Source organism: Sporosarcina sp. P3, assembly GCF_002743415.1.
GTDB classification, from domain to species: domain Bacteria; phylum Bacillota; class Bacilli; order Bacillales_A; family Planococcaceae; genus Sporosarcina; species Sporosarcina ureae_A.
The window spans coordinates 1-57,671 of record NZ_PDZE01000011.1 but is presented as its reverse complement, the minus strand read 5'-3'; the positions used below and the strand labels follow the sequence as shown (position 1 = coordinate 57,671).

Here is a 57,671-nt window from a genome sequence, read left to right as displayed (position 1 = left end):
AAAGAATATCAATTTAGTTATAAACAATTAGGTTATATTGTATTTGCGCTAAATATCGTCGCGTCTTTACTTCAACCGGTTGTAGGCTTTCTAAGTGATCGCAAACCCAAGCCGTTTGCGTTACCGATTGGTATGACATTTTCATTAATTGGAATGGCGGGCTTAGCCTTAGCACCAAGCTATTGGCTGATCATTGTATCCGTTATGTTGCTCGGATTCGGTTCAGCAATCTTTCATCCTGAAGGTTCGCGTGTGTCATTTTTGGCAGCCGGGGACAAGCGTGGACTTTCACAGTCAATCTATCAAGTAGGCGGTAATTCCGGACAAGCACTTGCGCCGTTAATTAGTGCGTTCGTCCTCGTTCCTCTTGGTCAAATAGGAGCAGCTGTTTTTGTATTAGTAGCTGCTGCTGGCATTGCTTTACTGACTCGTATTTCGATCTGGTATAAGAAACAGCTGGATGAAGAGCGTTTAGGCAAGCGAAAGAAAGTATTGTTAACGACGATGGAAAATTTGTCAAAAAGACAAGTTACCATTGCACTGATTTTATTAATGATTATTATATTTGCACGTTCATTCTACGTGACGAATATTACGAGCTTTTACATTTTCTATTTGATCGAATACTATGGCATGACGATTCAGCATGGGCAGTTGTATATTTTCTTATTCTTGGCATTGGGCGCGGTCGGAACATTTTTTGGAGGACCGATGGCAGACAGAATAGGACGAAAAAAGGTGATCGTCTTATCACTTATCGTGCCATTACCGCTTAGTTTATTGCTGCCGTTTGCTCCGGTATGGGGAATCATCTTACTATTACTCGCGATTGGATTCTTTATTATGCTAAGCTTTTCCGTGACAGTAATTTATGCGCAAGAACTCGTACCTTCCAAAATTGGTACGATGGCGGGATTAACAGTAGGATTGGCGTTCGGAATGGGAGCCATCGGTGCAGTCGCCATCGGAACGCTCATCGACTCGATCGGTATCTATCAAACGATGATTATCACGTCATTCTTGCCGTTCATTGGTCTAGTCGGATTAGCTTTACCTCGCGATCAAAAGATTACATCAGCATCGTAATTGGAGTAGCAGTTTTATCAACATGAAAAGTAGGTGTGTGGAATGAAAGTAGTCAATAATATGGCGGAATTGATCGGTGATACTCCGCTAGTAAAAGTACGAACACTCGGTGAAGATACTGGTGCCGAGGTTTATGTGAAGTTGGAATACTTTAACCCAAGCCGCAGTGTGAAAGATCGCGCGGCGTATCAAATGCTTGTAGAAGCCGAGGAAACTGGCGCACTGAAACCGGGCGCCACGATTATTGAGCCGACGTCAGGTAACACGGGAATTGGATTGGCGATGAATGCTGCGGCAAAGGGATACCCAGCCATTTTCGTCATGCCAGATAACTCTACGATTGAACGGATTAACTTGATGAAAGCGTATGGAGCAAAGGTTGTATTGACACCTAGCTCGGAACGTATGCCAGGTGCGATCGCCAAAGCGAATGGAATCTCAGAGTCCATCGACAATAGTTTTATTCCGATGCAGTTTGAAAATGAAGCGAACCCTAATAGCCATCGCCATACAACAGCTGTTGAAATTATAGAAGCCATTCAGTCACTCGATCGTACATTAACTGCTTTTGTTTGTACTTCAGGTACGGGTGGTACGGTAACAGGGACAGGCGAATCATTAAAAGAGCATGATCCGGCCATTACAGTTCACGTGGTGGAGCCTGCTGGGTCACCGGTATTATCGGGTGGCAAACCAGGAAAACATAAGTTGGTTGGTACAAGTCCTGGCTTTATCCCTCCTGTATTAAATACAGATGTCTACGACGAAATTTTCCGTATTGAAGATGACGATGCATACAACACGGTCAGACAGTTCGCGAGACAAGAAGGTGTGTTGCTTGGGCCATCAGGCGGTGCATCTTTATATGCGGCATTACAAGTCGCTAAACGTTTAACACCTGAAGATACAGTCGTTTGTATTGCGCCGGATTCCGGTGAAAGATATTTATCAAGTGATTTATTTCAATAAAGTCTACTAGCAAAAACCTCTTCCTGCATTGGGAAGAGGTTTTTTTGACATGTACCATGAGAATAAAAAGTGATGGAAAGCCACTACCTATAACATTCATTTCAGTATTTTAAATTGATTGAAAAAATAATCAGAAATTCTATTGACAAAACCTACGTAAATGGTAGATTATATATACATAAAACATATAAAGTTAGTAGGAATTAAAAAACGCAGCGACACGAAAATTATTTGCAAGGGGGAATTAACATGTATTTGGAAATTGAAGGCATTGAAAAGAGCTTTCCCCACAAGGAAAAGGGAATGGTCAAAGTACTAGATCATATCAACCTTGAAATAGAAAAAGGACAGTTTGTTTCCATTGTAGGTCCGTCTGGTTGCGGTAAGTCCACTATGTTGTATTTGATAGCCGGGCTGGAAAAAGCAGAACAAGGGAAAATCCGTATTAATGGAAAAGAAGTAAAAGGTTCCGGGTCTGACCGAGTAGTCGTTTTCCAAGAAGCGGGGTTGTTTCCTTGGCTGACAGTGCTCGATAACGTTACATACGGTTTACTTCTAAAGAAGATGTCGAAGGCAGAAGCGGAACAAAAAGCTATGGAGATGCTAAAAATGGTCCACTTAGGGAATTACATCAATTCCTATCCACATGAATTATCTGGAGGAATGAAGCAACGCGTATCGATCGCACGTGCGCTTGTGATGGAGCCAGATATCCTGTTAATGGATGAACCATTCGCTGCGTTGGATGAGCAAACGCGCATGGTGCTTCATAAAGAGTTATTGGATATTTGGAGAAAAACGAAAGTGACGGTTCTTTTCATAACACATAATATTCGGGAAGCTGTATTACTTTCGCAAAAGATTGTCGTATTTGCGACACGACCGGGGAAAATTAAAGCGACATTCAAATCAAATGATACGAAGGATGGTGTCATGCCGAGTGATGTGACGTTGCAGCTTGAAAAGCAGATTTTAGCTGAGCTCCAAGAAGAAATAGAGAAAGTGTTGAAGGAGGAGATGGGTGATGACTACAGCTTTAAGACGAATAGTGTTTCTCGGGATACTAGTGGCGATATGGGAAGTCACATCTAGACTATCCGATTTACCTGATTTTATGTTTCCGAGTTTCACACAAGTCATGTCGACCTTGATTTCTGGCCTCATCTCCGGTCAAATCCTCATTGCCATCGGTGCCAGTCTTAGCAGATTATTAATCGGATTCACGATTGCTTCTATACTTGGACTAGTGCTTGGTTATTTAATTTGGCGTTATAAAATAGTGGAAGACACACTTGGTTTTCTTGTAGTAGCTTTACAGTCCATTCCAAGTATCGTCTGGTTTCCACTGGCGATCATCTGGTTCGGTCTCAATGATTTTGCTATTTTATTTATCGTTACATTAGGGGCTACATGGACGATGATTGTCAATGCAACTAGCGGATTTAAAAACGTACCGGTATTATACCAACGTGTCGCCAAATCATTAGGATCTAGCGGATTTCACTTTTTGCGGACGGTGATTTTGCCAGCATCTGTGCCACAATTAATCTCTGGTTTACGTATCGCTTGGGCTTTTTCCTGGCGTGCCCTCATGGCAGGGGAATTACTAGGTGCAAGCGTCGGTCTCGGTCAACTACTAGAATCAGGACGCGCACTGGGGCAAATGGATTTAGTAATTTCGGTCATGATCATCATCGGTGTAATCGGTACGATTATGGATAATGTATTATTCTTACGTTTGGAACGCAGTGTAGAAAGAAAATGGGGAATTCGGGCGTGACATGCTCAAAGAAAAGGGGAGTATTTTATGAATAAAAAACGATTGGGTGTATGGCTTTCTGTATTGGCGATTGTAGGAGTTCTAGCAGGATGTGGGAAAACGGATGCAGGTAGTGCAGATAAAAAGGAAGTACGGATTGGGTATTTCCCGAACTTAACACATATCGCAACAATTGTTGGATTAGAGAATAATTATTTTGCGGAAGAGTTCGGCGAAGACATCAAAGTCACGACGAAGACGGTAAGTAACGGTGGGCTGTTTATGGAAGCTATGGCTTCTAATTCCATAGATATCGGAACAGTCGGGCCTGGACCTGTCATTAACTATTATGTAAAAGATCCAACGTATCATATTGTTTCTGGAGCGGTAAACGGTGGTGCGGTAGTAGTAGCGAACGGTAAAAGCGGGATTAATGAATTAGCTGATCTAGACGGCAAGAAGATTGCGATTCCCGTAATCGGTAGTACACAAGATGTGATGTTACGTAAAGCGTTGAAAGATGTGGATCTAAAAGCCAAAGCTAACGGTGGAACAGTTGAGTTTTTCGCAGCTGCACCAGCGGATACAGCGACATTATTCATTCAAGATTCAGTTGACGGCGCAGCAACACAAGAACCTTGGGGATATATTTTACAAAATCAGGCGGATGGTAAGCTAATTCTCGATTGGGAAGATTTTGCTTGGGGTAAGGAATCGACGAACACCGTTGTCGCGACAAGCGATGCATTTTTGAAAAATGAAAAATTATCGACTGCTTATTTGACAGCACACGCTAAGGCAGTCCAGTTCATTCAGGATGAGCCGGAAAAAGCACAGGAACTAGTAGTGAAGCATATCAAAGATCTGACAGGTAAAGAAATAGCTAGCGATGAATTAGAAGCGGCATTCACTCGTATCGAAGTGACAACAGAGGTAAATGAAGATGTATTGCAAGAGATGGCTGATATTAGTCAAGAAGCAGAGTATATTAAGACGAATGAAATTGATGGATTGATTGATCTAGAAGCAATTAAAAAAATAACAGCGAACTAATATGAAACGAGTATCCAGTGTGGATGCTCGTTTTTTATCTCCGTATCGTTTGATAAGTAGCTATAAAACAGGATATGCTAGTATATAGATAGAACATAATTTCGCTAGTTGAAAGGATGAGGACAGTGCTGGCAGATTTATTGAACGAATCGAAACGTACGATCGTCTATACAGGAGCAGGTATGTCGACAGAAAGCGGACTACCTGATTTTCGTTCTGCTAAAACAGGCATGTGGGAAACAGAAGATCCTGCGAAAGTGGCGAGCGTAACAGCTCTTAATCAACAGGTGGAACAGTTTTTTCAGTTTTATAAACAACGTGTTATAGCGGCAAAAGAAACCGGACCGCATAAGGGACATGATATTTTAGCTAAGTGGGAAAAAGACGGACTGATTCAGGGAATTATTACACAAAACGTCGATGGTTTCCATACGATGGCAGGCTCGAAAAATGTCATGGAACTTCATGGGACACTTCGTAATGTCCATTGTGAAACATGTGGCAAAGTATACGGTAACGAACGCTACGAACTGGATGAGTTTTACTGCGATTGTGGCGGTACATTACGTCCATCCGTAGTCTTATTCGGCGAAATGTTGCCAGAAGAAGCATTTATTCAAGCGATATTTGAAAGTGAGAAAGCTGATCTTTTCATTGTACTAGGTTCATCATTAACCGTGACACCTGCAAATCAATTCCCACTAATCGCAAAAGAGCAAGGCGCGAAGTTAGTCATTATCAATATGGAACCGACAGAAATGGATCACGTTGCCGATCTCGTGATCAATGACCGTAAAATTGGAGAAATACTGAATGAGGCAGATCAAAAGATAATGAGTACGTAATAGGTGATAGAAGAATGGGCGTAATAGAGGAGGTTTTTTATACTACTTCTCTAATACGCTATTCTTCTTGTCTCCATTTTTAGAGAGGGAAAGAGGGGGAAATGATTTGAAAATATTTCACACAGCCGATTGGCATCTCGGCAAGCTTGTGCAAGGCATCTATATGACGGAAGATCAACGTCATATTTTGCAAGCGTTTATAGAAGAAATTAAGAGAGAACAACCGGATGCGGTTATTATTGCGGGAGATCTGTATGACCGCGCAATACCGCCAACTGAAGCGGTAGGTTTGTTGAATGAGGTTCTACAGGAGATTGTGATGGATTTGAAAATACCTGTCATTGCTATTGCAGGAAACCATGATAGCCCTAGCCGCCTTCATTTTGGAAGTACGTTTATGAGAGATCAAGGGTTATACATAACAGGAGAATTATCCCCGCACTTGTCGCCAGTAAAACTTCAAGACGAATATGGCGATGTCTATTTTCATTTAATACCTTACGCGGATCCTTCGGTTGTGAGTCACGTGCTTGAAGACGAGTCGATATCCAGTCATCAGCAAGCTATGAAGAAGATCATCGAGCGTATAGAACAGTCAATGGACAAAGAAGCACGACATGTTTTCGTTGGTCATGCGTTTATTACGAAGCATGGTGAGCAAGAGGAGAATACGAGTGACGCAGAACGACCTTTATCAATTGGTGGAGCGGAATACGTGTCTTCTGATTTATTTGAGCCGTTTCATTATACAGCGCTCGGTCATTTACATCAGGCGCATTTTGTAGGAAATGAAACGATTCGCTATTCGGGTTCGCCATTAAAGTACTCTATATCCGAAGAGCATCATCAAAAAGGCTACCTCATTGTAGAATTGGGGGAAAATGGCGAAGTGGAAATTGAGAAAAAATTACTGACTCCTCTTCATGATGTGCGAACGGTTGAAGGGACAATGGAAGATCTATTGAAGATGCATCATAATGAAGATTATGTGTTCGTCAAACTGCTGGACACGGTACCGGTCATACAACCGATGGAGAAAATTCGTTCTGTCTTTCCAAATGCGATGCATGTAGAACGTAAACTATTTGCATCTTCTACAGACAGTTTTGGCGGTACAGTGCATGTGGAGAAGAAAGAAGACGATCAAGCGATGTTTGCTTCCTTCTTTAAAGAACTTCAAGGCGAAGAAGTAGACGAAGAAACGAGAGAGCTATTCGCTGAAGTCTTGTGGGATGTTATGAAGGAGGAAGACCGTGCATGAAACCTATTACATTAACGATGACAGCATTTGGACCGTATAAAGACAAGGAAACTGTGGATTTTCGAGATTTACACGATCATCGTTTATTTGTCATTTCCGGAAAAACAGGTGCAGGAAAAACGACGATTTTTGATGGCATTTGCTTCGCGTTATACGGCCAGGCAAGTGGAGAGGATCGGACTGATACGAAAGCGTTGCGCAGTCAGTTTGCGGATGATGATATTCAAACGACTGTAGAATTAACGTTTGATATCCATAAGCGTAGATTCCGTGTCGTGCGTCAAATTCCTTACAGAAAAAAAGGCAATAAATCCGAAACATTAGGTCGTTGCGAATTATTTGAAGAAAAAGATGAGCAATTTATCCCGGCAGTAGATCGCCAAATTATCACCGAAGTAAATGATAAGATTGAGCAGTTGCTAGGTTTTACGCACGCACAATTTAGTCAGATCATGATGTTGCCTCAAGGTGAATTTCGTAAATTCTTGACTTCCGATACAGCGAACAAGGAAGCGATCATGCGCAAAATCTTTAAAACTGAACCGTATCAGAAAATCGTCGAGCGATTAAAAGTGAAGAAAGAAGAAGCGAATGCGGAATATTTGCGTGAAAAACAACTGAGTGATGCTATACTTCATCAAATACTAGCAAAGTTACCTGCGCGCGACTCTCTGTTATTTACAGAATTACAGTCGGAGTACCCGAACTACCATCAGCTTGTTTTAGGTCTTCAACAAGAACATGCGCATCATGTGGCGCAATCTAATGAAACGCATAAAGAATATACTAGACTTTATACCGTTCATAACAAAAAACAACAAGCACTACATGACGCCCGTTCAATTAATGAACAATTTACAAAGCTACTGCAGCGTCAAAAAGAACTTGATGGCATGCAAGCGAAACAATCAGAAATGAAAAGTCTTGAACAGCAATTGCAGCAAGCTGAACGAGCCGCGAGATTAGAAGATTTAGAACAACAAGTGAAGTCTAATGTAACTGAATGGCAGAAAAAAGAAAGAAGCTACTCTGAAGCGGTCACGTTTCTTGCTGGTGCAGAGAAAAAGTTAGTATCGGCAAAGGCTTCCTATGAACAGGAACTAGCTAAAGAACCTGAGCGAAACGAAATAAAAGAACAGCTGCTTACGCTACATAATCTGCTTCCAACCGTTTCGGGACTCGCCACGCAACGACAAGCAGTAGAGTCACTTCAGCAAACTGTAGCTCAAGTGGAGAACTCATTGCTAGTCAATAAACAAGCATCTACGCAACAAAAAGAAGCCATTCGCGTTCAGAAAAATGAAATGGAGAAATTGGAAACTTCATTAGAGACATATGAACAGGTGCTGGATCAACTAGCACAAAGCAAAGCTATCGCAAAGCAAGTGGCTTCATACAAACAACAGCTATCACAACGGCAAGAAGTTGAGGCCCATTACGAAACGGCTAGGCAACAAGTAGAGCAGTATGCAGCAGTCTATCAAGCCCTTGAAAATCGTTGGATTAGTAATCAAGCAGTCGTCCTTGCGGCATCACTTCATGAGGGCGAGTCTTGCCCGGTTTGCGGTAGTATCGACCATCCAGCTATAGCTGAAGACTCAGAAACTGAGCACGTATCCAAGCAACAGGTAGACACGGCGAAACAAGAATTAACGAATAAAGAGCAGACTTTCCATGCTAAGCAAGCGGAATTGCAACAAGTAAAGCAACGTATTGAACAAAGTGAAGCTGAATTGCATGATCAACAAGTGGATCTGAAGCGAGATTATTCTAAAGAACAAGCTGAGTTGACAGACAAAGTAGCTGCCCTTAGAAGTAAGCGAGAGTTATTAAAACAGAAGAAAGACGAGCAAATCCAGGCGGAAAAGGCTATGGAGGATCTGGCCGAAGAAATCATTAAATTAGAAAAGCAGCGTAATGAATCAAAAAGTGAGCTTGAAACGAAACAAGCCCTCTATCACTATGCGCTAACAACCGTTCCAGAAAATCTACGAGAATTATCCGCATTGCAACAACAAATTACATCAAAAGAAACAACAAGTCAAAAACTTGAACATGCGTGGAAGTCTATTCAACAGACAGTGCAAGATGCTACAACGGAGAAAACTAAATGGGAGTCTAGGGAGATGTTAGAAAAGCAATCTCTAGCAGATATGAAAGAAAAATTAGATCAAAGTGAAGCTACCTTTACAAAACGGATGATAGAAGAAGGCTTTACTTCGAAAGAAAATTATATGCAAGTCAAACTGCCAACGTCAAAACGTCAGGCGATTGAGCAAGAACTTCAAGTGTTTGCCCAAACGCTCCATACATTAAAATCATCCGTAGCAGAACTCGAAAAATCTGTTGAAGGCAAACAGCCAACTGATATGGAGATTATGGTGCGCCAAGTAGAAGCGTTGAAAACACAATATGAAGAAGCGTTTGCTCTGTACAATCAATCAAAAGCATGGGAACAAGCGGCACAGGATCTGCACAATGAGTTAGAAACAAGTAAATCTAAGGAAGCAGAGCTAGAAAAGACCTATGGCAAAATTACGAATCTCTATGATATAGTCCGTGGTCAAAACCATTTAAAAATTTCCTTTGAGCGATATATCCAAATCGAATATTTGGAGCGTATCATCCACGCTGCAAATATCCGTCTGCGCGACATATCAAATGGACAATACGAACTCGTCCGCAGTGATCGTCAGGAAACGAGAGGGAAACAAAGTGGTTTAGGTATAGACGTGCATGACGCATATACAGGGCAGACACGAGACGTTAAAACGTTATCGGGCGGCGAAAAGTTTAACGCCTCCCTATGTTTGGCACTGGGTATGGCAGATGTCATTCAAAGCTTCCAAGGTGCTGTTCGTATGGAGACCATGTTTATCGATGAAGGATTCGGTGCATTGGATGAAGAAGCGATTCAAAAAGCGATCGACACACTGATCGCTCTTCAGCAATCAGGGAGAATGATCGGCATCATTTCACATATCGATGAAATGAAAGAAGCGATACCTGCTACATTGCAAGTAACGAAGTTGAAGGAAGGCTATAGCAAGACGAAATTTGTACTGAGTTGATGTAATAAGTGTAGGGTTACAGACCAGTTCTACGTAAGTAGTATGCTACGGCAATAGAAACCCCAAATTACTTTCTAGTTAACTTAGTGTATCACTTTTATTTTTATGTAAGTTTAAACTGATCTCTAATGAGGTCAGTTTTTTCTATTTTAAGTACTTTGTTGTAGAAGAAAGAAAGTAGTTAGTAAGTTTGCAATATAGACAAAAGTTAAATGATTTGACTGACTGTTGATTTTCTAAATAGGGAAGAGTAATATAAGGTAATGCAATATATCGCGATATATTGCATACGAATTTTAACTGTCGACTTTGGGAGGATTTTTATACATATGGATCAGAAATTATCATTTTCATCTAGTCTCGTTATTGGGGTTATGCTATTCGCATTATTTTTTGGCGCAGGTAATTTAATCTTCCCTGCAGAGCTAGGACAGCTCGCTGGCGATCAAACTTGGAAAGCTATGGCCGGCTTTTTATTTACTGGAGTAGGTTTACCTTTTTTAGGTATATTGGCTATCGGTTTTTCTGGCAAGAAAGATTTGCAAGACTTAGCAAGCCGCATTCATCCAGTATACGCTGTTCTATTTACAGCTATATTATACTTAACGATCGGACCATTTTTTGCCGCGCCACGTACTGGAGCTGTAGCATTTGATATTGGTGTTGCTCCATTTTTAAATGGATTTTCTATTGATATTGCACGTTTTTTATTTACATTGGCATTCTTCGGTATTAGCATGTGGCTTTCACTGAACCCTGCCAAAATTGTCGATCGGGTCGGTAAGTATTTGTCACCGCTTATCATTATCATATTGATTGGCTTAATTGGTATGACTCTTCTAAGTCCAATGGGAAGTGCGCAAGTATCGCAAGCGCCTTATAATGAAACTCCGTTTTTCACTGGGTTTTTAGAAGGCTATAATACGATGGATGCACTTGCTTCATTAGTTTTCGGAATCATCGTCATCAACGCGTTACGTGCAATGGGGATTACGAGTAAAAAGAAAATATTGACTTCCACAGCAAAGACAGGATTTGTGGCAGCCGGTTTTTTAGCTATTATATATATCGGTATTGCCTATTTAGGTGCCACATCTGTTGATTTATTTGGCTATCTGGACGGGGGAGGTGCCGTGTTAAGCGAAACATCCTCGCATTTATTCGGCACGACGGGATTAATGTTACTCGGTATAGTCATCATGCTTGCCTGTTTGACAACGGCTATTGGGTTACTGACTGCATGTGGTGAGTATTTCCATGCAATCATTCCAAAAGTAAGTTATAAACTATTTGTCGTGTTCTTTTCAGTATTCTGTTTAGTCGTAGCGAATTTTGGTTTAGCGAATATTATTAATTACTCGCTTCCTGTTCTCGTTTTACTTTATCCGCTGGCAATGGTCTTAATCCTCTTGACGTTCACTGGCCCTTTATTCCATCAATCCAGTATGGTGTATAGAACAGCGACTATAACGGCATTCTTTGTCAGCTTCATTGAAGCGCTCGTAAAATTCTACTCACTAATGGAAAAGGACATGCCGAACTGGCTTGCGACTACACAGGACGTGTATACAGCATACATTCCATACTACACAGAAGGCATCGGCTGGTTAGTTCCTGTATTGATTGTGACAGTTATAACAGCTATTGTGGCGGTAGTAACTCATAATAAAACGCAAGCTATTCAAGTGATCTCTACTAATGAGAAACCATAAAAAACAGGATCCGATGATTTTACGGATCCTGTTTTCCTATCTATTTACGAATCTACATTTTCGATCGAATGAAACTCGTCGATTGCGCGTAACCAATTTTCTCTCATAACTTTAGTAACTTGCTCACCATTACGCTGACTCATTAAATCGATGATCTGGTCATGTTCTGCAATCGACTTTTCTGTCAATATAATGGAATTGTGAAAGAAAAGCCTACGCACATGGGCTTGTAATGACACAAGCATCGAAGAAATATATGAATTATTAGCTGTGTCGACAATAATTTGATGGAATTTCTCATCGATTTTCAACGCTTGGAAATAATCTTCCTTCTCCACCGCTAGCGCGAATTTCTTATTCGTGTCACGCAGTTTTTTAATAATGTTTTCGGTTAGATTGGGTATAGAAAGTTCAGCTGATAAAGCTTGTAATGCAGCGAGTGGGGGGAGAAGATCTGAAATAGATTCACGATCTACATCTGTCACTTGTGTTGCTTTACCAGGAAACATTTGAACAAAACCTTGAACTTCTAACAATTGTAGCGATTCACGTATAGGCGTGCGACTCACACCGAGTGCTTCTGCTAATTCAATGTCATTTAGCTTTTCTCCAGGTTGTAGAGTTCCATCAATAATCCATTTTTGTAATTGGCTGAACGCACTTTCCTTGGCAGTCTTTCGTATGGGTTGTGCATGGTTAGTTGGTATAGGCAATTTCTCACACCATCTTTCTTCAAAAGTAGTCTTCACTTAAAGCTAATTGATTTAATAGCCAATATACAATATACTACATCTTTTTTCTGTTGTTTAACAGTCTTAAGTAAAATATACAGAAATTACTGTAGATTACCGCAAGTCCAAAAAAGGATTTTATTTAATTAATGTTGAGATAAATGCAAATAGTTCTTGTAGTTTCCGCTTGTATTTGATAGATTAATGTCTAGATAGATTTGTTCACCTTGAGTAGATTAAATTTTACAAATCTTCAAAATAAGGTGTTGCAAATCTAGTACACATTTGATATTATTCAGATGTGTACTATAACAAATGAGCGACTAACCCGCTGTAACATATTATCTATGTAGCTTGATGATGAAAGCGGTTTCAGTGAAATGGGGGGAATACGAACTAATTTACTACGCTATATAAAATAGAAAGGGGATCAACCAATGACTAATCAAGTGGCACGTGGAAAATCCACAATGGACTATGAGAAGCTCGTTCAAACAGAAGACTTTAAGGGTCTTGTAAAAAGGAAAAAGAAATTTGCTACGCCTTTTGTTATTTTCTTCTTCGCAGCGTACTTTATTCTTCCACTATTAACAGGTTATACAAAGATTCTAGAAACACCTGCCATTGGCGCAATGACTTGGACATGGGTCTATGCATTCTCCATGTTTGTTATGGTCTGGGTATTTACGTCCATTTACATGAACAAAGCAAAACACTTTGATGTTGAAGTAGACAAGATTATAGAGAAAAACGTTTTAAAATAAGGGGGTTGTGTTCATGAGTTGGATTTCCTATGTTATATTCTTCGCGGTAATCGCGTTAACGCTCTACATTACATACTGGGCGGCAAAGCAAACTACTACGGCAAGTGATTTCTATACAGCCGGTGGTTCATTAACAGGTTGGCAAAATGGTATGGCAATCGCTGGTGACTACTTATCAGCAGCATCTTTCCTAGGGATCGCTGGTGCGATTTCACTAAACGGATTTGATGGTTTCTACTACAGTATTGGTTGGTTAACGGCTTATCTCGTTGTTTTATTCCTAATAGCTGAACCACTACGTAACTTGGGTAAGTTTACGATGGCAGATATGATTGGTGCTCGTTTCGGTGCTAAGAAAGTACGTGGAGCGGCAGCATTGAATACGATTACAATCGTAATGTTCTATATGCTTGCACAATTAGTTGGTGCGGGTGCTCTTATTAAATTATTATTCGGTATCGAGTATTGGATTGCGGTTCTAATCGTTGGAACGATGATGTTAATCTATGTTCTATTTGGTGGAATGACTGCAACAAGCTGGGTACAAATCGTTAAAGCCATTCTATTGATGTTGGGTACAATCGTGATCTCCTTCTTGGTACTTATGAAGTTTAACTTTAATTTCATCGGTATGTTCGAGACAATGAAAACGGCTACTCCACATGGTGAAGCATTCCTTCACTCAGGTGTTGTTTATACAGACACAATCGGCCTTATTTCAGTATTAATCGCATTAGTATTAGGTACTGCTGGTCTTCCACACATCTTAATGCGTTTCTTTACAGTTAAAGATGCGAAAACAGCACGTTCTTCCGTTATTTATTCTGTATGGATTATTGGAATCTTCTATGTATTGACGATCTTCCTTGGATTTGGCGCAGCTAAATTCGTTGGATCAGACGCAATCATTGCAGAAAACGCTGCAGGGAACATGGCAGCACCAATGCTTGCTGGAGTTCTTGGAGGAGACGCACTTGAATCCTTCGTAGCGGCTGTTGCTTTCGCGACAATCCTAGCAGTTGTTGCTGGTCTTGTACTTTCTGGTGCATCTGCTATCGCTCACGATATTTATGGACAAATCTTCAAAAATGGTAACGTAACAGAGAAACAACAGGTAAATGCTGCTCGTTGGGCTTCCATCGCTATCGGTGTATTCTCTATTCTTCTTGCACTAGGATCTGAAAAGTTGAACGTTGCGTTCTTGGTGTCACTTGCATTCTGTGTTGCTGCATCCGCAAACGTACCAACTATTCTACTAACAATCTATTGGAAGAAGTTTAACACGACAGGCGCTGTTGCTTCTATGTTGACAGGCCTAATCGTTGCACTAGTTCTTGTGGCGATTAGCCCATCCGTAATGAACCCAGTTGAGGGAGCTACTCTTATCACGGGTGACCCAATCTTCCCATATGCTAACCCAGCTATCTTCTCCGTACCAGCAGGTTTCCTTGCTGCGTGGATTGGTACACTTGTTAGCTCTAAGCGTCACGAGAAAGATGAAATTTCTTATGCAGAAGTTCGTTTCAAAGCAGAAACTGGCTACAAAGAGCTTGATCTTTAATAATTATTCAACTAATGGTTCTCTCTTCTACAAGCACGATAGAAGAGGGAGCCATTTTTTATTAAAGTGACAAACTGAAAAATAGCTAAGACTAGGTTTTACATTGGAAGTGCCGGCCGAAGTTATACTGAACATAAATATCTATGTATGGATTATATGTATATTTGAATACGATGAAGTGGAGTCTCATGACGGTCCATACGATTAGGAGGTTTTGAATTGCTGAAGATGGTCAAGGGTCAGGAATGGTATGATAAAATCCATAAGAATCCATTGTTTATTAGTGCGTCTGAAAAGGAATTTGATCAGTTATTGCTTGAATGCAAGCTGAAAATGTATAAAGAAGCGGAGAAATCCAACTATTTCAAAACGCCTCAAGAAGGGTTGCTCATCGTATTAAAAGGATCCGCAGAAGTTCAAATAGAAGGACAAGATGGCAGCTCAGTAACACTGGAATTCATTCAAGAAAACGAAATCATTGGCTTTTCCAATTTTGCCTACTACTTAGGGGAAATGGCCCGACCGCTCGATAAACATCATATGGATATGGTCGTGGCAGAAGGTTCAGTTTGTCTCCAAGTACCCTATGAAGTGATTAAGCATCGGATGGACGATCAACATGTGCGGGATTACGTCTTGCGCAAAATGTCAATTCGTTTGGCGAATGTCTATACCTCATTAGGAGAGCAGGTTCGCTTGGCTGACGAGTACGGCGAGAGTGAACCGTATGTCCGACGTGTACAGGATTTCATGAGCAGTCCATTGGTGACAATTCATGCGGAAGCAGAAACAAGAGAGATCGCCAAATTGATGATTCAACACTCTATCAGTTCAATTATTGTGACCGATCCGTCAGGTAAATTACTTGGAATTGTAACGGAAAAAGATTTAGTCGAACGAGTGATCGCGGGTGGCGATTCTCCAATCGAATTAAAGGCGAAAGATGTTATGACGAAAAATCCACATACGATTAAGGCAACCGATTATTATTATGAGGCCTTGTCTAAATTTTATAAACATGGAATTAAGCATTTGCCGGTAGTCAAAGCGGGGAAGCCTGTAGGTATCGTGACATTTGCTACGTTAATGACGAAACGTGATCGTAATTCCATGAATATCTTAAAAACGATAGAAGAAGCTTCTTTTGAAAGATTGCCTATCGTCAAAGCGGCAATTTACGATGTATTGTCTAATTTAATTCAAGATGAAATCTCTACAATCCATACGTTGGAAATCATTACGAAGTTCTATGATCGTCTGGCTAAGCATTGCGTGATGCTGGCTGTGCAGTCACTTGAGGATCAAGGGAAAGGAACGCCACCAGTTGCGTTTGCTTGGTACCAAATGGGCAGCGGTGCACGTGGAGAGCAGTTTATGCTGACTGATCAAGATCATTTCCTAGTTTATGAAGACGTATCGAGAGAACAGTCTGAGCAAGTAGAGGACTATTTCGAGCTGCTTGGCAATGAAATTGTCGTTTATCTCGAACAGGCAGGTTACACTAGGTGTATCGGATTCATGATGGCTAGTGAATCGCAGTGGCGCGGCACGATGGCGATTTGGCATGAACGCATTCGGCAATGGGCGCTGCAATCTACACCTGAACAGATTTTGCTCGGCTACAACTTCCTATCATTCCGATTCCTTTACGGTGAAACTACCGTCAATGATCGATTTATCGAAATGGTCCACGATTTATTAAAAAAGTCAGCTACGTTTATTTACTACATGGCGCAACAAGAAAAAGATAAACCAATACCACAATTACAACAAAACTTTTTGAACATTTTCAGGGGACGTAGTAAAGCGGATGTAATAGATATTAAGAAACATGCTTTATTCCCGCTTCATCATTGCTTGCAAATTTTAGGAGTCAGTAATGGAATTATTAACGCCACACCTCTTGAAATTATTTCAGCCTTGCAGAAGAAGAAGAAAATCACCAAAGATTTTGCGGAAGAAATTCGCCATGCGTATGAAATATCTTTAAGTATTCGAATTTCCATGTCGTGGGAGAAACATTTACGCGGTGAGAAAATTTCTACTGAAATTGACTTGCGTAAGCTGAGAAGGTGGGAATTGAATGAATTACGTACAACGCTAGATACAGTCAGAGCACTTCAATCACACTTATTGTCGAAACTTTAAGACAATATGGATAAAGGTCCCTGTACAAAGTTCGCGCATAATGTACTATAGAAGTAGGGGGCGATTTCATGTTTTGGAAAAAGAAAAAATTATCGTATGAACTACAGCAATCGCTTCAGCTAAATACGCCACTGCAAGATATGAATTTCACAGTATTCGATACAGAAACGACGGGTTTTGCTATTGGGGCGGACGATCGAATGATTGAGATTGGTGCTGTACAAGTGGAAGGATTTGAGGTTACGGATCATGTATTTCAAACATTTGTGAATCCATCCAGGGATATTCCGCCTGTTATTAGCAAGCTGACGACTATACAGCAATCACAAGTTGACCAGGCACCTATGCCTCTTCCAGCTATTGAAGAATATTTTGCGTTTATTGAAAAACATAAAAGTGCAGGATGGGTTGGGCACCATGTCAGTTTTGATGAAATGGTGATTAAGAAAGAATTAAGCCGTCAGAAATGTACATTTCAAACCCCTACATCATTTGATACGATGCATTTGATTAATTATTTGGATCCCACAAGTGAGCAGCAAGATTTGGAAGACTATGCACGTCTATTCGGTACAGAGATTTTCGAACGACATCGGGCATTAGGCGATGCGTTGACAACGGCACATGTCTTCACGGCGTTACTAAGAAAACTCGACCGTCATGGTGTGAAGACACTGGCAGATTTACTTCGTATTAAAAATGGTGGAGCACAAAAATTTGTTTCCTACACGTAAAAGTAATGATCGGGTTCGTCATTCAATGAAATTGGAGTGGCGATCTCGTTTGCTATGATATAGTGGAATGAAAAGAGTTGAACAATAGATGAGGGACGTGAGGGAATGAATAAACGTCAAGCGATTTTATTGACTGTCATTATAGTGGCGATTGCGGTGTATTGCTGGATATTATTTTTCGAATTACCGAATAAGACGGCAGAAGGTGCAACAACATACATAGGATCACGAATGAATTGATTCGTATAGAAAAGGAGCAAAGACATATGGATATTATCATCATTACAGGCGCTTCAAAAGGAATAGGTCAACAATTACTGAGTCAATTCCAAGAAAAGGGTGCAACGGTGTACGGTATGGCACGAACGAATCCAGATCAACTACATACGATGTATGAAGTAGATCTCACAGACTATGAGAAAGCGACTGCCATTCTTGAAGGAATCGTCAGTCAACATATGGATGAAGCGAGTTCTTTCACATTAATCAATAACGCGGGTATGGTTGAACCGATTAGTTTAGTAGGCGCATTGGAAGCGCAAAAAGTAGAGCAAGCAATTCAAGTGAATTTAACGGCACCAATTCACTTAATGAATACATTTATCGATGTTTTGAAAGATTTCAAGGGCTCGAAAAAGATTATGAATATCTCTTCCGGAGCAGGACGCAGTGCGTATGAAGGATGGGGGATTTATTGTACGACCAAGGCTGGACTTGATCAGTTTTCACGTGTTGTTGCACAGGAGCAGAAAGCGGCGGAGTATCCAACCGGCATTGTATCGATCGCGCCAGGCATTATCGATACAGGGATGCAAGAGACGATTCGTTCATCAACTGAACAGCAATTTCCACACTTGAGAAGATTCGAGGCGTATAAAAGAGAAGGTCAGTTAAGTTCTGCTTTTGAAACCGCAGAAAAACTCGTGCGATTTGTCAACGAAGTGGACTTCCTGGAAATCGCCCCGATCGCAGATATACGTAAATTTGATTGAATAAAACCCGTTGCCACAATCTACTGTGGCAACGGGTTTTATGACTCTCCAGCTTCTACTGTACGCACTTTTGTGAAATCTTTCATTTTCTCCAGTGCAAGTAAGAATGGAGGGTTTCTTCTTTGGTTTAGCAACTCATAGCGGATCGCATGCACATCACCTTGGTGTAATTTCGAAACATAATCAAGCAGTGCATCGCGTTCTTCCGCTCCACCTTCATGTCCGTCGTATACAGTAATGGTGATAATACCAGATTTTTTTAGCAAACCTAGTAACGAATCGAGTGCGGCAATCGTGGATGAAGGCGTTGTGATGATACTGGGATCATCACTGTAGGGTAAATAGCCCAAGTTGAACATAGCGCCGCTGATCTCGCCCTCTACGTATTGGCTGACATTCGCATGGCTGTCATGAATGAGCGTAGCGCGACTAGCTAGCTCACCAAGATGTTGCTTGGTTGTATTCAGTGCTTGTTGCTGAATATCAAATGCGAAAACGCGTCCTTCGTCACCGACTAAATCAGCTAAGAAGAGGGTGTCATTGCCGTTACCAGCGGTCGCATCGACGACTGTGTCTCCAGGCTGTACACGTTCAGTAATGAGCCGTTTCGCTATCGGCAGTACGCGATGTAGCAATATGTTTGCCACCTTATTTCACCTCTTGCAGATGTTTTTTTCCTTGCCAGCTATTACGTCTTTCCAGTTCCTGATCAATTCCATTCAGGACTTCCCATTTCGTCACGCTCCACATCGGTCCAATTAATAAATCGATGGGGCCGTCACCTGTGATGCGGTGGACAATCATTTCGGGAGGCATAATTTCCAGTTGATCGACGACCAGATTGATGTACGCTTCCTTCGTTAAAAATTCGAGTTTGCCTTTTTCGTATTGTTTTACCATAGGTGTTCCTTTTAATAAATGCAGTAAATGAATTTTGATACCTTGGACATCGAGCTGGGCAACTGCCTGAGCGGTTTCCATCATCATTTCCTCGGTCTCACCTGGTAAGCCGTTGATGATATGGCTGCAAATATTAATATTATGTTTACGTAACTTGTCGACGCCTTCTTTATAGCATTCGAAGTCATGTGCACGGTTGACGAGTTTTGCGGTAGATTCATGGACGGTCTGCAAGCCAAGTTCAACCCATAGATAGGTGCGTTCATTGAGTTCGGCTAAATACTCTACTACGTCGTCCGGTAGGCAGTCGGGACGTGTCGCAATGGATAAGGCTACCACGCCTTCTTGCGCTAACGCTGCTTCAAACTTCTCTTTTAGAACAGGAAGAGGGGCGTGGGTATTCGTATAGGCTTGGAAATAAGCCATATATTTCGCGTCTTTCCATTTCCGCTGGGAACGTTCTTTGATTTCAGCAAATTGCACTTCAATGGCATCTACGCGATCTCCTGCAAAATCACCTGAGCCTGCTACGCTACAAAACGTACAGCCACCATGTGCAACAGTTCCGTCACGATTCGGGCAGTCAAACCCCGCGTCAAGCGCTACTTTCGCAATTTTGCAACCGAATGTATCTTTCAAATGTCTTGACCATGTATGGTACCGTTTCCCTTCACTTGGAAACGGAAGATTGATTTCATTCATTATGTACAGCTCCTTTACATCAGACATTGTACCACGGAATATGAAGAGATATCACACAACAAATCGCAGAAAATATGTACTATACGACAAAAAGCAACAGAGGAGACTTGTATTCAGCTTGTGTTTCGGGTAAACTGAAGAAAATAATGAAGGCCATGATAAGGAATAGTACTTCTTACACTACTTTTTAGAGAGCAGACGGCTAGTGCAAGTCTGTAGGAGTGGAGAACGAACTCGCCTTTGAGCCTGTATTGGTGAATACTTGTAACTAATACCGTACTCCGCGTTAAGGAATCAAGTTGGATGGTGTAATCCGTCAATTTGGGTGGTACCGCGGGAAACTATATAGACTCTCGTCCCTTTATAGAGGGACGGGAGTCTTTTTTTATCTGTACGCGCCAATGCAAGAAACAGAAATTAGACTACATTGGAGGAATTTTTGACATGAGTTATAAACACACGCAAATTGAAGAGAAATGGCAAAAGTATTGGAAAGATCATGATACATACAAAATGACAGACGATCCTTCCAAGCCTAAATTTTATGCGTTGGATATGTTCCCATATCCGTCAGGCGCAGGTTTGCACGTTGGACACCCACTTGGCTATATCGCAACAGATATTTTAAGTGCATTCAAACGTAAGCAAGGATATAACGTACTGCATCCAATGGGATGGGATGCGTTCGGATTGCCTGCTGAGCAGTATGCGATTGATACAGGGAATGATCCAGCAGAATTTACAGCGAAGAACATTGCGACATTTAAGCGCCAAATGCAAGATCTCGGGTTTTCGTATGATTGGTCTCGTGAAATCAATACAACAGATCCAAGCTATTACAAATGGACACAGTGGATTTTCATTCAACTGTATAAGCGTGGTCTTGCGTATATCGATGAAGTCGCTGTCAACTGGTGCCCGGCATTAGGAACAGTACTGGCGAACGAAGAAGTCATCGACGGTTTGTCAGAGCGTGGAAATCACCCAGTTGAACGTCGCCCGATGCGCCAATGGGTTTTGCGTATTACAGAATATGCAGATCGTCTGTTAGAAGACTTGGATGATTTGGATTGGCCGGAAAGTCTAAAAGACATGCAACGTAACTGGATCGGACGTTCTGAAGGTGCCCAATTGAAATTTGAAATTGCAGACACAGAGCATTCATTCGAAGCATTCACTACACGCCCGGATACGATTTTCGGTGCAACGTATGCCGTGTTGGCTCCTGAACATAAATTGGTCAGCGCGATTACTACTGATGCACAGCGTGAAGCGGTAGAGAAATATATAGAGTCAGTAAAATCTAAGAGCGATCTTGAGCGTACAGACTTAGCGAAGGACAAATCTGGCGTATTTACTGGAGCGTATGCCATCAACCCGGCAAGCGGCGAGAAAATGCCAATCTGGATTGCAGACTACGTATTGGCTACGTATGGTACAGGTGCGATCATGGCAGTTCCTGCACATGATGAGCGCGACTATGAGTTTGCGAAGAAATTCGATTTACCGATTGTGGAAGTGGTTGCAGGCGGAAACATTGAAGAAGAAGCATACGCCGGAGAAGGCGAGCACATCAATTCGGATTTCTTGAATGGTTTAGGCAAAGAAGAAGCTATTACGAAATCTATTGAGTGGTTTGAAGAGAATGGCACGGGCGAACGCAAAATCACGTATCGTCTGCGCGACTGGTTATTCTCCCGTCAACGTTATTGGGGCGAGCCGATTCCTGTCATTCATTGGGAAGATGGCACGATGACTACTGTTGACGAATCGGAATTGCCATTGATGTTGCCGGTAACAGATAATATCAAGCCGAGTGGAACAGGTGAATCACCACTTGCCAATATTACGGAGTGGGTCAATGTAGTCGATCCGGAAACGGGGATGAAAGGTCGTCGTGAAACGAACACGATGCCACAATGGGCAGGAAGCTGCTGGTATTACTTACGTTATATCGATCCGAATAATGAGGATATGATCATTGATCCGAAATTGGCTGAGCGTTGGTTGCCAGTTGATATCTACGTAGGTGGAGCGGAGCACGCGGTTCTGCATTTATTGTACGCTCGCTTCTGGCATAAAGTCTTGTACGATATTGGTGTAGTACAAACGAAAGAGCCATTCCAAAAGCTCTTTAACCAAGGAATGATTTTAGGCGAAGGCCATGTGAAAATGTCTAAGTCGCTAGGTAACGTCATCAATCCGGATGATATCGTTCATTCACACGGTGCAGACACATTGCGCATCTATGAAATGTTCATGGGACCACTTGATGCATCGAAAGAATGGTCAACGAACGGTCTAGACGGATCTCGTCGTTTCCTTGACCGCATTTGGCGTCTACTCGTCAATGAAGACGATACATTGACAGATAAATTGACGGATGAAACAGGTGGGCCTCTTGAGAAAGTCTATAATCAGACGGTCAAGAAAGTAACGGAAGATTTCGAAGCTATGCGTAATAACACAGCGATTTCTCAATTGATGGTGTTCATCAATGAAAGCTATAAAGTAGAGAAGTTGCCGAAAGCATACATTGAAGGATTCCTTCTATTAATTTCACCTATCACGCCTCACTTGGCAGAAGAACTGTGGTCGAAACTAGGTCACACAGACACGATTGCCTATGCACAGTGGCCGACGTTCGATGAAACTAAATTATCGGATGACACAGTCGAAGTGGCGGTACAGATCAACGGTAAGATTCGCGCGAAAATTACGGTTGATAAAGATTGTTCGAAAGAAGAGTTGGAGCAAGTAGCTTTGGCGAACGAAGACGTGAAACAATGGATGGAAGGCAAGGAATTGAAGAAGATCATTGCGATTCCAGGACGCCTTGTCAATATTGTAGCGGGTTAATGAAATGTAGAAAGCCGGTTGGAGAATTATTTTCTCCGACCGGCTTTTTTGGTGGTGATCGTATGATTGGGGTTTGCGTTCTGTTGGATGGGGCGGGTGCTTTCTGTGTAACGTTGGCCGCTCTGTTGGATGGGGTTAGTGCTCAATGTGTTAGGCTAGTCGATCAATTGGACGGGCTGAGTGCTCAATGTGTTAGGCTGTCCGCTCTATTGGACGGGCTAAGCGCTCAATGTGTCACGCAATCCGCTCAATCGGACGGGCCAAGCGCTCAATGCGTCACGCGATCCGCTCAATCGGACGGGCTAAGCGCTCAATGCGTCACGCGATCCGCTCAATCGGACGGGCCAAGCGCTCAATGTGTGACGCCATCCGCTCAATCGGACGGGCTAAGCGCTCAAAGTGTCGCGCCATCCGCTCAATCGGACGGGCCAAGCGCTCTATCCGACACGCCATCCGCTCTATCCAACCATCCAACCGCTCATAAGACAACTCAAAGTCATCCCATTAATCCAGCATTCAGTCCGGCCAGACGACCTGTGACAAGAGCGGCGGTAATATTATAGCCGCCTGTGTATCCGTGGATGTCCAAAATTTCTCCGCAGAAAAACAATCCAACTTTCTTGCGTGAAGCCATTGTCTTTGGCTCCACTTCTTTTACTGAAACACCGCCGCCTGTAACGAATGCTTTCTCGATCGGTTGCGTGCCTGTAATGTGTACAGGGAATGCCTTCAGGAGTTTTGCGAGTGTCCGGATTGCCTCGCGCTTAATATCTATGCCGATTTCAGTTTCATTGATTTCTGCTTTCTTCAATAAAAATAATAACCACCGTTCAGGCACGAGACCTTTCAATGAAGTTTTCACTTGTTTTTTCGGTTCATCTTTTAAAATTTTTGCGATGGTCTGCGTCAATTGTTCTTCGTGTTGATCAGGTACCGAATCAATTTGCAGTAAAACGGGTTGCTTGCCGTTCTTCATTTGCTCTTTGACGACAAATTGACTACAGCGTAAAATCGCAGGACCGCTTAATCCGAAGTGGGTGAAGAGCATGTCCATTTGATGTGTCACGAGCGTTTTTCCTTTTTTATTTAATACAGATACTTTGACGTCACGTAATGCAAGGCCTTGTAAATCTTTAGACACAATAAATGGCTCGCGCGACAGCAATGGAACTTCTGTCGGGTATAGTGTCGTTACGGTATGACCTGCTCGTTCAGCCCAGGGGTATCCATCTCCTGTGCTACCTGTCTGTGGGACGGCTTTGCCTCCAACGGCAACGACTACTGCTTGAGCGCGTATTTCTTCGCCGTCTTCTAGCCGAACACCGAGAATCTTTTCGTCATCCATTACTAATTTCTGTACACGGCTTTCCAGACGTATTTCCACGCCTAGTCCATCCATTTGATTCAATAGGGCGTTGACGACATCTTTTGATTTATTGGAAACGGGAAACATTCGTCCGTGGTCTTCTTCTTTTAAAGGAACGCCAAGGCCTTCGAAGTAGTCGATGATATCCTGGTTGTTAAAGACAGAGAACGGTCCATATAAAAACTTTCCGTTACCTGGAATATGTTTAATGATTTCTTCTTGTGAGAGTTGATTGGTGACGTTGCAGCGACCGCCGCCTGAAATGGCTAGTTTATTGCCTAGTTTCCGTCCTTTTTCAATCAATAGAACGCGCTTTTTTTGCTCGGCTGCAGCAATGGAGGCCATTAACCCTGAAGGTCCGCCACCAATTACGATTACATCATACATTGTAGAACCACTCTTTCGTTTCATTTTATCTTTCATTATACACCATATGGGCATGGTTGCTTTTTGATTTGGACTTTAGATAAAGATTGTGCAAATGCGTGTCGAGGGGTAAACTATACAAGAATCTCTTTAGGAATGGAAGGAATCAATTATGGCATCAAATTTATTGAAAGGCACGGCCATTTTAACGATTGGCTTATTTTTATCGAAAGCACTCGGCTTACTCTATGTCATTCCGTTTTATGCAATCGTTGGAGAAAAGAGTGTCGGTCTCTATCAATACGCATACATACCGTATAATCTAGCGCTGGCGGTCGCAGTATCTGGAGCTCCACTCGCCATATCGAAGTTTGTCTCTAAATACAATGCGTTAGGGGATTATGCAACCGGTCGGAAATTGATGAAATCGGGTATGGTCATCATGTCTTTAACAGGCTTGCTGTCATTTCTTGCATTGTTCTTCCTAGCAACTCCGATTGCGGAACTCGTGATCAAGGACGAGGAACAGATTTTTACAGTTCAAGATATTGCTACTGTTATTCGCTGGGTCAGTTTTGCTTTGCTGGCAGTACCATTACTGAGTATTGCCCGTGGATTTTTGCAAGGGTATCAAAAGTTCGAACCCACTTCTGTTTCTCAATTAATTGAACAGATTGTGCGGATCATAGTGGTGCTAGTTGGCGCTTTCGTGGTCGTCAATGTACTGGATCTATCACCGAAAATCGCTGTACAGTTTGCCGTGTTTGCTGCATTTATTGGCGCGCTTGCTGGTTTATGGAGTCTCTACTATTATTGGAAAAAGTATCAGGATGAATTCAATTATTTGTTATCGAATAGTCCACCAGCGAGTTCAGTGTCATTGAAGCAAATATATACCGAGGTTCTGGCGTATGTATTGCCGTTTGTATTGGTCGGAACCATTAATCCGATCTATCAATTCGTCGACATGATCACCTTCAACGGCGCTATGAAATCGATCGGACTTTCTAGTGTTTCCGATTTATACTTAACGAAGCTGAACTTTTTAACACATAAGATCGTGATGATTCCCGTAATGGTCGCAACAGGATTTTCTATGGCGTTGATTTCCATTATTACGAAAGATTATACGTCTAACAATCAGAAGGGCATCACACGTTCACTTGATCAGACGTATCAGATCATGCTGTTCTTGACGATTCCCATGGTGATTGGATTAATTGTCTTAAACGATGAAGTCTATCAATTCTTATATGAGTATGATGTGGCAGGAGCGAGCGTCTTAGCTTCCTACGCACCGGTTGCTATTTTATTTGCGATGTTCACTGTAACGGCTGCAATTTTGCAAGGAATCGATCATCATAAATGGATCGTGTTCACTTCGTTGCTTGGGTTGCTTGTGAAGATGCTCATTAACATTCCACTGATTAAACTGTTTGAAGTGAACGGTGCGATCATCGCAACCGCCATTGGCTATTCGGTAGCGGTAGCTATCAACTTATTTGTCATTAAGAAAGCACTGAATTATAAATCCGAAATGGTCATCAGACGCTTGTTCTTGATTTTAGGATTCAACGCGGTGATGTTTGCGGGCGTTTGGTTGGCAAATAAAGGGTTAAACATGGTACACATTCCAGTAGGACGTTGGCAAGCTTTGTTGTATGTCATGATTGGCGCAGGTGTCGGTATGGTGATTTACGGGTTCTTGGCTTTCAAATCAGGTCTTGCCCAACAATTATTCGGAGATCGTCTGACACGTATGATGAGACGTATCGGGTTAGGAGGCTAATATATGAGATTAGATAAATTATTATCGAATACAGGGTATGGTTCACGTAAAGAAGTGCGACAGTTACTGAAAAAGGGAATGATCCGGGTGAATGGGGCAGTCGAAAAAGATCCTGCAAAGCATGTGGATCCGGATAGCGACGCGATTTCATTGCTAGGTGAAGAGGTCATCTATAGAGAATTTATCTACTTGATGATGCATAAACCGCCTGGTGTGTTATCCGCGACGGAAGACAATCGAGATCAAACTGTCGTGGATTTGCTTGGAAGTGAAGAGCGGCATTTCGCACCGTTTCCGGTAGGACGTTTGGATAAAGACACAGAAGGATTATTGTTGCTGACGAATGATGGGAAGCTTGCACATAATCTATTGTCACCCAAAAAAGAAGTGCCGAAAACATATTATGCAAAAGTGGCAGGAGTAGTAACGGAAGAAGATACTGAGGCTTTTGCGCGCGGTGTCATTTTAGACGATGCTTATGAAACAAAGCCTGGTGTTTTACACATTTTGCATTCTGCGGAAGAGTCGGAGATTGAATTAACAATCACAGAAGGAAAGTTTCACCAAGTGAAGCGAATGTTTGAAGCGGTAGGAAAAAAAGTGGTGTATCTGAAGCGTTTAACGATGGGGCCACTTGAATTGGATCCTGATTTGGAATTAGGGGAATACCGTGAGTTAACCGAAGAAGAATTGCTACAAGTAAAAGAAATAGATCGTTCCAAGCAAAAAGGCTGATGCAAAAGCGTCAGCCTTTTTTGCGTTGTACACGTGTATATAGGAGTTTAGATCAGGAAGATAATTTCACTTTCTTGGACGTCGTGGTCCATTCGCCGCGGACTGAGCTCTTAATCAATTCATTGTACTCCAGAACGTTTAAGTCACGTTGGGCAGTGCGGGCTGAAATGTTGAATTCATCCGCCACGTCCTCCGTTGTTACTTTTCCGTTGTCTCGAATGAACAGATAGACATCTTTGATACGAATTAACATGCGATCGGTAGCTGGGTTCATCTAAGAAACCACTCCTTCATCTTCATATTTTCACGCCAACATTACAAAAGAAGACTGTTGGGGTATTCTTTGATAGTACCTTTCCTGATCTGCTCCTTATATTTAGCTATGCCAGAATAGTAAGTGAATGATTCTGACAATAGTAGTATAACGTATTTTATGTGAAAGCGCACATATTTTCGCTTATGTTTTTGAATAAATTAGAATAAATAGATTTTAAGTTACCAAGCTAGCGAATAATTCGAGTTAACTAGAAAAATGCTTTTTCCTCTATATAAGGTGTAATTGATTTTATTCGACAAACATGTGAAAATAGAAAAAGAGGAAACTGGCGGTAATTTGGCTGGAAGTTCCATAAAAGAAGGGGTGGCGGTTGTGTGATCTATTTCAAAGATGGGGAATTCCTAACAGAAGATCAAATGAATGTATCCGTGAATGATCGTGGCTATGTATTTGGCGACGGAGTCTATGAAGTCATTAAAGTATATGATGGTGCATTGTACACAGCGAAAGAACATTTGGAGAGATTGCTTGAGAGTGCTGAAAAAATTCGTCTGCGCCTGTCGTATACAATCGATGAGTTACTCGAAATTGTGCAAAAGCTTCAGTCTGATAATCAAATATCTGTGGGACATATTTACATACAAGTCACACGCGGTGTGGCGCCACGTGCACATCATTTTCCAGAAGATAGTGTCCCTGTCATGATTGGCTATGCAGTTGAAAATGCACGTCCGTTGGAAATCTTTCAACAAGGTGCTGCTATGAAGTCTGTTGAAGATATGCGTTGGCTTCGTTGTGATATAAAAAGTTTGAATCTGCTTGGCAATGTCATGGCGAAACAAGAAGCACTTGATCATGGATGTGAGGAGGCATTATTTGTCCGAGACGGGTTGGTGCGTGAAGGATCATCTTCCAATGTATTTGGTATAAAGGACGGTATTCTATATACACATCCTGCCAATCATTTCATTCTGAACGGAATTACGCGTCGTGTCGTTTTGCAAATAGCAGAGAGTCTAGCTATTCCTGTTAAAGAAGAAGAATTTACACTGTCTCAAGCTTTACGTATGGATGAGTTTTTCTATACGTCGACAAATGCTGAAATTACACCGGTTGTGACTATAGACCAACAACCTATTGGACAAGGAATTCCTGGGCCGTTGACGAGAAAGTTACAAACAGCATTTGAGGCGCAAATTCCGAAGTTAGTAGTAGCTGGCGATTATAAGGAAAGAGAAGCAAATGGCCCAGCTAGTTAAACTCGCGGACTATATTTCCCGATACGAAAATGACTTAACTCGTTATCCGACACAATTCATCCGTCTGAAGCGCTATCAGTGGAAACGCATTAAAAATCAATGGGAGCACGGCGTTGATTTGTATGCGGAGCAAGCGGCTACTTTTTCTGAAGAGGTACAAGAACCTTCGAAATGGTATACAGCGTTATTCAAGAAATGGCGTAAACAAACAGATGTGGAATGGACACATGAGTCCACTAGTTCAGATGAAGAGGTAGAAGCCCAAGAGGATGACATGGATTTCCGAGCTTCGATAGCTAGTCAACCTACAACGATTGAACAGTTAAAGAAAGTTTATCGCGATCAATTATTTAAATTCCAGTTAAAGTGGGCGAGTTCTACATTGTATGACCGGTCACGTGTAGATCCGCGGTATTTCTCTGATCCATTATTGAAGCAATTAACACTTCGTTTACCCGATAGCTTTTTGTTATTTTATTATCCAATCGTCAAAGTCAATAAGGCACCTGTCGAGTTAGATATCATCTTGTTGGCCCCTACTACATGCTATTGCATTACAGTGCTTGAAGATGAAAGAATGGCTGCGTACATAGGTAGTGGCGAAAGGTTTTGGTCAAAGAAGTTCGGTGAAGAAGAAGTGAAAGTGCTGAACCCTACGATTGCGCTCAGCAGGATGGAGAAAGTAGTTTCATCATTTTTTAGAGCGGCGAAAGTGGAAATGCCGATCAAGAAGCTGATTGTTTCTAGAAATGGCTATATTGATTATCCTGGGACTCTGTTTGAAATGACAACAGTTGACCGCAAAACGTATGAACAGTGGCTGGCCAAGTTATGCAATAATCCAAGTCCTATGAAGCATACACAATTTAAAGCCGCGCAAGCGATTTTAGATCATGCACAGACTACAGCGATGAGTCGTTTGTTTGACGCGGAAGAGATCGCGGAAGAGTAATAGAATAGAAATTATAGAAAAAGAGAGAGTGTACTGATTATGCGTTTACGAAATAAGCCTTGGGCGAAAGATTTCATGGCAGAGCATCCGGATGTATTGATTTTGGATCCGGAAGGCAAAAAAGGTCGCTGGACGGAAGAGTTTGGAAACGATGCGCCGATCCATATTGAAGTAGGTACAGGTAAAGGTCAATTTATCATTGGCATGGCACTTGCTAATCCAGAGATTAACTATATAGGGATCGAACACTTCGATAATGTGATCGTATCCGCGTTAGAGAAAGCGATTGAAGCGAAAAAACCTTCTAATCTTCGGTTGATGCGTGTCAATGGAGAAGAACTAGAGTCTCTTTTCGTAGGATCAGAAATTAGCCGCGTCTATTTAAACTTTTCTGATCCGTGGCCAAAAGACCGCCATGAAAAACGTCGTTTGACACATCCAAACTTTTTAGCGAAATATGAAGGTGTTTTGAAGACGAATGGAGAAATTCACTTTAAGACGGATAATCGTTCGCTATTTGAATATTCTCTTGTCTCGATGACGGACTACGGTATGAAATTACGATCCGTTTCACTCGATTTACATGCAAATATGCCAGAAGATAATGTGTTAACCGAATACGAGGAAAAATTTTCAAGTAAAGGTCATCCGATTTATCGTTTGGAAGCACAATATCAGAGCTAATTCTGATAGATTAGAATTGAAAAACTGTTGGACGTTGTACTTTTCCGCTGGATCTAGAAGGGTTCCGTGGAAAAGTACAATGTCCATACGACAGTTACTAAAGGAATGTAGGGAGGAATTATTTTGGATCAATTAACTTTTCATGATATGAAACTAACATGGCTTGACGGTGGCGTGAACTTTTTAGACGGTGGTGCGATGTTCGGTGTCGTTCCGAAGGCTCTCTGGTCAAGACGCTATGAAGCAGATGAAAACAATTTGATTGAACTACGAACAGACCCAATCCTTATTCAATATCAAAATAAAAACTACTTAATTGATTCCGGTATCGGGAAAGGTAAGTTGGACGACAAGAAAAAGCGTAACTTAGGTGTACGTGCGGAGACGCGTGTAGAAGAAAGCTTAGAAGAACTCGGTATGACGCCGGATGATATCGATGTGGTGTTAATGACTCATCTTCATAACGATCACGCAGCGGGTTTGACGCAGTGGGAAAACGATGAGCTTGTGTCGGTATTTAAGAATGCCAAGATCTACACTTCACAAGTCGAGTGGGATGAAATGAGAGAACCAAATATTCGTTCACGTAATGCGTATTGGAAAGAAAACTGGGAGCCGATTCAAGATCAAGTTACGACGTTTGACGAGGAGCTTGAAGTAGTGCCAGGCATTAAAATGATTCATACAGGTGGTCATAGTAACGGGCATTGTGTGATTAAGCTGGAGCAGGATGGCGAGACGTTGATTCATATGGCGGATATTATGCCGACGCATGCGCATACGAATCCTCTATGGGTACTAGCGTACGATGACTATCCGATGGACTCGATTTTCGCAAAAGAGCGCTTGATGAAGGAAGCGCTTCCAAATGATTATGGGTTTATTTTCTATCATGATGCGGTGTATCGCATGGCGAAGTTTAGTGAAGATGGCAAGACGATTGTGGATAGCTTGCCTCGTACGCGGTGAGGGATAAGATCAAGATCCATTGCAAGTTCAAGTGATTGAACGTGGGGAGCGCCGTTGATCAACGTTCCAGGCGGACGCTTTCCTGTGGGATTGGCCTTCAGCTGATCTACTAGAAGTCGCTGCCTTTCACTTACGATCAACTGGTTTTATCATTCCATTTTGGAACGTTTATGTAATGGTAAAAATTAAGTGCTAAAGACAGATCCCTTTTTACGAGGGGTTTGTCTTTTTCTATATGAAGAAGTTCCTTTTAAAATAGAGAAGACCGGTAACTTGGTGATACTCTGAACTTTCTTACGCAAAAAGAGGCCATCGCGAGAAGTAGATACTTCTCGCGATGGCCTCTTTACGTATATTGGATTATGGATTACTGACGAACTAGCTCTACGACAGTGCCTGTTTTCGCATCTGCTGCGAATTCAAATTGCTCTAGCTTGCCGTCTTTCATGCGGGAAACGCCACCACGGTAAACGTCCATAGAAATTACGTGGTTTGTGTAAGGTTCTGGTTTCATAACGATCCAAGAACCGTCGATTGGTCCTTCTTCTGTAAATGCGTCTTTTACCTTTTTCAATACGTTGTCAGCAGGTACTTCTTCATTGTAACGATTAAATGCCTCATTCACTACTACGCCTGCAGCAACTCCAGTTAAAATTCCAGCTAAAAAGTCTTTTACTCTCATGGCTAATTGCAGCCTCCTTCGCAAATCTTTTCTTATAGTGTAACATAGTTTAAAAGTGCATGGCGATTCTAAAGTATTTCCCACTTCATTAATCGGTAGAATATGGCACTTTTGTGTAAAGCAAATTCGTAACCTAATTAGTATTCATCTGTTTGGTATGTGGATATAATACACATAGACAATAAAAAAGTGAGGGATTTAGATGAAAAAAGAAACGTTGGAATTATTTCGTACATTGACTGAACTTCCGGGCGCACCAGGTAATGAATACCGTGTCCGGGCTTTTATGCGTGAGCAGTTAGCACAGAACGCAGATGAGTTGATTCAAGACGGTCTAGGTGGCGTGTTTGGTGTTCGACACGGACAAGAAGATCAGCCGAAAATTATGGTTGCTGGACATATGGATGAAGTCGGCTTCATGGTAACAGGTATTACGGATAACGGGATGCTTCGTTTTCAGCCGTTAGGTGGCTGGTGGAATCAAGTATTACTAGCACAACGAGTCCAGATCATTACGGAGAATGCAGAAATTCCGGGCGTGATCGGCTCTATTCCGCCACATTTGCTGAGTGACGCAGAGCGTAGCAAACCAATGGATATCAAAAACATGCTGATTGATGTCGGTGCGGATGACAAAGCAGATGCTGAAAGTTTCGGCATTCGTCCTGGTCAGCAGATCTTGCCGATTTGTCCGTTCACACCGATGGCTAACCCGAAAAAGATTATGGCCAAAGCATGGGATAACCGATATGGTTGCGGTCTTGCCATAGAACTGTTGCAAGAAGTGAAAAATGAAACGTTGCCGAACACATTGTATTCAGGCGCAACAGTTATGGAAGAAATCGGCTTACGGGGCGCACAAACGGCAGCGCGCATGATCGATCCCGACTTATTCTTCGCACTCGATGCCAGTCCCGCAAATGATGCAAGCGGCAATAAAAACGAATTCGGTCAGTTGGGCCAAGGCACGTTGTTGCGCATTATGGACCGCTCGATGGTGACACACCGTGGTATGCGCGAATTCATTTTGGACACTGCTGAAACTCACAATATACCGTATCAATACTTTGTATCCCAAGGCGGTACGGATGCAGGGCAAGTACATGTTGCGAATGACGGCGTGCCAAGTGCAGTCATCGGTATTTGTTCACGCTACATCCATACAGCGGCTTCCATTATCCACACAGATGATTATGCAGCAGCGAAGGAATTAATTACAAAGTTAGTAAAAGCGTGCGATAAAACTACCGTAGAAACGATTAAACAAAACTGCTAAACAACGAGAAATGGGGCGGTTGAATGAAATTTGTTCTAGGTTCTGAAAATCAGGCGAAAAAGCGTGCGGTAGTTCATATCATCAAGCGCTTTCTAGAAAACAGCACCATTACTTCCGCATCTGTTCCGTCAAGCGTCAGCGCTCAGCCGATGAGTGCAGAGGAAACACGGCAAGGCGCAATCAATCGTTCCATCGCTACAGCAAAAGATGCTTACGGTATTGGGTTAGAGGGGGGTGTCCATATGATGGGGGACACGATGTATCTCTGCAATTGGGGCGCCCTCACCACACCGGAAGGCGAAACATTTACTGCTGCTGGAGCACAAATCCCTTTACCTGAAGAGTTAGCCGATGAAATTCACCGGGGTAAAGAATTAGGTGAAGTGGTAGATGCCTATTTTAAAAAGCAAAATGTTCGCATGACGGAAGGCGCGATGGGGATGTTGACGGCACAACTCATACCGAGAGATGTTTTATTTGAACATATCATGCAATTATTGATCGGCCAGCTGCTGTACAGCAAGTCGCTACAGAGCTGACGATTGCAATAGCGACGGGGTGCGATTAGAATAGGACTGATAGAAAATTGAACGAAGGTAGAGAAGGGGGGAACCTGAATGTTGCGAAGTGGAAAGGTTTTCTTGCTGTTGCTACTAGCTGTCGTATTGGTAGGATGTAATCAGAAAGTGGAAGTCCGTACTGATGATGCGTTTGTTTCAGCGAAAAAAGCATTTGAATTAAATAGCAAAAAAACGAACCAAACAGTGGGCGATATTGATTTCTATAAACCGCCAACTCTACGAATAGATAAAGAATCTATTTCCCAAAAGATTGTGTTAACTAAGCGAAACGATTCATTTTATCTTACAGTTAATCCGAATGAAAAGAAAAACAGTCAAGTGTATTATGACGTACTTTTGACGGATGAACCGGATCATTTAGTAGGTGCACAAACATTCTCAAAAGACGATGCTTTTGGCTTCGTTGCGGTGATTCAAAAAGGTGAGAAGCAAGTAGAGCTAATTGCAAACGTAGGCGGAGCGAAAGTGGAAACCGTGACGAATGAAGCGAATACCGATGCCTACTTAGGAAAGATGATGGAAATTGCTCGTTCGGTTCAGCATGACGATCGGTAAATATTATAAGAGTAGTGAAGGAGAGGGTTAACGAATGGAAGCTGAAGATTTGGTAGAAGAACTAAAGAAGCGCTTACCTAAAGAGAACTTTGATTGGCAATTTGACCGACAGGCAGACAAATTGCGGATTGTCCACCATACTCTTCATAAAGGTATGGATATTTCATTACCTGAAATTTTATCTAAGTATGAGCAAAAAAAAGAACGTGCAATTGATGAAGTGGTGTATACCATCCAAGAAACGTTTCGCGCAATGGAGCAAGAACAAGCAAAAGGATTTGCAGGAGAAAACACGATTTATCCTGTCATCCGTTCGACTTCATTCCCAACGGAAAGTTCTGCTGGACAAGCATTCTTAACGAAAGACCATACAGCTGAAACACGGATTTTCTACGCGCTGGATTTAGGGAACACCTATCGCTTGATCGATCAAGGAATGCTTTCCGATCTGCAGATGACAGAACAGGAAATACAAGAGGTCGCTATGTTTAGAGTGAAGACGTTGCCGACGGCTTATAAGCAGGACGTCGTATCGGATAATATCTTCTACTTCATCAACAACAACGATGGCTATGATGCGAGCAGAATATTGAATCAGCCATTTATGAAAGAAATGGAACAGAAGATTGAAGGTCATATGGTCGTTTCTGTTCCTCATCAAGATGTGTTAATTATCGGAGATATCCGGAATGAGACGGGATATGACGTCGTGGCACAAATGGCTATGCAGTTTTTCACAACAGGTGCTGTACCTGTTACGTCACTGTCTTTCATTTATGAAGATGGTAAACTTGAACCTATTTTCATTATGGCAAAAAATAGATTGGCAAGAAGGGATAAGAAAAAATGAATATATTTTATAATCCAGAAGGTGTTGGCGATGTATTGTTCGTTCAACTTACAACAGAAAGACCGACAGCACTTACTACTGAAAGAACAAATAATGTTACGTTAATCAAAGACGAAAAGACAGGAACTGTAGTAGCGTTCAATTTATTTGAAGCATCTAGCTATTTCACAGTTTCAGCAGTAGGACAAGTAGAACTGACTGAAGAGCTTGGCGAACAATTACAACAAGCATTAAAGAAAAATGACATCGATTTGGAATTAGAATTAGACTTCACTCCTAAATTCGTTATAGGCTATGTGGCTGAAAAAGAGAAGCATCCAAATGCAGATAAATTGAACATATGCCAAGTAGACGTAGGGGAGGAGACGCTACAAATCGTTTGTGGCGCACCTAATGTGGAAGCTGGACAAAAAGTAGTTGTCGCAAAAGTAGGCGCTGTAATGCCTTCAGGTATGATCATTCGTGATGCGGAACTTCGCGGTGTGGCTTCATCAGGTATGATCTGCTCTGCTAAAGAACTCGATCTGCAAGATGCTCCAGATGCAAAAGGAATCCTAGTAGTGGAAGATGATCGAAAAGTCGGGGAAGCATTCCAAGCGTAAGTTGAAAATATATCCATTATAAAAAGCTTTTGCACAAGGCTCGTTAAGCTTGTAGCAAAAGCTTTTTTGTATTATTGTTACAAAGGGTTACAAATCATCATTTTATACAGAAAGTACATAGAACTGTTTGATTTACCTACTAGTAACCTGTTAAAATGAAATGATTGATATGAAAAGAGTGATATATTTGAGCTGGCTACGGAATATGAAGAGACGCCTTCAACAAATGCAAGAAGGCGCTGAAAAAAATAACCCTTTAAAAGAACAAACAACTACTGAAAATAATAATGTAAATCATAATGAAAACCTAAACAAAAATGAAGAATTTGATGATAATAAAAAAACCAACTTTCGATTTCCAATCGTTTCGGATTATGAAATTTACGGATGGGAACCGCAAGTCCATCATGATGAATACACAAAGGACTATTTACAAGAAGAGGTAGCGGAAGAAGATATATATGAAATACTTCCTTTGGAACAAAATGAACGTTGGCCGGGGCGTTATGAGCGAAGCGGAAACGTCTACCGGGCAAAAGAGAAACGGGATTTTGCTCATATTATTCCACCTACGTCTAATCCATTGCCACTTCCTTTTTCCGGAAGAAAGCGCGAGCGTGTACAACATTCAGAACCGCAACGTATTGAACCTACTGATTCCAAGCGACCTGAAGTAGAGGCAACATCTCGCCAGAAGGAAGAATCTGTGAAGACAGAGAAACCGAAGAGATTTAGAAAGCCGTTTACGCCTACACATGTGCCTTCACCTATCTATGGATTGCACACTAGTTCTCCAATCAGTGAGGCTATGGAATCGGTTATAGAAAAGAAAGATACGAAAGATCAAGAACTGCATAATCAATTAGAAAATCATGAAGAAGAATTGCCATTGTCGTTGATTTCCAATCAACGTTCAAATGAAACACCTCTATTTGCTAGTTCATCAGAAAAAAGACAGTCTGAAATGTCTTCAGCGCAAGAACGCACGCAAAAAGTAGAAGAATCTACATCAGAAGAATCTGAAGAAGCTACGCAACGAGTGGAGCAGACTGAAGAAATACCAGTGGTACAAGAAGAGTCAGTGGAAGTAGCTGAACACGACGATGTGCATGATGAAATCGAAGAAACTGAAGAAGCAATGGCAGAATTAGAAGCTGCCGTAACAATTGTCGAACCAGAAAAATCGCAGGAAGTCTTTGCACAAACAGAAGATGTAGAGCGGACTCCATCGGTAACAGAAGTGGAAGAGCAGGACGATGTTGCAACAGAAACAGAAGAAGTCATAGTAGATCCAGAAGCATCCGTTACGGTTACAATTGAAGAAGTAGAAGAAGTAGAAGAAGTAGAAGAAGTGGAAGAAGAAATAGATGAAGAAGAAATAGAATTGGATGAAGTAGAATCCAAAACAGATGACATAGATGAGCAAGCACAACCAGTTAAAAAAGAAAAAGTAGTACCTTTTAATGTGTTGATGCTAAAATCCGATAAAGAAAAATTAGCGGCAAGAGTAGAAGAGCTCATTGCAGCTAATGCAGCGAAGAATGAAAGAGTAGAAGAAGAGCCAATGGAAATAGTATCAGATCACACTATAGCGGAACAATCTGAAGCCCTACAGGATATACAACCGGTACTACCAGAACAACAGAAAGATAGTGTAGAACCGAGCGTGGAAGAAGTAGAATCCATGGAAGAACCCGTGTCCGTTGCAGTAGAATCTGACGTTGAAGTGGCAGAAATGGTCGCGACGACTTCTGAAACGATTGTAGAAGAACCTGAAGAGGAAATGATCGAAGAGGAACCACCACATTATGGATTCCCGACGATGCACTATTTAGCACCGCCGGAAGAAGAAATCATGGATGAAGAGTGGCTTACGTCGCAGTCTGCTACGTTAGAAGAAACGCTTTCTCATTTCTCTGTACAGGCGACTGTTGTTCAAGCTGTGCAAGGTCCTGCGGTCACCATGTTTGAGTTAACGGTCAAGCAGGGGACGAAGGTAAGTAAAATCCGAAACCTAACCGACGACTTAAAATTGGCTTTGGCGGCTAGAGACATTCGGATTCAAGCTCCTATTCCTGGTACAAGTATGATTGGTATTGAAATCCCAAATCGTAAAACACGTGCTGTTCGAATTTCAGAGGTTATTGATAGCGATCCATTTATGAGTTCTGACTCCCCTCTTGAGGCGGTACTTGGACTGAGTTTGACAGGGGAGCCGCAAACGATTGATCTACGGAAGATGCCGCACGGAATGATTGCGGGGGCAACAGGCTCTGGTAAATCCGTCTGCATCAACTCACTATTAATTAGTTTGCTGTATAAAGCTTCGCATCATGATCTGAAACTATTGCTCATTGATCCGAAAATGGTAGAACTGGCACCATACAATGGTATTCCTCACTTGTTGAGTCCGGTTATTACGGATGTAAAAGCAGCGACTGCTGCATTGAAATGGGCAGTCAATGAGATGGAAAGACGTTATGAACTGTTTGCGCATTCCGGTGTACGTAATATTGAACGCTACAACGAAATGGTCATGGAATCACGACGTTTCTCTTTAAAGATGCCTTATATTTTAGTAGTAATTGATGAATTAGCGGATTTAATGATGATGGCACCTGCGGATGTAGAAGTGTCGATCAGCCGAATTACTCAAAAGGCTAGAGCGTGTGGTATTCATTTAATCATTGCGACACAGCGACCTTCTGTTGATGTCATTACCGGAACGATCAAAGCCAACATCCCGACTCGCATAGCATTCGCTGTGTCTTCACAAGTAGATTCACGAACAATTTTGGACTCGGTAGGGGCGGATCGTTTACTTGGTAAGGGGGATATGCTGTATTTGGGCAATGGCCAATCGGCTCCTGTCCGTCTTCAGGGGACATTTGTCACGGATGATGAAATCGAGCGTATAATAGAACATGTTCGTAATGAAGCAGAACCGAATTACTTATTCGGCCAAGATGATTTGCTGGCGGCGGCTGTCCGAGAAGAAGAATCGGATCCGTTATTTGAGCAAGCCTGTACGTTTGTCATCGAGCAGGGGAGTGCATCCACCTCGGCATTACAGCGCCATTTCAGCATCGGTTATAACCGGGCGGCAAAGTTGATCGATCGAATGGAAGCGAATCAATTTATATCCGAGCAAAGAGGGAGCAGAGCGCGCGACGTCTTTTTGACGGAACAAGCATTTGAAAGCTTCATGAAATAATGAATGCATAGTTCGTGTCTAGTGGTTTGATCGAACGCATGACACTCTATGACAAGAAATAATCTTCGGGTCTATTACGGGGCGATTGAAGATAAAAAGTGGGATGAAAGAACTCCCGGGAGGTTTCAATATGACATTGTTACATTTTACTGGCATAAAAGGATCAGGAATGAGTTCCCTTGCCCAGTTACTACATGACTCATCTTATAAAGTGCAAGGTTCTGACGTAGAAAAATACTTTTTTACAGAAGATCCTTTACATGAACGAAACATAAAAGTTTTACCATTTGACGAAAATAATATTCAACCGGGCATGAAAGTCATTGCGGGAAACGCATTTAAGGATGATCATCCTGAATTACTACGCGCAAAAGAACTAGGGATCGAAGTTATTCGTTATCATGACTTCCTAGGCGACTACATGGAGCAATTTACTTCCATCGGGGTTACGGGAACGCATGGTAAAACCTCTACAACAGGCTTGCTGTCACATGTATTGGGTGGCTTTGCGCCGACTTCTTATTTAATTGGAGACGGTACAGGTAAAGGCGTCGAGAATGCGGAGAACTTTGTTTTTGAAGCGTGTGAATACAAACGTCACTTTTTGGCATACCATCCAGACTATGCAATCATGACGAATATTGATTTCGATCATCCGGATTATTTCACCAGTTTGGACGATATTTTGGATGCTTTCGGACAGATGGCAAGTCAAGTGAAGAAGGCGTTAATCGCTTGCGGTGATGACGAGAATCTTCAGAAACTTCAATGTCAGGTTCCGATTGTCTATTATGGCTTGGATTCATCCAATGATTTCTACGCAGCGAATATTGAAAAAGATCAAAATGGCTGCTCGTTTGATGTGTTCATTCGAAATGAATTTTATTACCGTTTCACGATTATGTTGACAGGTGACCATGCGATTCGAAATGCTTTAAGTGTCATTACACTATGTCATTATGAAAATATTCCAGCTGAAATTGTCAATGAACGTTTTGCGACGTTTACGGGTGTGAAGAGACGATTTACTATTATGGAATTAGATGGCCGTGTCATCGTGGACGACTATGCACATCATCCTACTGAAATCCGCGCAACATTGGATTCAGCACGTCAAAAGTATCCAAATCGGGAAGTAATCGCGGTATTCCAACCGCATACATTCAGCAGAACAGCTGCGATGCTAAATCAATTTGCAGACAGTCTTTCTGAAGCAGATCATGTGTATTTATGTGATATATTCGGATCGGCAAGAGAGCAATCAGGAAATTTAACGATTCATGATTTAATTGCTAAAATTCCTAATTCCCAACATTTGAAAATAGAAGATATGTCAGATTTAGAAGCGCATCAACAGGCTGTCATCTTATTTATGGGAGCTGGAGATATCCAGTTATATTTAAAACAATTTAAGTCTGATATAACGAAAGAAGAAACAGCCTAATCTTTTTGAGAGGGCTGTTTCTCATTTTCTTCAGAATTTATTTCGTTTGATGAAGGATATCAATCAGTTATGTCGAATAGAAGTATAGGACGAAAAGTTTAGAAACTCTGAAAGAAGGGTAAAGTTTTCGTAAGAATATGCTCTAGGAGGATTACGTAAGTGATCAATTTACTTTACGTTGCAGCAGTGATTGCCGCAATCGCATTTCTTATTCTTTGTGTAAGTCTAGCTATGACACTAGGGTCGTTAAAGACATCTTTGCAAAGTGTCTCGCATACAGTAGATGGCTTAACAAAGCAATTAGAGGGAGTGACTACAGAAAGTACACAGCTCCTTCAAAAAACCAATCAGCTGGCGGAAGATTTACAAGGAAAAGCCGACAAGCTGAACACTGTGGTGGATGCGGTGAAAGGGGTAGGTGACTCAGTGAACACGCTTAATCAGTCCGTTCACCGAATTTCGAGCTCAGTAACTACTAAAGCCGAACAAAACAGTGACAAAATTGCGCAAGTAGTACAGTGGGGAACCGTGGCAGTTGGTCTCTATGATCAGGTAAAGGAACGGCAACCTGAAAAGTCTGCTGGTTGGACAGTCTACAAATCGCGCTCCTAGTACAAGCATTTTCCTTTCAAATGTACCAAAAACAGTTAATTCACAGGAGGAATAAACAATGACAGAAAACAAACCGAACTATAACGACAACCAAGGTAACTACTCAAATACTTATGGACAGCCACAATACCCAGCGAACTACACATATCGTTCAACAAATGATTTGTATGATGAAGAGAGTAGCGGCACAGGTAGTTTCATTGCGGGCGCAATCATTGGTGGAGTCATCGGAGCAGCGACTGCATTATTCTTAGCACCGAAGACGGGCCGTGAAATGCGAGAAGATTTAACTTTGCAAGCGTCACAGTTAAAAGACAAGAGTATTGAATTAAGCTCAACGGCAAAAGATAAAGCGGCGGAGTTATCTAGTGCGGCAAAAGATTACACAGCGGACTTTACAGATACAGCTAAAGAAAAAACTACAGCTTTCACTACAGCTGCAAAAGAGAAGACTTCCGAGTTGTCTCATAACTTACAAGAGCAATCCGGACAGCTAGTAGACAAAGTGAAATCTGCTACTTCAAAAACTAGCGTTCCGATGGATGACGGTACAGTATCATCTGAAGGTGAAGAATCAACGGATTATAAAAGCACAAAAGAAAACAATGAAAAATCCGGAGAACTTTCAAAAGTAAAAGATGCTTCAAATAAAAATGAAGATCAAGCTAAAGCTAGCAAATCTTCAAACCAAAACAAAGACAATAAATCTTCTAAAGCAGATGCTTCTGCTAAAAAGGATACGAATCAGTCTAAAGCCAACAACTCCTCTTCAAACAACAAAGTTCATTCTAAGTAATAGCGAAAACCTTCCTTCACGGGAAGGTTTTTTCTATGCACACTGTTAGATAAGAGTCATAAGAAAAAGCTACGCTGTGCGATTTTTATGCACAGCGTAGCTTTTATTCAAATATAATTTCTAGTTGATCTCCACCGAAGATGAGTTCATTGAAGCCAATGGAATCGCCATTACGCAATAATCGATAGTTGGCGGTAGATTGAGTAGGTAATGAAAAGTCGGTGAATGAAAATATATCACTGAATAGTATAGGAGAGTTGGGTAAGGACTTGAACTCCACCTGATCGTTAGGTTGTACTTGGTAATCAAGACTCGCCAGTTGTCCGTTTACATAAGTAGCAGTTCGTTGTTTTGTAATCACTACTGGTTCCCCATTGAACGTAACGTCAGCGCGTTCTTCTAGAATGATCTCTAAATCCTTTGCTATTTCCTTCAATGAAAGAAAAGTAGGCTGATGCATTTCAATGATATCATTTGCGCAGATCCGATAATCGTCGGAGACTTCTTGTCCGTTTGCAATATAAACCGTCTCATGCTTCCTTAGGCGATGGGGTGTACCGTTCCATGTAACGGTGAACGGCTCTGACTGCGGACTTGTATGAGACGTGATCACATCTTTTATTCTATTAGCCCGATTCACTGTCAATTCATCCCGGTCCATAATGGTAGTATCCAAGGTAGCAGGCTTTCCGTTTAGCAAAATGTGCCCAGTAACTGTCTGAATTACCCCGTCCAATTGAAAACGAATCGATTCGGGCGCGTCTACCAAGTCTCTGACTGTCGCTGAGGCGTCTGTGCCGTCTTGACCGAACAATAGCTCAATACTGTCTAGATGGCCGACGCGATCCTTAGTGCTAGCCTCAGTGCCGTTTAACAAGATAGTTGTAGATGAGCCGTGCCCGCCAGGAAGTGTTCTCCATTGCCCATTTACTTTTACGGTCAGTGCAAGTCCAGGTTTCCCATATAACTGACGGGCGGTAATGCGAGCCGCAAGCAATGTATCGCCTACTGTAAGCTCTTTTAGCTCGAATAATCGAATGGATTGGTCGTTGACTGTTAAAGAAATGTAATGAATCGGAGCTCTTTGCGCCGCGATGGCAATACCGATCGGCGTGACGAGTGCAGGAGAAGCTTCGATCTGATCGGAGAGAGTAACCCCTGAAAGCGCATCGAGACTGCGAATAGCTACTCGGTTTTCAGGAAGATCTAATTGCGTACTCAGTTCTTTCGTCAGTGTAGGCGTTAGTCCTCCGCCTCCAACAATCATCACGGCTTGCGGGGGTGAGTTATGATTCAGCCGTTTGATTTCATTCGCAATGGATAACGCTAGTTGTTTCACTGAAGGTCTCATGACTTCGATCGCTTCTTCTGACGGTATTTCCTGTTCAAATCCTAAAATATCTTGAACTGTCAAGATCTCGTGATGGTGGATTTGTCGTTTCATTTGTTCAGCTAAAGGAAAATCGAGCAAGTAGTGTGTGCTTAGTGTTTCGGTCATTTCATCTCCTGCAATAGGTACCATTCCATAAGCTGTCACCGTATTTTCACTAACAATGGCAATATCTGACGTGCCAGCTCCGATATCGACTAATGCGATATTCAATCTTCTCATGGAAGGGGGGACGAGTACATGAATTGCAGCGATCGGCTCGAGTGTTAAAGCTTCCATTTCCAAATCGGCACGCTTTAATGCGGCGAGTAAGGACTCCACCACTACTCGTGGCAAAAAGGTGGCAATGACTTCTACGGTCGCTGATTTCCCCGTTTGATCTATGAGACTACCAATCTTTTCATCTTGCAATTTATAGTATAAGACCGAATAACCTACGCAGTAATACTGATCATCCTCTTGCGATTGATGAGCAGATAATAATTTTTCTTGCGCATGTTGGACAGCTGATAATTCCAATCGGTTAATATCTTCTGTTGACATTAATGGACGATCTGAAATATCTACCGTCACAGTGCCTTCTGCTGTTTTCAATGAACGACCCGCTGCTGCCACACTGACGCGATGCAGAGGTCCGTGAATTTGTTCCAATTCTTCTTTGATTTCTTGAATTATAGATGCCACGCTTAAAATATTATGTATTTGTCCATCAATCATCGATCGCTCTTTATGTTCTTTTGCAATCAAGTCTACAATATGGAATGAATCGTTCTGTTCTTCCAGTATAATGCCTACAACCGAGCGAGTCCCGATATCAAGAGCGAACAACTTAGTAACCAGGATTTCCAACCTCTTTTCAAGTTTTTTCTGTGTGAAAATAGTGAATATTTATTTATTCGATGAAATTGCGTGACTTTTCTAAGAGTATTCATTATACTAGGTCTATTATATAAAAATGTACCATAGATTCCGGTGTTAGAAAAGGAAGATATGTACGGGGAGGAGACAGGTATTATGAGCAAGCAAGATTTAGGTGAGTTGAGAGGTACTATCGATCAGTTGAACTTAGATATTCTGAAATTGATCAACGAACGTACAGGCGTTATCCAAGAAATTGGTAAATTAAAAGAAAAGCAAGGTGTAAATAGATATGATCCGATTCGCGAACGCGAGATGCTCAACGTCTTGAAGAAGGCAAATCATGGTCCTTTACCAGACGGTATCCTTGAACAAGTATTTAAATCTATTTTCATGTCAGCACTTGAAGTACAGCAAGATGAGCAGAAGAATGCATTGCTCGTATCCCGTACTAAAAAGCCTGAAGACACGATTGTTGACGTAAACGGCCATAAAATCGGAGACGGACATCCTTCTTTCGTATTTGGACCTTGTGCAGTAGAATCTTACGAGCAGGTTTTGGCAGTAGCCAAGTCAATCAAAGCAAAAGGATTAACGATGATTCGTGGGGGAGCTTACAAGCCACGTACATCTCCATATGATTTCCAAGGTTTAGGCCTGGAAGGTTTAAAAATTCTCAAGCGAGTTGCAGATGAAACTGGACTTTCGATCGTCACAGAAATCATTACACCGTCACACTTAGAGGAAGCACTCGAATACATCGATGTGATCCAAATCGGCGCACGTAACATGCAGAACTTTGAATTGCTGAAAGAAGCTGGAATGGTCAATAAGCCAGTACTTCTCAAGCGTGGAATGTCTGCAACGATTTCTGAGTTCGTCAATGCAGCTGAATATATTATATCTAAAGGTAATACGGAGATTATGCTATGTGAGCGAGGAATTCGTACATATGAGACGGCAACTCGAAACACGCTGGACATCTCTGCTGTTCCCATCTTGAAGCAAGAAACGCACTTACCGGTATTCGTGGATGTCACACATTCCACTGGCCGCAAAGATTTATTGCTTCCGACAGCGAAAGCAGCAATTGCAGTAGGAGCAGACGGCGTTATGGCAGAGGTTCATCCTGACCCAGCCGTAGCATTATCGGATTCAGCGCAGCAAATGGATATTGAGCAGTTTGACAAGTTCTACGAAGAAATTACTCGCTTCATGAACACACACCAAACGATCTAAAACATCCAACACCGATCCTTTATTAGTAAAGGTCGGTGTTTTTCTGTATAGAATGACAGAATTCTGCACAGAAAAACACAAAAGTCCAGTAGAACACGGTATACTAGTAAAGAATAAAGACAGGAGGAGCAAAAATGGCGATCACTATTTACGATGTAGCAAGAGAAGCGAACGTATCGATGGCAACGGTTTCACGTGTAGTGAACGGCAATCAAAACGTGAAGCCGGCGACTCGCAAAAAAGTATTGGACTGTATTGAACGATTGGGATACCGGCCAAACGCTGTCGCTCGTGGACTGGCCAGCAAGCGTACTACGACGATTGGGGTAATTGTCCCGGATATGTCTAAGAGTTACTACGCCGAGCTATCCAGAGGGATTGCAGACGTTGCCACGATGTATGAGTACAATATTATCATCTCCAACTCGGACAAGAGTACTTCTCGAGAAGTGGAGTTGTTCGAAGACCATTTAGGTAAGCAGGTAGACGGGCTGATCTTCATGAGTGATTCTATTTCACCTGAAGTACGTAAAGAAATGAAAACAGCGAATGTTCCAATCGTCTTGGCAGGAACGTTGGATTTTGAAACCAATTTACCCTCTGTCAATATTGATCATGAACAAGCCGCATATGAAGTAACGAAGAGATTGATCGACAATGGCCACAAGCGTATTGCATTTGTTTCGGGACCGTTTACGCGTGACATCAATCGTGTGTGCAAGCGTGTAGGGTATATTCGTGCGTTGGAAGAAGCGGGAATGACGATTGATGAGTCATTGATCGTGGAAACCGATAATACGTATGACGATGCGTACGAAAGCTGGAATGTACTAGGTAAGCTTTCTGATCGACCAACGGCTGTCATGACGAGTAGTGACGAAGTCGCAATTGGTATTATGAATGGTGTGCGGGATGAGGATCTTAGAATTCCTGAGGATTTAGAGATCATTTGTTTCCAACACTCTATTCTTGCGCGTATTGTTCGTCCGCAGTTGACTGCGATTGTCGTGCCATTGTATGACCTAGGTGCCGTATCGATGCGTTTGTTGACGAAGTTGATGAATGAAGAAGAAGTGGAAGAAACCGAAGTTGTACTACCTTACTATTTGGAAGAGCGACAGTCCGTTAAGAAGTGAGGTAGGAGTCGGTATCTGTAACGAAGGTTAAGTAGCGTTGTGTGTTACATCTAAAATACTACTACCTTATAGTTAAAAAATATACGAACAAAAAGCAACTTATCAAGAAGATAAGTTGCTTTTTTTCTAGTTTTTTCGAATGACGTGCAAAGCTCTCGTCAGCATTTGTTCGTTCTTTTCGTTGATGTCTTTTTTACGGGGGACTGGTTCATATAAATCCTCAGGGTCTTCCCACGTCTCGATAAGGGAAACGGGTGACTCGGGTTGCCATTTGTTTAGCCAAGCCTCTGGGAGTCGACCAGTGGGTGTCGGGATGTCCTTCATAGTAAGCCAGAGGTGCGACCACGCGCGAGGTACTACACGCCATATATCGTATCCACCGCCGCCTATGGCAATCCACTTGCCATCACAGAATTCGTCCGCTAGTTCTTTTGCTAGTTTCGGAATTTCTTCGTAGATCTTCATGGTGCTATACAGATGCGTAAGTGGATCGAAGTAATGCGCATCTGCTCCATTTTGGGTAAGAATGACGTCAGGCTTGAAGTGTTCCGCTACTTCTCGTAAGGCAGTTTTATAGATATACAAGAAAGATTCGTCTTCCGTAAATGCATCTACAGGGAAGTTGAATGACGTGCCATAACCTGCTCCATTTCCTCGTTCCGTCACGTTGCCTGTCCCGGGAAATAAGTAGCGACCTGTTTCGTGAATGGAGAATGTACAGACATTCGGGTCATCGTAAAACGTCCACTGCACGCCGTCGCCATGGTGCGCATCGGTATCTACGTATAATACGCGCGCGCCATATTTTTGCTGTAAGTATTTAATCGCTACTGAACTATCATTATAAATACAAAAGCCAGAAGCTTTTCCTTGGAAGCCGTGATGCAAGCCGCCACCGAGGTTCAGCGCATATCGTGAACGACCTTCCATTACTTCTTCAATCGCTGTAAGTGTGCCACCCACAAGCAATGCACTCGCCTCATGCATACCGGTGAAAAATGGTGTATCTTCCGTGCCGATTCCATAGATACTACCGATATTTTCGTTGACATCTCCCTGGCTCGCTTTTTTTACGATTTCGATATATTTTGCGTCATGAGCCAGAAGCAATTCTTCGTCTGTGGCTGTGCGCGGTACAACAATATCATCAGGCTGAATCGTATTCATTTCGTCTAGTAAATCCTTTGTTAAAAGGATTCGCTTTTGATTAAAAGGGTGGGTATCCGAAAATTCATAGTTTAGTTGGTCAGGAGAAAAGACAAAACTCGCTTGTTTTTTCATACGCCTATCTCCGGTTCACTTGGCCAAAGAACTTCGAATCCTTGCTTTTTTAATCCTTCGATAATCGGAAGAGGGTTCATTCGCTTAATACGGATCGCTAGGATTTTGTACTCTTCATTATCTTGATAAGGATAGACGAGCACACTGAGTACATTTGTATTGTGGTCGTGAAATACTTTAGACGCTTCATACAAAATACCAGGCGTGTTCGGAACGCGAATTTGAATATGTGAACTTGGCTGATTGGCACCTGTTAATTCAATATAGTTATAGAGTAAATCGGTTTTAGTCAGAATGCCGACTAGCTGATAATTAGAAACGATGGGTAAACAACCAATTTCATACGTATAAAACATTAATGCAGCTTCTTCCGCAAAGTCCCGCGGATGACCGATTAGCAAATCGGTTTTCATGATTTTATCGAGTGTTGTTTCATAAAGTGAAGGTTCCAATCTTTCCGAAATGCTAGAAGGAGAAGCTTCTTTAACGTCACGGTCTGTCACTAGTCCTTCGATCCGCCCATCTTTTACAATCGGGATGTGGCGGATACGTTTCTCCTTCATCAGCTGTACCGCATCTGCAATCGTATGCGTAGAATGAAGCGTAATTACGTCTTTTTTCATAATATCCTGTATTAGCATGATCATTCCTCACTTTCAGTAATTAACACGGTGTTTGAAACGGACACGATCAAAGCGTTCGATGGATTGTTGATCGACTCGATTTCCGATTCTCGCCATTAGCGCATTGGCAGGGTGGGAAGAGACTTCAGGATCGTCGGTGGAGAAAAATTCCAAACCGCCTGCACGCATCATTTTCTCCATCATGTTGCGATAGTCCCATACGTTCAAACCAGTGCCTTTTAAATCCCAGTGCCAATAATATTCAGTCGTAATAATAATATAATCTTCCATGGCATCATCCAGCATCGATAATTCCAGTAAGGATTTACCGATACGAGCACCGCGATAAGCAGCCACCACTTCAACGGCGCCTAGTTCTATTAAATTATCCATATCGGCTTCATACCAGCGTTCGAGTGGATCAGGATATAAAAATGTAACATATCCAACAATCATATTATCGATTCTCGCAACATTGATCCGGCCTTCAGGGAACGTAGCGATTTTCACTAGTGCTTCTTGTTGTTGTTTAGATGGACGGAATGCTTTCAATCCCTCATGAAATTCAAACGAGGCCAGTCGCTCCGATGAAACAGGCCCTTCAATGACTAGCTCACCTTCTTCATGCGGAAATGTCCTGGAAAAGTAGGTCTTTTTATGTTCCACATAGTTCACCTCTTCCTAATATTTCTACTCGTTGTACGCTCAAGTAGTTGCTGGAAGTTCGATACGTATTGCTCTGTGTTAAGTATACAATTGATCGAGTGGAAAAGTATATTATTATCATTAAATCACAGAATTGTCGGTAATTATAATTGGAGTCATAAATAATAAGTGAAGAGAAGAAAAAATGCAATGAATTAGAGATGACAGTCTTCCATTCACTTCAGCAAAGTCCTGTATAGACAAAACAAAACCGGATGACAGTATAGACATGTCATCCGGCTCGTTAGTTATTCCTTTGCTGCAGGCGCTGCATCCGGCTTGGGTTCCGGTGTAGCGTCTGGCTTCGTTTCTGGTTTTGTTTCTGGCTTTGGTTCTGGTGTAGCTTCCGGTGCAGTTTCCGGTTTCGATTCAGTATTTGTCTGCGGTTTTGCATCCGGCTTCGCTTCTGGAGTTGTCGTTCCCGGTTTCGTTCCAGAATTCGTATTTGGTTTCGGTTCTGGCTTTGGTGCAGGTGCAGCATTGGTTACCGTGTTTGAAGGTCCTGATAGCAGGCCGGTAATATCTACTGCGCGCACGTAATATGAACCATATCCGATTTTGTACGATCTAGAAGCCCCGTCACGAACTGTACCGATTCTGACGCCGTTTTGATAAATGTAATAACCGATTACATCATTTGAAGAGGAGCCGGTCCATGTAAGGACGGAACCATTTTGTCCTGCCGATACGGCTGCAGGTGGCACATTGTTTGCAGGGAATGTTGATCCTGCAACACTGTTTGAATAAGCACCACGACCTGCAAGTAGTTTGGACGCATCTCCGCCCAATCGTCCAAGCATGCGCTTGCCATATTCAGTAGTTACGCCAATTCCTCCTGATGTAACAAATTCACGTGGAGTAGAAGCTAGCGCCTGGTAGAGTTTACCATTCACTCGAACGGCCGAAGAGGAAACAATACTGTCATCCACTTTTGTCGGCACCATCTTTTTCGAATTAAATAAATCCGATCGGACAAGTCCAGCTGCTGCACATGCTTTGGAAGGAGCAAGTCCCGATATACCACAGAACGAACGTGTGACAACGCCGTTAGGGCGCTTGAAAGTTTCTTTCGCTTTAATGGTTTCTGGTATAACGGCATTGGCTGTATTCATCAATTGTCCGTATAATCTGGCTGTCCGCTCTGATGGATGCATTTGACCACTGTTGTAGCCGTGATATAACGGAGTGTTTTGGTTTTTATAGCCCAACCATACACCAAGAGATATATTTGGATTATAGCCGACAAGCCAAGCGTCTCCGTAATGCTGAGATGTTCCTGTCTTAGCGGCTAAATCAGGTCGGAAATTCATCAATCCAGGTAATCTTGCAGCTGTACCATTTCCTTTTAATACATCGCGCATCATATCGGTGATGATATAAGAAGTTTCTGGGCTGAATACTTCCACTGGTTCAGCTTTGTGTTCAAATACAATATTACCATCCATGTCTTCAATTCGTTCGATCATATATGATTCAATGAATTGACCACCGTTGGCAAACGTCGCAAATGCATTCGTATTCTCTTCAACTGTTACGCCATGCTTTAATCCGCCAAGTGATGCGGCAGGGACTTTAGCATCTTCATCGGTAACTTTCGAGAAATTCATTTTCTTCATGAATTCAATTGGCTTTCGATCAAAGATTTGGTTATATAGTCGACCTGTTGACAAGTTTTGTGAACGAGCTAAAGACTCTCTAGCAGATAGTACACCAAGCTCACGGTCGAAATAGTTTCCAGGTTTCCAGCCGGCCCAATTGAATTTCACATCAACGAGCGGACTTCCTGCACCGATTACGCCATATTCAATAGCAGGTGCGTAAACTAGCAAGGGCTTAATAGAAGATCCATTTTGTCGGAAAGCTTGAGTCGAGTGATTCAATGCTTCGAGTTCGTAATCACGTCCACCAATGAATGAAAGGACTTTACCTGTATGGTTCTCAATCATCGAGGCACCCACTTGAACAGGATTTTCTTTCGTAATCGTTTTGCCTGACTCTTCATCCACTGTTTCGGAAGTATACGTATAGCCGTAGTACTGGAAGCTGTCAGCCACTTCATTCATTTTGTCATATAAATCTTTGTTGATCGTGGAGTAGATCCGATACCCATCTGTACGCATGGAACGGTCTGCCATGATTTCGTATTTTTCCTTGATCTTGGAATCTCCTTCAAAACGGTCTGCATCGATGCCATCTTTTTCAGCTAAAACTTCAGCTAAAATTTCGATTGTGCGATTTTGAATTTCCTGCGTGACATACGGATAACGTTCCGTTGCACGGCGTGAAGGTTGTCTAAAGTCTTTCGTTACGTCGTAAGCTTTCGCTTCCTTCCATTCTGCATCCGTAATATATCCTGCATCACGCATTCTGAACAATACTGTTTTCATTCGGTTGACACCGTACATAAGTTTTTCCCGTTCTTTAATTCCTTGATTTTTACTGTAGAATGGCGTGTACGTATAAGGAGCTTGTGGAATACCCGCAATATAGGCAGCTTGCGGTAAACTTAAATCAGCGGCTTTAATGCCAAAGATTCCACGTGCAGCTGTTTCGATGCCTGCGATATTTTGTCCCATCACATCACGACCATAAGGAATGATGTTCAAGTACGCTTCTAGAATTTCGTCCTTTGTCATGAAATGTTCCAAGCGCATGGCCAACAAAATTTCTTTAGCTTTACGTTCATACGAGACTTCATTCGTCAAAATCTGGTTTTTCACCAACTGTTGAGTGAGTGTCGATCCGCCTGTCTGACTGTCCGAGTTCGTAACATCTTGGAATACACCACGGAATATCGCTTTTGGCACGACACCTTTATGTTCCGCGAAGTATTCATCCTCAGTAGCGAGCACAGCATCTATTGCATACTGGTTGACTTTGTCCAGCGTAATTTGTCGGCGCTCGATATCCGAGTTGATCTTGCCTAGATACACACTGTCTGCAAAGTACATTTCAGATGTTTCTTCATACGTAAACACCTGATCTCGAAGCTCTTCTTTAGAACGTAACGGTTCTTTCGCAACGAGAGAAGCGAAATATCCTGCACCAACTGAACTCGCAAATACGCCCCCGATGACGGCGAAGATTAGGAGTAAAATAAACAAGTTCCAAAGTACGCCGGTTCCGATGCGAAGTTTTTTGGCCCAAGGCTCTTTTTTCGCTTGTTCAAACTTATCTTCAAGCTGCTTAATTCTATTATTCTTTTCGTTGTTCAAAGTTTCTCTCCCCCCAAAAATCCTTCTCATTATATCATAGATTCAAAAGGAAATATGCAATAAATGTTGACTTTCATTGGAAGTTGGGTAAAATTGAACTCATACGAAATTACATGTCGAAAAAACCGAAGTAATGATAGTGAGTTCCGTTCTAGAGAGACAGCGGGTGGTGGAAGCTGTTCGGTGCACTATACATGAATTACAGTTTTGGAGTGTACGTTTTGCGCAACGTTACTGGCGCCTTAAAGCCGGAGAGTTTAGCTCTCAAGCCGGGTGGTACCGCGTTATGAATTACTCAACTAACGTCCCTGCATGATCATTTTGTGATCGTGTGGGGACTTTTTATGTTGAAAATAGGAGGAAATAGCACATGTCGAATGAATTAATGGATGATTTACGTTGGAGAGGTTTGCTATACCAGCAGACGAATGAAGAAGGTTTGGAGAAACTATTAACAGACGAGAAGATTTCTCTATACTGTGGAGTAGATCCAACAGCAGATAGTATGCACATCGGTCATATCGTACCGTTATTAACACTGCGTCGCTTCCAGTTACACGGACACAAGCCGATTCTATTAATCGGTGGCGCTACAGGGATGATCGGGGATCCATCTGGACGCTCTGAAGAACGCCAATTGCAAACGACCGATCAAGTAGAAGATAATGTTCGTGGAATTAAAAAACAACTGGAAATGATTTTTGATTTCCAAACAGAAAATGGCGCGAAACTGGTAAACAACAATGACTGGATCGGTTCCATGTCATTGATCGAATTTTTGCGTGACTACGGTAAATTGCTAAGCGTCAATTACATGTTAGCAAAAGATAATGTGGCATCTCGTCTAGATCAAGGGATTTCGTTCACCGAATTCTCGTACATGTTGATGCAAGGTGCGGACTTCAACCACTTATATGATCACCATAATTGCCGTGTGCAAATCGGCGGATCCGATCAGTGGGGGAATATCACGACAGGTCTGGAAGTCATCCGCAAAATGCATGACGAAGAGGTAAAAGCATATGGATTTACGATTCCGTTAGTAACAAAAGCAGATGGCACGAAATTCGGTAAATCTGCTGGCGGTGCAGTATGGCTCGATGCAAAGAAAACTTCTCCATACGAGTTCTACCAGTTCTGGATCAACGCTGCAGACGCAGATGTTGTAAAGTACTTGAAAATCTTCACATTCTTAAGCCGTGAAGAAATCGAAGCGCTGGAAGTCTCCGTACAAGAAGAGCCACATTTACGTAAAGCGCAGAAGACATTGGCAGAAGAAATGACGCGCCTAGTTCACGGTCAGGACGCACTTGATCAAGCACTACGTATTTCTGCAGCCCTATTTAGCGGTGACTTAAAAGCATTGACTGCTAGCGAAATGAAAGATGCGTTTAAAGACGTACCGACTGTAGAAATGGAAAAAGCGGATCAAAACATTGTAGATTTCATTGTGCAAGCGGGCGTATCTCCATCAAAACGCCAAGCACGTGAAGACATAACAAACGGTGCCATTTCGTTCAATGGAGAACGTATTACAGATACAGCGTTCACAGTAGGGGCAGCGCAACGCTTGGAAGACGCATTCACCATTGTAAGACGTGGGAAAAAGAAATATAGTATGGTGAAGTTTGTTTAACTGGGAGATCACGAATTGAAAAAAGAGTATATGCTGTACGCGATGACGTTAGGTTTAATAGGCAACGCGATTAATGAAATGATCCATGCGGTTGAAGAAAGAAGCCCAGAAGGTGTTAAACGCGCCGCAAAGCTATTTTCTAGTGTAGCGACCACCATGAAAGAAGAAACACCTCCTGACATTTTCGCGATTGAGCATCAGGAATTGGTCGAAGCTTTTACACTGTGGAACGTAGCGAACAAGCAAGCGACCGCTATGCGATCCGAAAACATCGTTGAAGCTGCATCAGCCGCTTTAGACAAGCATGAAGGTTTATTAGTTAGTATCATGGATCGAATATACGATAAGTTACGGAATTAATAGTCGGTGAAAAGGCATCTCTTCGGGGGTGTCTTTTTTGCATTGGAAATAGTAATTCTCTTGATAGAGGGGAAGGGATATGAATGAACTAACGAATTATAGTAAAAGTACCTATGCGTTAAAACAGCTAGAACTGATTAATCCATAGGCACTCTACCTGATTGTGTAATTATTGAATCAACATCTTTTTGATGATGCGAATGTCTGTATCGTGATCATTTACAAGGCGTTGAGTCATGTGCATTTTATCTAATTTTTCTGTATTCTGTGAGACCTGTTCGGTTAAAGCATCAATTTTCTCATCTGTAGAAATGGAGCGTGCATCAAGTTCAAATATAGCCTGTTTCATAAATCTTTGTTCTTCTTTAATAGAAGCAACATCCGTCTTAAGTGAAGAGACATCAGTTTTTAGTGAGGCAACATCCGTCTTGAGTGAAGCAACATGGGACTTTAGAGAAGAAAAGTCAACTTTAATATCTTTTTTAAAGACAGTGAAATCCTGTTCCATGTTTGTCATTTTATCAACCATTAGTTCAAGAAGTTCTCGATCAGTCATATAATACCTCCTACTATTTTTTGTATGTGTGTTTCAATAGGTGTCTAACTGAAATTAACTTACTGTACATTTGATGTCTATCATATCATGTTTTAAATAATTTGTATAGAACATATATTCGTAATGTGGATATTTCTAAAGTAGTCGTGTATGTGATGACTAGCCTGAACGTTAAAAAATACTCAATATAAAAGGATTTTCATTCTTTATGTCGTATACTGTAGGATAGAGGGAAGTGAGAAGTTTGAAAAAGTACAAAGTACATTACCATTTTGCGGGCGCTGAAAGTATTGTAAGAATAGTGGAAGCGGCAGATCAAGAAGATGCATTAGGGATAGCGACTAATTCTCGAAGCAATGATATTGTGTTTACAGATAGTAAAGGAACATTATATAGTTTCTTTTATAGAAACGTACTATATGTTTCAGTTGATGAAGATTGTGCATAACGATCGGAACTATAAAATGATTTCAAAATAAAAAGAGCGTCCATTTTCAGGGACGTTCTTTTTATTTATTCATTCATACTTTACAATGAAACGCTACCTACACATACCGTGTATGATACGTTTCTATATGGTACCACGGACGTATCATATAGAAACGTCAGAGCGTATCAACTTGAAACGACACAGTGTCTCATATTGGGAAGGCCAATAACCAAAGAACTTAAGAACTTAAAGAATTAAAGAAAAGAATAAAGATATTGTCGAGAAGCATCTCGACGTTGAAAATTTCGCTATTAATTTTGTTAAAAATTTTTTTGCATACTTTGTATCCTTTTTGCTTCTCAGCTCTATATAGAGTGTAAAACAACCTGGTAATAGGTTGTAACTTGAAAACAAAATCTACATCTATGTTCAAAAGGGGTGGGAAACTGCTGGAGAAGTAGGAGTGTATGCTGGGTATCCTGCAGGACCGTCGAATCCATTTAACGTTGGAATTGCACAAGGGATTGCTGAACTTCCTTCGTTTTCTGGTATTGGATTAAGAAATGTACTAATAATGGGAGGACTAATTATTGCGATTCATCATACAATGCGCTATACCAAACATTAATATAGAAGAAGCATTGGTAGGCGCTGATGTTGTTTTTGTGACGATTCCCGCAACTGCTCATGCCTCTGTTGCTAAATCATGTGCACCTTACTTGCAAGATGGTCAACTCGTGATTTGAAATCCTGCTGCCTCATTCGGATCGCTTATATTTAGAAAAGTACTAGATGATGTGGGATGTACTGCTGAGGTTACGCTAGGAGAAACTAACACACCACTTTATGGTTGCTGTATTATAAAGTCTGGTACGACGCAGTATTTAGGTTAAAGAATCGTATTTTAATTGCAGCGTTACCGGCAACAGAAACCGATCGAGTTGTAGTAAAATTACAAGAGGCATTCCCACAATTTGAAGCACGTGACAGTATATTAAGTACTAGTTTTGACAATACCAATCCTATTTTACATCCAGCGACGACTATATTTAACACAGGGATCATTGAATCGAATACAGAATGGCATTTCTATGTTGATGGATTTACGCCTAGTATCGGAAAGTATGTACAGGAAATGGATGAAGAGCGCTTGGCAATAGGGAAAGCATTAGGTTTGGATTTACTATCCTGTTTGGAACAGATGGAAGTCGAGTATGACGTGGTTAAAGAGACGTTAGCAGAATCAGTCAGCAGCAATCCCGTTTATCAAGACATCGGCGGACAACATACGCTAGAGACTCGCTACTTAACAGAAGATATTCCGATGGGTCTCATTCCGTTCATTGAACTTGGAAACATGTTAGGACTTCCGACAATTCGTATGCAGACGGCAGCGACGATCGGGCAGTTGTTACTAGGACGGAGTCTAATGGAAGACGCGCGGACGCTTGAGGCATTGGGATTGAAAGGTATGACGGTTGAAGAGATTCTTGAAATTATGCATATGAGTCGGAAGTGAGTATAAAGATATGGAATCCTCAATTTTTGGATTTCTATTTCTTAAAGATGGTAGTTTGCCTTTACGCAAAGACAGAATTTTTCGAAGTGCGTACTTTGCATAATAATAGATTCACGCAAGTCTTGACATTCAAATGAAATTTAGTAGAACACAAAAAACCTCATTGGCCGAGATTTTTCTCAGCTAACGGGGTTTTATTGTTATTGACGAGAGTAGAATTCAATGAGCAATGCTTTGTTGATTTCAGCAGCTAATTCGCTACGCTCTAGAATGTATGATGATTGTGAAATTCATCACCCTTTCGTTTGAAAGCCATAATGACTCCCCACATACTCACTTTAATTAAATGAATAAGCAGTGTATGTGATTTATTGGGAATTTAATTTGGAATTATGTGAAGATAGGCACTACTAAATCAAACTGTAGAAGTTTCTGTAACCGTCAAGTAGAATTCAACAGTTTTCGATAAATAACTTTCAACAGATTTCATCAATTAAGATTCAACACTTCATTCTGTAAAAAGAGTTTTTCTGTATTTCATCCGAATACTATCCTGTTCTTCACTGA

52 protein-coding genes and 1 other annotated feature (1 of these 53 running past the window's edge) are annotated in these 57,671 nt (G+C 41.8%); of the genes, 39 read left to right on the top strand and 13 right to left on the bottom strand.

Features of this window, described 5'->3' with window-relative positions; translation table 11 throughout:
* The 9 genes from CSV61_RS13175 to brnQ all read left to right on the top strand — a co-directional run.
* Positions 1–1,086, top strand: the 3' portion of a protein-coding gene (locus tag CSV61_RS13175) for an MFS transporter (RefSeq protein WP_099639587.1). 126 nt of this gene lie to the left of the window's left edge; 1,086 of the gene's 1,212 nt are visible here — the last part of the coding sequence; the start codon falls outside the window, past its left edge; its stop codon occupies positions 1,084–1,086.
* Positions 1,087–1,128: 42 nt separating this feature from the next.
* Positions 1,129–2,055 carry a cysteine synthase A gene (gene cysK, locus CSV61_RS13170; protein ID WP_099639586.1) on the top strand — a complete coding sequence of 309 codons (927 nt, stop codon included), beginning with the start codon at positions 1,129–1,131 and terminating at the stop codon, positions 2,053–2,055.
* 249 nt (positions 2,056–2,304) lie between these two features.
* Positions 2,305–3,147 (top strand): ABC transporter ATP-binding protein, encoded by an 843-nt coding sequence (locus tag CSV61_RS13165; protein WP_099639585.1) that lies wholly within the window; start codon positions 2,305–2,307, stop codon positions 3,145–3,147.
* The gene (locus CSV61_RS13160; RefSeq protein ID WP_083032445.1) at positions 3,080–3,835 is read left to right on the top strand and encodes an ABC transporter permease; all 756 of its coding nucleotides are present in this window, start codon (positions 3,080–3,082) and stop codon (positions 3,833–3,835) included. The genes CSV61_RS13165 and CSV61_RS13160 overlap by 68 nt, the downstream gene beginning before the upstream one ends.
* A gap of 27 nt (positions 3,836–3,862) precedes the next feature.
* A complete protein-coding gene (locus CSV61_RS13155; protein WP_099639584.1) occupies positions 3,863–4,867 on the top strand; it encodes an aliphatic sulfonate ABC transporter substrate-binding protein in 1,005 nt (334 codons plus the stop codon).
* Between the two features lie 125 nt (positions 4,868–4,992).
* Entirely contained in the window at positions 4,993–5,712 is a 720-nt protein-coding gene (locus tag CSV61_RS13150) for an NAD-dependent deacylase (RefSeq protein WP_099639583.1), read from the top strand.
* Between the two features lie 106 nt (positions 5,713–5,818).
* Positions 5,819–6,973 carry an exonuclease SbcCD subunit D gene (locus tag CSV61_RS13145; RefSeq protein WP_099639582.1) on the top strand — a complete coding sequence of 385 codons (1,155 nt, stop codon included), beginning with the start codon at positions 5,819–5,821 and terminating at the stop codon, positions 6,971–6,973.
* Entirely contained in the window at positions 6,970–10,044 is a 3,075-nt protein-coding gene (locus CSV61_RS13140) for an AAA family ATPase (protein WP_099639581.1), read from the top strand. Before CSV61_RS13145 ends, CSV61_RS13140 begins: the two co-directional genes overlap by 4 nt.
* A 329-nt stretch (positions 10,045–10,373) precedes the next feature.
* A complete protein-coding gene (brnQ, locus tag CSV61_RS13135) occupies positions 10,374–11,756 on the top strand; it encodes a branched-chain amino acid transport system II carrier protein (protein ID WP_099639580.1) in 1,383 nt (460 codons plus the stop codon).
* 44 nt (positions 11,757–11,800) lie between these two features.
* On the opposite strand, the gene CSV61_RS13130 is transcribed toward brnQ, so the two are convergent.
* On the bottom strand, positions 11,801–12,469 hold the full coding sequence (locus CSV61_RS13130) for a GntR family transcriptional regulator (RefSeq protein WP_083032430.1): 669 nt from the start codon (positions 12,467–12,469) through the stop codon (positions 11,801–11,803).
* 455 nt (positions 12,470–12,924) lie between these two features.
* Here CSV61_RS13130 and CSV61_RS13125 point away from each other — a divergent pair, with 455 nt between their 5' ends.
* The 6 genes from CSV61_RS13125 (at position 12,925) to CSV61_RS13105 (ending at position 18,686) form a co-directional block, all read left to right on the top strand.
* Positions 12,925–13,251: a DUF485 domain-containing protein gene (locus CSV61_RS13125; RefSeq protein WP_099639579.1), complete on the top strand. Its 327-nt coding sequence runs from the start codon at positions 12,925–12,927 to the stop codon at positions 13,249–13,251.
* A 13-nt stretch (positions 13,252–13,264) separates the two neighbouring features.
* Positions 13,265–14,812, top strand: a complete 1,548-nt coding sequence (locus CSV61_RS13120) for a solute symporter family protein (protein WP_099639578.1) — start codon at positions 13,265–13,267, stop codon at positions 14,810–14,812.
* Between the two features lie 228 nt (positions 14,813–15,040).
* A complete protein-coding gene (locus tag CSV61_RS13115; RefSeq protein WP_233193613.1) occupies positions 15,041–16,960 on the top strand; it encodes a DUF294 nucleotidyltransferase-like domain-containing protein in 1,920 nt (639 codons plus the stop codon).
* A 68-nt stretch (positions 16,961–17,028) separates the two neighbouring features.
* Positions 17,029–17,694 (top strand): 3'-5' exonuclease, encoded by a 666-nt coding sequence (locus CSV61_RS13110; protein WP_099639576.1) that lies wholly within the window; start codon positions 17,029–17,031, stop codon positions 17,692–17,694.
* A 105-nt stretch (positions 17,695–17,799) separates the two neighbouring features.
* Positions 17,800–17,934 carry a hypothetical protein gene (locus CSV61_RS17260; RefSeq protein WP_255408203.1) on the top strand — a complete coding sequence of 45 codons (135 nt, stop codon included), beginning with the start codon at positions 17,800–17,802 and terminating at the stop codon, positions 17,932–17,934.
* Between the two features lie 26 nt (positions 17,935–17,960).
* Positions 17,961–18,686, top strand: coding sequence for an SDR family NAD(P)-dependent oxidoreductase (locus CSV61_RS13105; RefSeq protein WP_099639575.1), 726 nt, complete (start codon positions 17,961–17,963; stop codon positions 18,684–18,686).
* Between the two features lie 38 nt (positions 18,687–18,724).
* On the opposite strand, the gene mnmM is transcribed toward CSV61_RS13105, so the two are convergent.
* The gene (mnmM, locus tag CSV61_RS13100) at positions 18,725–19,324 is read right to left on the bottom strand and encodes a tRNA 5-(aminomethyl)-2-thiouridylate-methyltransferase MnmM (protein WP_199173638.1); all 600 of its coding nucleotides are present in this window, start codon (positions 19,322–19,324) and stop codon (positions 18,725–18,727) included.
* 10 nt (positions 19,325–19,334) lie between these two features.
* Positions 19,335–20,288 carry a tRNA modification radical SAM protein MnmL/YtqA gene (gene mnmL, locus CSV61_RS13095; RefSeq protein ID WP_099639573.1) on the bottom strand — a complete coding sequence of 318 codons (954 nt, stop codon included), beginning with the start codon at positions 20,286–20,288 and terminating at the stop codon, positions 19,335–19,337.
* Between the two features lie 146 nt (positions 20,289–20,434).
* Positions 20,435–20,652: a binding site (T-box leader), on the top strand.
* Between the two features lie 80 nt (positions 20,653–20,732).
* Here mnmL and leuS point away from each other — a divergent pair.
* Positions 20,733–23,147, top strand: a complete 2,415-nt coding sequence (gene leuS, locus CSV61_RS13090; protein ID WP_099639572.1) for a leucine--tRNA ligase — start codon at positions 20,733–20,735, stop codon at positions 23,145–23,147.
* A 318-nt stretch (positions 23,148–23,465) separates the two neighbouring features.
* On the opposite strand, the gene CSV61_RS16875 is transcribed toward leuS, so the two are convergent.
* Together CSV61_RS16875 and CSV61_RS13085 are read right to left on the bottom strand one after the other, a co-directional pair.
* A complete protein-coding gene (locus tag CSV61_RS16875; protein WP_158233856.1) occupies positions 23,466–23,636 on the bottom strand; it encodes a hypothetical protein in 171 nt (56 codons plus the stop codon).
* Positions 23,637–23,643: 7 nt separating this feature from the next.
* Entirely contained in the window at positions 23,644–24,900 is a 1,257-nt protein-coding gene (locus tag CSV61_RS13085) for a BaiN/RdsA family NAD(P)/FAD-dependent oxidoreductase (protein WP_099639571.1), read from the bottom strand.
* A 151-nt stretch (positions 24,901–25,051) separates the two neighbouring features.
* Here CSV61_RS13085 and CSV61_RS13080 point away from each other — a divergent pair, with 151 nt between their 5' ends.
* Complete coding sequence (locus CSV61_RS13080; protein WP_099639570.1) at positions 25,052–26,668, top strand: putative polysaccharide biosynthesis protein; 1,617 nt, start codon at positions 25,052–25,054, stop codon at positions 26,666–26,668.
* 3 nt (positions 26,669–26,671) lie between these two features.
* Entirely contained in the window at positions 26,672–27,403 is a 732-nt protein-coding gene (locus tag CSV61_RS13075; RefSeq protein WP_099639569.1) for a pseudouridine synthase, read from the top strand.
* A 52-nt stretch (positions 27,404–27,455) separates the two neighbouring features.
* On the opposite strand, the gene CSV61_RS13070 is transcribed toward CSV61_RS13075, so the two are convergent.
* The gene (locus CSV61_RS13070) at positions 27,456–27,677 is read right to left on the bottom strand and encodes a DeoR family transcriptional regulator (RefSeq protein ID WP_083032402.1); all 222 of its coding nucleotides are present in this window, start codon (positions 27,675–27,677) and stop codon (positions 27,456–27,458) included.
* 377 nt (positions 27,678–28,054) lie between these two features.
* Here CSV61_RS13070 and dat point away from each other — a divergent pair, with 377 nt between their 5' ends.
* From dat to CSV61_RS13050, 4 genes are all read left to right on the top strand, one after another.
* Positions 28,055–28,939: a D-amino-acid transaminase gene (gene dat, locus CSV61_RS13065; protein ID WP_099639568.1), complete on the top strand. Its 885-nt coding sequence runs from the start codon at positions 28,055–28,057 to the stop codon at positions 28,937–28,939.
* Positions 28,923–29,891 (top strand): nuclease-related domain-containing protein, encoded by a 969-nt coding sequence (locus CSV61_RS13060; RefSeq protein WP_099639567.1) that lies wholly within the window; start codon positions 28,923–28,925, stop codon positions 29,889–29,891. The genes dat and CSV61_RS13060 overlap by 17 nt, the downstream gene beginning before the upstream one ends.
* Before the next feature lie 39 nt (positions 29,892–29,930).
* Entirely contained in the window at positions 29,931–30,575 is a 645-nt protein-coding gene (gene trmB, locus CSV61_RS13055) for a tRNA (guanosine(46)-N7)-methyltransferase TrmB (protein ID WP_083032395.1), read from the top strand.
* A gap of 123 nt (positions 30,576–30,698) precedes the next feature.
* Positions 30,699–31,544, top strand: coding sequence for a YtnP family quorum-quenching lactonase (locus tag CSV61_RS13050; protein WP_099639566.1), 846 nt, complete (start codon positions 30,699–30,701; stop codon positions 31,542–31,544).
* A gap of 367 nt (positions 31,545–31,911) precedes the next feature.
* On the opposite strand, the gene CSV61_RS13045 is transcribed toward CSV61_RS13050, so the two are convergent.
* Complete coding sequence (locus CSV61_RS13045) at positions 31,912–32,226, bottom strand: peptidase M4 (protein WP_083032390.1); 315 nt, start codon at positions 32,224–32,226, stop codon at positions 31,912–31,914.
* 202 nt (positions 32,227–32,428) lie between these two features.
* Here CSV61_RS13045 and CSV61_RS13040 point away from each other — a divergent pair, with 202 nt between their 5' ends.
* The 9 genes from CSV61_RS13040 to CSV61_RS13000 all read left to right on the top strand — a co-directional run bounded on the left by CSV61_RS13040 (position 32,429) and on the right by CSV61_RS13000 (position 42,156).
* Positions 32,429–33,502, top strand: a complete 1,074-nt coding sequence (locus CSV61_RS13040) for a M42 family metallopeptidase (protein WP_099639565.1) — start codon at positions 32,429–32,431, stop codon at positions 33,500–33,502.
* Positions 33,503–33,525: 23 nt separating this feature from the next.
* Positions 33,526–34,041 (top strand): DUF84 family protein, encoded by a 516-nt coding sequence (locus tag CSV61_RS13035; RefSeq protein ID WP_099639564.1) that lies wholly within the window; start codon positions 33,526–33,528, stop codon positions 34,039–34,041.
* 78 nt (positions 34,042–34,119) lie between these two features.
* The gene (locus CSV61_RS13030) at positions 34,120–34,638 is read left to right on the top strand and encodes a hypothetical protein (protein WP_083032382.1); all 519 of its coding nucleotides are present in this window, start codon (positions 34,120–34,122) and stop codon (positions 34,636–34,638) included.
* Between the two features lie 34 nt (positions 34,639–34,672).
* Positions 34,673–35,488, top strand: a complete 816-nt coding sequence (locus CSV61_RS13025) for a DUF1444 domain-containing protein (protein ID WP_099639563.1) — start codon at positions 34,673–34,675, stop codon at positions 35,486–35,488.
* The gene (ytpR, locus tag CSV61_RS13020) at positions 35,485–36,090 is read left to right on the top strand and encodes a YtpR family tRNA-binding protein (RefSeq protein ID WP_099639562.1); all 606 of its coding nucleotides are present in this window, start codon (positions 35,485–35,487) and stop codon (positions 36,088–36,090) included. The genes CSV61_RS13025 and ytpR overlap by 4 nt, the downstream gene beginning before the upstream one ends.
* Positions 36,091–36,295: 205 nt before the next feature.
* Entirely contained in the window at positions 36,296–39,304 is a 3,009-nt protein-coding gene (locus CSV61_RS13015) for a DNA translocase FtsK (protein ID WP_233193608.1), read from the top strand.
* A gap of 130 nt (positions 39,305–39,434) precedes the next feature.
* Complete coding sequence (gene murC, locus CSV61_RS13010) at positions 39,435–40,748, top strand: UDP-N-acetylmuramate--L-alanine ligase (RefSeq protein ID WP_099639560.1); 1,314 nt, start codon at positions 39,435–39,437, stop codon at positions 40,746–40,748.
* 159 nt (positions 40,749–40,907) lie between these two features.
* Complete coding sequence (locus CSV61_RS13005; protein ID WP_099639559.1) at positions 40,908–41,360, top strand: DUF948 domain-containing protein; 453 nt, start codon at positions 40,908–40,910, stop codon at positions 41,358–41,360.
* A gap of 58 nt (positions 41,361–41,418) precedes the next feature.
* Positions 41,419–42,156 (top strand): YtxH domain-containing protein, encoded by a 738-nt coding sequence (locus CSV61_RS13000; RefSeq protein ID WP_099639558.1) that lies wholly within the window; start codon positions 41,419–41,421, stop codon positions 42,154–42,156.
* A gap of 103 nt (positions 42,157–42,259) precedes the next feature.
* Here CSV61_RS13000 and CSV61_RS12995 read toward each other — a convergent pair whose 3' ends face one another.
* Entirely contained in the window at positions 42,260–44,386 is a 2,127-nt protein-coding gene (locus CSV61_RS12995; RefSeq protein ID WP_099639626.1) for a cell division protein FtsA, read from the bottom strand.
* A 174-nt stretch (positions 44,387–44,560) separates the two neighbouring features.
* On the opposite strand from CSV61_RS12995, the gene CSV61_RS12990 reads away from it, so the two are divergent.
* Positions 44,561–45,643: a bifunctional 3-deoxy-7-phosphoheptulonate synthase/chorismate mutase gene (locus tag CSV61_RS12990; protein ID WP_099639557.1), complete on the top strand. Its 1,083-nt coding sequence runs from the start codon at positions 44,561–44,563 to the stop codon at positions 45,641–45,643.
* A 134-nt stretch (positions 45,644–45,777) separates the two neighbouring features.
* Positions 45,778–46,779: a catabolite control protein A gene (ccpA, locus tag CSV61_RS12985; RefSeq protein WP_099639556.1), complete on the top strand. Its 1,002-nt coding sequence runs from the start codon at positions 45,778–45,780 to the stop codon at positions 46,777–46,779.
* A 126-nt stretch (positions 46,780–46,905) separates the two neighbouring features.
* Here the strand turns inward: ccpA and CSV61_RS12980 are convergent, their stop codons facing one another.
* The 4 genes from CSV61_RS12980 to CSV61_RS12965 all read right to left on the bottom strand — a co-directional run bounded on the left by CSV61_RS12980 (position 46,906) and on the right by CSV61_RS12965 (position 52,603).
* Positions 46,906–48,060, bottom strand: a complete 1,155-nt coding sequence (locus CSV61_RS12980) for an acetoin utilization protein AcuC (protein ID WP_099639555.1) — start codon at positions 48,058–48,060, stop codon at positions 46,906–46,908.
* Positions 48,057–48,701 (bottom strand): acetoin utilization AcuB family protein, encoded by a 645-nt coding sequence (locus tag CSV61_RS12975; RefSeq protein WP_099639554.1) that lies wholly within the window; start codon positions 48,699–48,701, stop codon positions 48,057–48,059. Before CSV61_RS12975 ends, CSV61_RS12980 begins: the two co-directional genes overlap by 4 nt.
* Before the next feature lie 15 nt (positions 48,702–48,716).
* Entirely contained in the window at positions 48,717–49,349 is a 633-nt protein-coding gene (locus CSV61_RS12970) for a GNAT family N-acetyltransferase (protein ID WP_083032361.1), read from the bottom strand.
* A gap of 287 nt (positions 49,350–49,636) precedes the next feature.
* Positions 49,637–52,603, bottom strand: a complete 2,967-nt coding sequence (locus CSV61_RS12965) for a transglycosylase domain-containing protein (RefSeq protein ID WP_099639553.1) — start codon at positions 52,601–52,603, stop codon at positions 49,637–49,639.
* A 370-nt stretch (positions 52,604–52,973) separates the two neighbouring features.
* On the opposite strand from CSV61_RS12965, the gene tyrS reads away from it, so the two are divergent.
* Complete coding sequence (tyrS, locus tag CSV61_RS12960; protein ID WP_099639552.1) at positions 52,974–54,239, top strand: tyrosine--tRNA ligase; 1,266 nt, start codon at positions 52,974–52,976, stop codon at positions 54,237–54,239.
* A 15-nt stretch (positions 54,240–54,254) separates the two neighbouring features.
* Entirely contained in the window at positions 54,255–54,599 is a 345-nt protein-coding gene (locus CSV61_RS12955) for a hypothetical protein (RefSeq protein ID WP_099639551.1), read from the top strand.
* A gap of 169 nt (positions 54,600–54,768) precedes the next feature.
* Here the strand turns inward: CSV61_RS12955 and CSV61_RS12950 are convergent, their stop codons facing one another.
* A complete protein-coding gene (locus CSV61_RS12950) occupies positions 54,769–55,155 on the bottom strand; it encodes a hypothetical protein (RefSeq protein WP_099639550.1) in 387 nt (128 codons plus the stop codon).
* A 244-nt stretch (positions 55,156–55,399) separates the two neighbouring features.
* Between CSV61_RS12950 and CSV61_RS12945 the strand changes: the two genes are divergently transcribed.
* The 4 genes from CSV61_RS12945 to CSV61_RS12940 all read left to right on the top strand — a co-directional run bounded on the left by CSV61_RS12945 (position 55,400) and on the right by CSV61_RS12940 (position 57,104).
* Positions 55,400–55,603, top strand: coding sequence for a hypothetical protein (locus CSV61_RS12945; RefSeq protein WP_099639549.1), 204 nt, complete (start codon positions 55,400–55,402; stop codon positions 55,601–55,603).
* A 445-nt stretch (positions 55,604–56,048) separates the two neighbouring features.
* Entirely contained in the window at positions 56,049–56,213 is a 165-nt protein-coding gene (locus CSV61_RS16625; RefSeq protein ID WP_233193607.1) for a hypothetical protein, read from the top strand.
* On the top strand, positions 56,176–56,331 hold the full coding sequence (locus CSV61_RS16870; protein ID WP_158233855.1) for an NAD(P)-binding domain-containing protein: 156 nt from the start codon (positions 56,176–56,178) through the stop codon (positions 56,329–56,331). The genes CSV61_RS16625 and CSV61_RS16870 overlap by 38 nt, the downstream gene beginning before the upstream one ends.
* A gap of 104 nt (positions 56,332–56,435) precedes the next feature.
* Positions 56,436–57,104: an NAD/NADP octopine/nopaline dehydrogenase family protein gene (locus CSV61_RS12940; protein ID WP_099639548.1), complete on the top strand. Its 669-nt coding sequence runs from the start codon at positions 56,436–56,438 to the stop codon at positions 57,102–57,104.
* The last annotated feature ends 567 nt before the right edge of the window (positions 57,105–57,671 follow it).

Bases quoted from the DNA above. Each gene is read 5' to 3' on its own strand.
- CSV61_RS13120 (WP_099639578.1), top strand. From the start codon at position 13,265: ATGAGTTGGATTTCCTATGTTATATTCTTCGCGGTAATCGCGTTAACG.
- CSV61_RS17260 (WP_255408203.1), top strand. From the start codon at position 17,800: ATGAATAAACGTCAAGCGATTTTATTGACTGTCATTATAGTGGCGATT.
- CSV61_RS13125 (WP_099639579.1), top strand. From the start codon at position 12,925: ATGACTAATCAAGTGGCACGTGGAAAATCCACAATGGACTATGAGAAG.
- CSV61_RS13085 (WP_099639571.1), bottom strand. From the start codon at position 24,900: ATGTATGATGTAATCGTAATTGGTGGCGGACCTTCAGGGTTAATGGCC.
- CSV61_RS13060 (WP_099639567.1), top strand. From the start codon at position 28,923: ATGGCCCAGCTAGTTAAACTCGCGGACTATATTTCCCGATACGAAAAT.
- CSV61_RS13105 (WP_099639575.1), top strand. From the start codon at position 17,961: ATGGATATTATCATCATTACAGGCGCTTCAAAAGGAATAGGTCAACAA.
- CSV61_RS12975 (WP_099639554.1), bottom strand. From the start codon at position 48,701: ATGCTAATACAGGATATTATGAAAAAAGACGTAATTACGCTTCATTCT.
- CSV61_RS13080 (WP_099639570.1), top strand. From the start codon at position 25,052: ATGGCATCAAATTTATTGAAAGGCACGGCCATTTTAACGATTGGCTTA.
- CSV61_RS13070 (WP_083032402.1), bottom strand. From the start codon at position 27,677: ATGAACCCAGCTACCGATCGCATGTTAATTCGTATCAAAGATGTCTAT.
- trmB (WP_083032395.1), top strand. From the start codon at position 29,931: ATGCGTTTACGAAATAAGCCTTGGGCGAAAGATTTCATGGCAGAGCAT.
- CSV61_RS12980 (WP_099639555.1), bottom strand. From the start codon at position 48,060: ATGAAAAAACAAGCGAGTTTTGTCTTTTCTCCTGACCAACTAAACTAT.
- CSV61_RS13075 (WP_099639569.1), top strand. From the start codon at position 26,672: ATGAGATTAGATAAATTATTATCGAATACAGGGTATGGTTCACGTAAA.
- CSV61_RS13165 (WP_099639585.1), top strand. From the start codon at position 2,305: ATGTATTTGGAAATTGAAGGCATTGAAAAGAGCTTTCCCCACAAGGAA.
- ytpR (WP_099639562.1), top strand. From the start codon at position 35,485: ATGAATATATTTTATAATCCAGAAGGTGTTGGCGATGTATTGTTCGTT.
- CSV61_RS13040 (WP_099639565.1), top strand. From the start codon at position 32,429: ATGAAAAAAGAAACGTTGGAATTATTTCGTACATTGACTGAACTTCCG.
- CSV61_RS13035 (WP_099639564.1), top strand. From the start codon at position 33,526: ATGAAATTTGTTCTAGGTTCTGAAAATCAGGCGAAAAAGCGTGCGGTA.
- CSV61_RS13160 (WP_083032445.1), top strand. From the start codon at position 3,080: ATGACTACAGCTTTAAGACGAATAGTGTTTCTCGGGATACTAGTGGCG.
- CSV61_RS13140 (WP_099639581.1), top strand. From the start codon at position 6,970: ATGAAACCTATTACATTAACGATGACAGCATTTGGACCGTATAAAGAC.
- CSV61_RS13000 (WP_099639558.1), top strand. From the start codon at position 41,419: ATGACAGAAAACAAACCGAACTATAACGACAACCAAGGTAACTACTCA.
- CSV61_RS13155 (WP_099639584.1), top strand. From the start codon at position 3,863: ATGAATAAAAAACGATTGGGTGTATGGCTTTCTGTATTGGCGATTGTA.
- CSV61_RS13025 (WP_099639563.1), top strand. From the start codon at position 34,673: ATGGAAGCTGAAGATTTGGTAGAAGAACTAAAGAAGCGCTTACCTAAA.
- ccpA (WP_099639556.1), top strand. From the start codon at position 45,778: ATGGCGATCACTATTTACGATGTAGCAAGAGAAGCGAACGTATCGATG.
- CSV61_RS13110 (WP_099639576.1), top strand. From the start codon at position 17,029: ATGTTTTGGAAAAAGAAAAAATTATCGTATGAACTACAGCAATCGCTT.
- CSV61_RS12950 (WP_099639550.1), bottom strand. From the start codon at position 55,155: ATGACTGATCGAGAACTTCTTGAACTAATGGTTGATAAAATGACAAAC.
- leuS (WP_099639572.1), top strand. From the start codon at position 20,733: ATGAGTTATAAACACACGCAAATTGAAGAGAAATGGCAAAAGTATTGG.
- CSV61_RS13030 (WP_083032382.1), top strand. From the start codon at position 34,120: ATGTTGCGAAGTGGAAAGGTTTTCTTGCTGTTGCTACTAGCTGTCGTA.
- CSV61_RS13045 (WP_083032390.1), bottom strand. From the start codon at position 32,226: ATGAGAGTAAAAGACTTTTTAGCTGGAATTTTAACTGGAGTTGCTGCA.
- CSV61_RS13115 (WP_233193613.1), top strand. From the start codon at position 15,041: ATGGTCAAGGGTCAGGAATGGTATGATAAAATCCATAAGAATCCATTG.
- cysK (WP_099639586.1), top strand. From the start codon at position 1,129: ATGAAAGTAGTCAATAATATGGCGGAATTGATCGGTGATACTCCGCTA.
- mnmL (WP_099639573.1), bottom strand. From the start codon at position 20,288: ATGAATGAAATCAATCTTCCGTTTCCAAGTGAAGGGAAACGGTACCAT.
- murC (WP_099639560.1), top strand. From the start codon at position 39,435: ATGACATTGTTACATTTTACTGGCATAAAAGGATCAGGAATGAGTTCC.
- tyrS (WP_099639552.1), top strand. From the start codon at position 52,974: ATGTCGAATGAATTAATGGATGATTTACGTTGGAGAGGTTTGCTATAC.
- CSV61_RS13015 (WP_233193608.1), top strand. From the start codon at position 36,296: ATGAAGAGACGCCTTCAACAAATGCAAGAAGGCGCTGAAAAAAATAAC.
- brnQ (WP_099639580.1), top strand. From the start codon at position 10,374: ATGGATCAGAAATTATCATTTTCATCTAGTCTCGTTATTGGGGTTATG.
- CSV61_RS12990 (WP_099639557.1), top strand. From the start codon at position 44,561: ATGAGCAAGCAAGATTTAGGTGAGTTGAGAGGTACTATCGATCAGTTG.